Source organism: Aureimonas sp. OT7 (assembly GCF_014844055.1).
Taxonomy (GTDB): domain Bacteria; phylum Pseudomonadota; class Alphaproteobacteria; order Rhizobiales; family Rhizobiaceae; genus Aureimonas; species Aureimonas altamirensis_A.
In genome coordinates, this window is record NZ_CP062167.1 from 2,517,501 (window position 1) to 2,573,508 (window position 56,008).

57 protein-coding genes and 1 tRNA gene (2 of these 58 only partly in view) are annotated in these 56,008 nt (G+C 65.3%); 26 read left to right on the forward strand and 32 right to left on the reverse strand.

The features are described 5' to 3' along the window. Positions 1-278, forward strand: partial view of an aminoglycoside 6-adenylyltransferase gene (locus tag IGS74_RS12030; protein ID WP_206688154.1) — the end only. Its footprint begins 466 nt before the window's first position; only the last 278 of its 744 coding nucleotides appear in the window; its start codon lies beyond the left edge, outside the window; it ends in the stop codon at positions 276-278. Positions 279-417: 139 nt separating this feature from the next. Here the strand turns inward: IGS74_RS12030 and IGS74_RS20060 are convergent, their stop codons facing one another. Continuing rightward, entirely contained in the window at positions 418-807 is a 390-nt protein-coding gene (locus IGS74_RS20060; protein WP_206688155.1) for a hypothetical protein, read from the reverse strand. A gap of 214 nt (positions 808-1,021) precedes the next feature. Here IGS74_RS20060 and IGS74_RS12035 point away from each other — a divergent pair. After that, a tRNA-Ser gene (locus IGS74_RS12035) sits at positions 1,022-1,111 on the forward strand. Positions 1,112-1,226: 115 nt separating this feature from the next. On the opposite strand, the gene IGS74_RS12040 is transcribed toward IGS74_RS12035, so the two are convergent. Then, positions 1,227-1,763, reverse strand: a complete 537-nt coding sequence (locus IGS74_RS12040) for a hypothetical protein (protein WP_246722539.1) — start codon at positions 1,761-1,763, stop codon at positions 1,227-1,229. Positions 1,764-1,785: 22 nt separating this feature from the next. Continuing rightward, the gene (locus IGS74_RS12045; RefSeq protein ID WP_192386377.1) at positions 1,786-2,412 is read right to left on the reverse strand and encodes a trimeric intracellular cation channel family protein; all 627 of its coding nucleotides are present in this window, start codon (positions 2,410-2,412) and stop codon (positions 1,786-1,788) included. A gap of 518 nt (positions 2,413-2,930) precedes the next feature. On the opposite strand from IGS74_RS12045, the gene IGS74_RS12050 reads away from it, so the two are divergent. Both IGS74_RS12050 and IGS74_RS12055 read left to right on the forward strand, forming a co-directional pair. After that, positions 2,931-6,734, forward strand: a complete 3,804-nt coding sequence (locus IGS74_RS12050) for a vitamin B12-dependent ribonucleotide reductase (RefSeq protein WP_192391774.1) — start codon at positions 2,931-2,933, stop codon at positions 6,732-6,734. A 175-nt stretch (positions 6,735-6,909) separates the two neighbouring features. Continuing rightward, on the forward strand, positions 6,910-7,215 hold the full coding sequence (locus IGS74_RS12055; protein WP_192386379.1) for a DUF982 domain-containing protein: 306 nt from the start codon (positions 6,910-6,912) through the stop codon (positions 7,213-7,215). An 86-nt stretch (positions 7,216-7,301) separates the two neighbouring features. On the opposite strand, the gene IGS74_RS12060 is transcribed toward IGS74_RS12055, so the two are convergent. The 8 genes from IGS74_RS12060 to IGS74_RS12095 all read right to left on the reverse strand — a co-directional run bounded on the left by IGS74_RS12060 (position 7,302) and on the right by IGS74_RS12095 (position 14,180). Next, complete coding sequence (locus tag IGS74_RS12060) at positions 7,302-7,646, reverse strand: LysR family transcriptional regulator (protein WP_192386381.1); 345 nt, start codon at positions 7,644-7,646, stop codon at positions 7,302-7,304. Positions 7,647-7,716: 70 nt separating this feature from the next. Beyond that, a complete protein-coding gene (gene modC / locus IGS74_RS12065; RefSeq protein ID WP_192386383.1) occupies positions 7,717-8,796 on the reverse strand; it encodes a molybdenum ABC transporter ATP-binding protein in 1,080 nt (359 codons plus the stop codon). Beyond that, positions 8,796-9,461 (reverse strand): molybdate ABC transporter permease subunit, encoded by a 666-nt coding sequence (gene modB, locus IGS74_RS12070; protein WP_245283047.1) that lies wholly within the window; start codon positions 9,459-9,461, stop codon positions 8,796-8,798. The genes modC and modB overlap by 1 nt, the downstream gene beginning before the upstream one ends. 39 nt (positions 9,462-9,500) lie before the next feature. After that, positions 9,501-10,229: a molybdate ABC transporter substrate-binding protein gene (gene modA, locus IGS74_RS12075; RefSeq protein WP_246723146.1), complete on the reverse strand. Its 729-nt coding sequence runs from the start codon at positions 10,227-10,229 to the stop codon at positions 9,501-9,503. A 119-nt stretch (positions 10,230-10,348) separates the two neighbouring features. Further along, the gene (nagA, locus tag IGS74_RS12080) at positions 10,349-11,515 is read right to left on the reverse strand and encodes an N-acetylglucosamine-6-phosphate deacetylase (protein ID WP_192386387.1); all 1,167 of its coding nucleotides are present in this window, start codon (positions 11,513-11,515) and stop codon (positions 10,349-10,351) included. Further along, positions 11,515-12,540 (reverse strand): SIS domain-containing protein, encoded by a 1,026-nt coding sequence (locus tag IGS74_RS12085; protein ID WP_192386389.1) that lies wholly within the window; start codon positions 12,538-12,540, stop codon positions 11,515-11,517. The genes nagA and IGS74_RS12085 overlap by 1 nt, the downstream gene beginning before the upstream one ends. A gap of 3 nt (positions 12,541-12,543) precedes the next feature. Continuing rightward, positions 12,544-13,299: a GntR family transcriptional regulator gene (locus tag IGS74_RS12090; RefSeq protein WP_192386391.1), complete on the reverse strand. Its 756-nt coding sequence runs from the start codon at positions 13,297-13,299 to the stop codon at positions 12,544-12,546. Next, positions 13,296-14,180 carry a BadF/BadG/BcrA/BcrD ATPase family protein gene (locus IGS74_RS12095; protein WP_192386393.1) on the reverse strand — a complete coding sequence of 295 codons (885 nt, stop codon included), beginning with the start codon at positions 14,178-14,180 and terminating at the stop codon, positions 13,296-13,298. Before IGS74_RS12095 ends, IGS74_RS12090 begins: the two co-directional genes overlap by 4 nt. Positions 14,181-14,407: 227 nt before the next feature. Between IGS74_RS12095 and IGS74_RS12100 the strand changes: the two genes are divergently transcribed. The 6 genes from IGS74_RS12100 to ugpC are packed head-to-tail and all read left to right on the forward strand — an operon-like array spanning position 14,408 to position 20,571. Next, entirely contained in the window at positions 14,408-15,310 is a 903-nt protein-coding gene (locus IGS74_RS12100; protein ID WP_192386395.1) for an N-acetylmuramic acid 6-phosphate etherase, read from the forward strand. Positions 15,311-15,363: 53 nt separating this feature from the next. Continuing rightward, positions 15,364-16,641 carry an ABC transporter substrate-binding protein gene (locus IGS74_RS12105; protein ID WP_192386397.1) on the forward strand — a complete coding sequence of 426 codons (1,278 nt, stop codon included), beginning with the start codon at positions 15,364-15,366 and terminating at the stop codon, positions 16,639-16,641. A gap of 27 nt (positions 16,642-16,668) precedes the next feature. Next, positions 16,669-17,592 (forward strand): sugar ABC transporter permease, encoded by a 924-nt coding sequence (locus tag IGS74_RS12110; RefSeq protein ID WP_039194105.1) that lies wholly within the window; start codon positions 16,669-16,671, stop codon positions 17,590-17,592. A 9-nt stretch (positions 17,593-17,601) separates the two neighbouring features. Next, entirely contained in the window at positions 17,602-18,438 is an 837-nt protein-coding gene (locus IGS74_RS12115; protein ID WP_192386399.1) for a carbohydrate ABC transporter permease, read from the forward strand. Between the two features lie 20 nt (positions 18,439-18,458). Further along, entirely contained in the window at positions 18,459-19,511 is a 1,053-nt protein-coding gene (locus IGS74_RS12120) for a Gfo/Idh/MocA family oxidoreductase (RefSeq protein ID WP_192386401.1), read from the forward strand. A gap of 31 nt (positions 19,512-19,542) precedes the next feature. Then, a complete protein-coding gene (gene ugpC, locus IGS74_RS12125) occupies positions 19,543-20,571 on the forward strand; it encodes a sn-glycerol-3-phosphate ABC transporter ATP-binding protein UgpC (protein ID WP_192386403.1) in 1,029 nt (342 codons plus the stop codon). Here the strand turns inward: ugpC and IGS74_RS12130 are convergent. Next, positions 20,550-20,915, reverse strand: coding sequence for a helix-turn-helix domain-containing protein (locus tag IGS74_RS12130; RefSeq protein WP_192386405.1), 366 nt, complete (start codon positions 20,913-20,915; stop codon positions 20,550-20,552). The two genes, ugpC and IGS74_RS12130, sit on opposite strands and share 22 nt — an antisense overlap. Positions 20,916-21,038: 123 nt before the next feature. Here IGS74_RS12130 and IGS74_RS12135 point away from each other — a divergent pair, with 123 nt between their 5' ends. Continuing rightward, positions 21,039-21,650, forward strand: a complete 612-nt coding sequence (locus IGS74_RS12135; RefSeq protein WP_192386407.1) for an NAD(P)-dependent oxidoreductase — start codon at positions 21,039-21,041, stop codon at positions 21,648-21,650. On the opposite strand, the gene IGS74_RS12140 is transcribed toward IGS74_RS12135, so the two are convergent. From IGS74_RS12140 to IGS74_RS12175, 8 genes are all read right to left on the reverse strand, one after another. Further along, positions 21,634-22,761 carry an MFS transporter gene (locus IGS74_RS12140; protein WP_192386409.1) on the reverse strand — a complete coding sequence of 376 codons (1,128 nt, stop codon included), beginning with the start codon at positions 22,759-22,761 and terminating at the stop codon, positions 21,634-21,636. The genes IGS74_RS12135 and IGS74_RS12140 overlap by 17 nt on opposite strands. Then, entirely contained in the window at positions 22,754-23,305 is a 552-nt protein-coding gene (locus tag IGS74_RS12145) for a TetR/AcrR family transcriptional regulator (protein ID WP_192386411.1), read from the reverse strand. Before IGS74_RS12145 ends, IGS74_RS12140 begins: the two co-directional genes overlap by 8 nt. Positions 23,306-23,369: 64 nt before the next feature. After that, complete coding sequence (locus IGS74_RS12150; RefSeq protein WP_192386413.1) at positions 23,370-24,179, reverse strand: LssY C-terminal domain-containing protein; 810 nt, start codon at positions 24,177-24,179, stop codon at positions 23,370-23,372. A 70-nt stretch (positions 24,180-24,249) separates the two neighbouring features. Continuing rightward, positions 24,250-24,957, reverse strand: coding sequence for a fumarylacetoacetate hydrolase family protein (locus IGS74_RS12155; RefSeq protein ID WP_039194093.1), 708 nt, complete (start codon positions 24,955-24,957; stop codon positions 24,250-24,252). After that, a complete protein-coding gene (locus tag IGS74_RS12160) occupies positions 24,954-25,709 on the reverse strand; it encodes an ABC transporter permease subunit (protein ID WP_192386415.1) in 756 nt (251 codons plus the stop codon). The genes IGS74_RS12155 and IGS74_RS12160 overlap by 4 nt, the downstream gene beginning before the upstream one ends. Before the next feature lie 5 nt (positions 25,710-25,714). Continuing rightward, on the reverse strand, positions 25,715-26,521 hold the full coding sequence (locus tag IGS74_RS12165) for an ABC transporter ATP-binding protein (RefSeq protein WP_039194495.1): 807 nt from the start codon (positions 26,519-26,521) through the stop codon (positions 25,715-25,717). Position 26,522: 1 nt separating this feature from the next. Beyond that, positions 26,523-27,287: an ABC transporter permease gene (locus tag IGS74_RS12170; RefSeq protein WP_246723147.1), complete on the reverse strand. Its 765-nt coding sequence runs from the start codon at positions 27,285-27,287 to the stop codon at positions 26,523-26,525. A gap of 79 nt (positions 27,288-27,366) precedes the next feature. After that, entirely contained in the window at positions 27,367-28,365 is a 999-nt protein-coding gene (locus IGS74_RS12175; RefSeq protein WP_192386419.1) for an ABC transporter substrate-binding protein, read from the reverse strand. A 158-nt stretch (positions 28,366-28,523) separates the two neighbouring features. Here IGS74_RS12175 and IGS74_RS12180 point away from each other — a divergent pair, with 158 nt between their 5' ends. Continuing rightward, positions 28,524-29,207 (forward strand): FadR/GntR family transcriptional regulator, encoded by a 684-nt coding sequence (locus tag IGS74_RS12180; RefSeq protein WP_192386421.1) that lies wholly within the window; start codon positions 28,524-28,526, stop codon positions 29,205-29,207. Next, on the forward strand, positions 29,204-30,151 hold the full coding sequence (locus tag IGS74_RS12185) for a hypothetical protein (protein ID WP_192386423.1): 948 nt from the start codon (positions 29,204-29,206) through the stop codon (positions 30,149-30,151). The genes IGS74_RS12180 and IGS74_RS12185 overlap by 4 nt, the downstream gene beginning before the upstream one ends. On the opposite strand, the gene IGS74_RS12190 is transcribed toward IGS74_RS12185, so the two are convergent. Continuing rightward, on the reverse strand, positions 30,139-31,314 hold the full coding sequence (locus IGS74_RS12190; protein WP_192386425.1) for a glycosyltransferase family 4 protein: 1,176 nt from the start codon (positions 31,312-31,314) through the stop codon (positions 30,139-30,141). The genes IGS74_RS12185 and IGS74_RS12190 overlap by 13 nt on opposite strands. Then, positions 31,314-32,390, reverse strand: a complete 1,077-nt coding sequence (locus IGS74_RS12195) for a glycosyltransferase family 4 protein (RefSeq protein ID WP_206688156.1) — start codon at positions 32,388-32,390, stop codon at positions 31,314-31,316. The genes IGS74_RS12190 and IGS74_RS12195 overlap by 1 nt, the downstream gene beginning before the upstream one ends. Before the next feature lie 30 nt (positions 32,391-32,420). On the opposite strand from IGS74_RS12195, the gene IGS74_RS12200 reads away from it, so the two are divergent. The 5 genes from IGS74_RS12200 to IGS74_RS12220 are packed head-to-tail and all read left to right on the forward strand — an operon-like array spanning position 32,421 to position 38,926. Further along, positions 32,421-34,487, forward strand: a complete 2,067-nt coding sequence (locus IGS74_RS12200) for an HAD-IIB family hydrolase (protein ID WP_192386429.1) — start codon at positions 32,421-32,423, stop codon at positions 34,485-34,487. Beyond that, positions 34,469-35,335, forward strand: coding sequence for a galactosyltransferase-related protein (locus tag IGS74_RS12205; protein ID WP_192386431.1), 867 nt, complete (start codon positions 34,469-34,471; stop codon positions 35,333-35,335). Before IGS74_RS12200 ends, IGS74_RS12205 begins: the two co-directional genes overlap by 19 nt. A 17-nt stretch (positions 35,336-35,352) precedes the next feature. Further along, positions 35,353-36,504, forward strand: a complete 1,152-nt coding sequence (locus IGS74_RS12210) for a glycosyltransferase (RefSeq protein ID WP_192386433.1) — start codon at positions 35,353-35,355, stop codon at positions 36,502-36,504. Continuing rightward, entirely contained in the window at positions 36,501-37,616 is a 1,116-nt protein-coding gene (locus tag IGS74_RS12215; RefSeq protein ID WP_192386435.1) for an acyl-CoA/acyl-ACP dehydrogenase, read from the forward strand. Before IGS74_RS12210 ends, IGS74_RS12215 begins: the two co-directional genes overlap by 4 nt. After that, the gene (locus IGS74_RS12220; RefSeq protein ID WP_192386437.1) at positions 37,613-38,926 is read left to right on the forward strand and encodes a PIG-L family deacetylase; all 1,314 of its coding nucleotides are present in this window, start codon (positions 37,613-37,615) and stop codon (positions 38,924-38,926) included. The genes IGS74_RS12215 and IGS74_RS12220 overlap by 4 nt, the downstream gene beginning before the upstream one ends. Here IGS74_RS12220 and IGS74_RS12225 read toward each other — a convergent pair. Continuing rightward, on the reverse strand, positions 38,838-40,025 hold the full coding sequence (locus IGS74_RS12225) for a glycosyltransferase family 2 protein (protein WP_192386439.1): 1,188 nt from the start codon (positions 40,023-40,025) through the stop codon (positions 38,838-38,840). The two genes, IGS74_RS12220 and IGS74_RS12225, sit on opposite strands and share 89 nt — an antisense overlap. A gap of 380 nt (positions 40,026-40,405) precedes the next feature. Here IGS74_RS12225 and zigA point away from each other — a divergent pair, with 380 nt between their 5' ends. From zigA to IGS74_RS12240, 3 genes are all read left to right on the forward strand, one after another. Next, the gene (zigA, locus tag IGS74_RS12230) at positions 40,406-41,605 is read left to right on the forward strand and encodes a zinc metallochaperone GTPase ZigA (protein WP_192386441.1); all 1,200 of its coding nucleotides are present in this window, start codon (positions 40,406-40,408) and stop codon (positions 41,603-41,605) included. Positions 41,606-41,687: 82 nt separating this feature from the next. Beyond that, positions 41,688-42,401, forward strand: coding sequence for a GntR family transcriptional regulator (locus IGS74_RS12235; RefSeq protein ID WP_206688157.1), 714 nt, complete (start codon positions 41,688-41,690; stop codon positions 42,399-42,401). 71 nt (positions 42,402-42,472) lie between these two features. Further along, positions 42,473-43,435, forward strand: coding sequence for a dihydrodipicolinate synthase family protein (locus IGS74_RS12240; RefSeq protein ID WP_192386443.1), 963 nt, complete (start codon positions 42,473-42,475; stop codon positions 43,433-43,435). Positions 43,436-43,480: 45 nt separating this feature from the next. Here the strand turns inward: IGS74_RS12240 and IGS74_RS12245 are convergent, their stop codons facing one another. From IGS74_RS12245 to IGS74_RS12285, 9 genes are all read right to left on the reverse strand, one after another. After that, positions 43,481-44,269, reverse strand: a complete 789-nt coding sequence (locus tag IGS74_RS12245) for an outer membrane beta-barrel protein (protein WP_039194061.1) — start codon at positions 44,267-44,269, stop codon at positions 43,481-43,483. Positions 44,270-44,457: 188 nt separating this feature from the next. Further along, a complete protein-coding gene (locus tag IGS74_RS12250; RefSeq protein ID WP_192386445.1) occupies positions 44,458-45,690 on the reverse strand; it encodes a hydantoinase/carbamoylase family amidase in 1,233 nt (410 codons plus the stop codon). After that, the gene (locus IGS74_RS12255; protein ID WP_039194053.1) at positions 45,690-46,529 is read right to left on the reverse strand and encodes a BtpA/SgcQ family protein; all 840 of its coding nucleotides are present in this window, start codon (positions 46,527-46,529) and stop codon (positions 45,690-45,692) included. Before IGS74_RS12255 ends, IGS74_RS12250 begins: the two co-directional genes overlap by 1 nt. Before the next feature lie 2 nt (positions 46,530-46,531). Then, on the reverse strand, positions 46,532-47,422 hold the full coding sequence (locus IGS74_RS12260; protein WP_192386447.1) for a PfkB family carbohydrate kinase: 891 nt from the start codon (positions 47,420-47,422) through the stop codon (positions 46,532-46,534). Continuing rightward, positions 47,419-48,519 (reverse strand): phosphotriesterase, encoded by a 1,101-nt coding sequence (locus tag IGS74_RS12265; RefSeq protein WP_192386449.1) that lies wholly within the window; start codon positions 48,517-48,519, stop codon positions 47,419-47,421. The genes IGS74_RS12260 and IGS74_RS12265 overlap by 4 nt, the downstream gene beginning before the upstream one ends. Before the next feature lie 4 nt (positions 48,520-48,523). Beyond that, positions 48,524-49,534: an ABC transporter permease gene (locus tag IGS74_RS12270; protein ID WP_192386451.1), complete on the reverse strand. Its 1,011-nt coding sequence runs from the start codon at positions 49,532-49,534 to the stop codon at positions 48,524-48,526. After that, entirely contained in the window at positions 49,531-50,328 is a 798-nt protein-coding gene (locus IGS74_RS12275; RefSeq protein ID WP_192386453.1) for an ATP-binding cassette domain-containing protein, read from the reverse strand. The genes IGS74_RS12270 and IGS74_RS12275 overlap by 4 nt, the downstream gene beginning before the upstream one ends. Positions 50,329-50,411: 83 nt before the next feature. Next, positions 50,412-51,344, reverse strand: a complete 933-nt coding sequence (locus IGS74_RS12280; protein ID WP_039194044.1) for a substrate-binding domain-containing protein — start codon at positions 51,342-51,344, stop codon at positions 50,412-50,414. A gap of 136 nt (positions 51,345-51,480) precedes the next feature. After that, positions 51,481-52,077, reverse strand: a complete 597-nt coding sequence (locus tag IGS74_RS12285; RefSeq protein ID WP_192386455.1) for a cupin domain-containing protein — start codon at positions 52,075-52,077, stop codon at positions 51,481-51,483. A gap of 173 nt (positions 52,078-52,250) precedes the next feature. Between IGS74_RS12285 and IGS74_RS12290 the strand changes: the two genes are divergently transcribed. The 5 genes in view from IGS74_RS12290 to IGS74_RS12310 are tightly spaced (at most 31 nt apart) and all read left to right on the forward strand, a layout consistent with a single transcriptional unit that may run on beyond the window. Then, positions 52,251-53,249, forward strand: a complete 999-nt coding sequence (locus IGS74_RS12290) for a LacI family DNA-binding transcriptional regulator (protein WP_246722540.1) — start codon at positions 52,251-52,253, stop codon at positions 53,247-53,249. A gap of 27 nt (positions 53,250-53,276) precedes the next feature. After that, positions 53,277-54,047, forward strand: a complete 771-nt coding sequence (locus IGS74_RS12295) for a glutamine amidotransferase (protein ID WP_192386459.1) — start codon at positions 53,277-53,279, stop codon at positions 54,045-54,047. 13 nt (positions 54,048-54,060) lie between these two features. Further along, complete coding sequence (locus IGS74_RS12300; RefSeq protein WP_192386461.1) at positions 54,061-54,834, forward strand: ATP-binding cassette domain-containing protein; 774 nt, start codon at positions 54,061-54,063, stop codon at positions 54,832-54,834. Positions 54,835-54,865: 31 nt separating this feature from the next. Continuing rightward, a complete protein-coding gene (locus IGS74_RS12305) occupies positions 54,866-55,852 on the forward strand; it encodes an autoinducer 2 ABC transporter substrate-binding protein (protein ID WP_246722541.1) in 987 nt (328 codons plus the stop codon). Then, positions 55,836-56,008: the beginning of an ABC transporter permease gene (locus IGS74_RS12310; RefSeq protein ID WP_206688159.1), read on the forward strand. The gene runs 814 nt beyond the window's last position; 173 of the gene's 987 nt are visible here — the first part of the coding sequence; its start codon is at positions 55,836-55,838; its stop codon lies off the right edge, out of view. Before IGS74_RS12305 ends, IGS74_RS12310 begins: the two co-directional genes overlap by 17 nt.

Sequence of the window (56,008 nt, forward strand, 5' to 3'; positions counted from 1 at the left end):
AATTCCGGGAACGTGTCGAGGAATTCTGGTTCGAGGCGTTTCACGTTCCCCGCTATCTGGCCCGGGGCGAACTCTATCTGGCGAAGCAGCGCGACTGGACCATGAAGGAGCTGCTTCTGGAAATGATGGAATGGCATGCGCTGGCCCGAAGCGACGGTGCAGTCGATGTCTGGCATATCGGCAAGGGGATCCGCTTCTTGGACGGACAGCGCGACATGGATCGAGCTTCAGGACACGTTCGGCCGTTTCGATGCCGAGGACGCGCGCCGGGCGCATGACGCAACGGCGCGGCTCTACAGCCGTCTCGCCCGAGAGGTGGCGGGCATGAGAGGGTGGGACTACCCCGACCGGTTGAACGCCTTATTTTCGCGCTCGACCCAGGCGCACGCGGCGGCGGGTACTAGCGTTTACGAGCCGTCAGTCCTGGCCGCCAACCGTCACCGGCCCCATCCAATCAACGACAGTTCCTGCAACCGTGTAGGCAAGCAGGACCAGCATGGCGGCCACGACCGCGTAGCCGAAATAGGATGCCGGGCCATCAAGGTATTCGGGTTCTCGAATCGGCATTCGGTCACGAAGCAGTGGAAGAAGACAATCGCCTGAGCCGGGCTGACGCCATTGACCAGGCATGAGGCTGGACGGCACGGTTTTGGAACGGAAATGATCGTTCGAAATGGGGTGGATATTCCAACTGCAGCCAAGCTGGGAAACTGGAAATCGCACCGGCTGCTGTCGGAAACATACGCTCATCCTGAGAACGAGCGGAACACCCTCGACCGCGTATTCGGGCGGCACAAGAAATGACAAGAGCCTCCTTCAAGGCGTTCGGACAAGGGACCAGGCGTCGACTGATTATGGATACAAACCGAGAACCGGACTGTGCCAAAAATCATCCACAAAATGACACAGGTTCTTGCTCCGTTCGGCCTTTGTACTGCAAGAGACTGCACGAATTTGCAGGGTACTATTTCGCCCCTAGACCCTTGCTAAATGCCGATTCCTCGGCTACTGCCAGCCTCGTGGAGAGGTGGCCGAGTGGTCGAAGGCGCTCCCCTGCTAAGGGAGTATACCGGAGACGGTATCGTGGGTTCGAATCCCATCCTCTCCGCCACTTCGGTATAAACCCGGACGCTGAATTCCCGCATCGACCGGTGATGAGTTCGGACAGGGCGGATTCGGCCAAAATGGACGGACCCGCCTCGATCGCATCGCAGACGATACTGACCCTAGTCGTTGATCGCCGTGATCTTGACGGTGTTTCCGTCGCCCACGCCGGAGAACCACACCTCTCCGTCTCCGATCATCACGCCCCGCCAGTTGGCGAACAGCGTTTCATAGGTTTGTCCGGCCACCGCATTCTTGACCTTGGAAGTGACGATCTTGTCGTAATCGGCAATGAAATGCGCCGCATCGCGCAGCTTGACCGCCTTGCCGTTGATACGCGCCTGGAACGGGTAGTCGACCATGGCGGCGACCGCCGCCTTGTCGCCCGCTGCCACGGCCTTCTTCAAGGAATCGAAGAAATCGTGGTAGGGCTGGTGGTTTCCGAAAAGCGTATCCAGTGAAGCGTCGACCTCGGCTTTGGTCTGCGCGCCAACCGTCATGGGCGCAGCCAACGCTGCTGCAAGGACGAAAAAACGCAAATGCCTGAGCATGAGATTTCCCCCGATTGCCGAAAGTATCGGTCGCCCCGCCGTCGATAGTGCAGTTGCCTTGAAAGTCCGCGACGACTCTCCGTGATCGATGCAGACCGACAGGGCCATGCTCGACCAAGGAGGCATGATGTCAATGCCAATCCTTCGAATAGACGAATTTCGGCATGTTCCAGTCGAAACGCAGCGCAAGCAATCTCAATGCCAGGCCGAGAACAAGGGCTACGAACGTGACGAGTTCATGCGGCAGAGCAAGGTGCAGACCGGCAAGGTACAGAATACCCGTCGCCACCGAGACGCTGGCATAGAGTTCCCTGTGCAGCAGGAGCGGAATTTCTCCGCACAGAATGTCCCGCAGGACGCCGCCGGCACAGCCGGTGATCATCCCCGCCACGATCACGACGACGGCCGGCAGTTCGAGTTCAAGCGCAACATTGCAGCCCAGGACGGTAAAAACCACGAGCCCTATCGCGTCGAGAAACAGAAACAGCCGCTTCAACCTGTCCATGAACCGGGCAAAGGCGATCGTCGCCAGCGCGGCCGCTGCCGTCAGCAGCAGATAGAGGGGATGCTCGACCCAGACGAGGGGATGATGGCCCAAAAGCACATCGCGAACCGACCCTCCGCCCAGCGCAGTGACCGCGGCCAAAAGGCAGACGCCCACCCAATCCATGCTGCGGCGTCCTGCGGCGATGGCAGCCGTCATGGCTTCGACCGTAACCGCCACGATGTAGAGGAAATGCAATACGACGATGCTCATGAGTGACTGTGCTCTTGTCGATACAGGCGTCGCCGGGTGCGCTCAACCCGGCGATCGCCGGGCAAAATATCACATGAACATTGCAATCCGGATGCGCGTACCGAAGCCGCGGAACGGATCTGGCATACGGTTTCTCCGGGTCGGAACTAATTGCGATGGCTGGATGCAAGCACCTGCCCTCTCCGCCCCCGTTATCCACAGCCTCCCTGCGGAAAAACCCCTGCATTACCCGCCCATCCGAAATTTGCGCCGTCAAGCGGATTGATGGTGCGCGCCAGCGGCGTTAGCGTCGGTTGGAACGCCGCCGAATCCAGGCAGAAATGCCCTGCGGCTACCTTGTGGAAATCGTCTCCGACGGGTCCTCATAGCGCTCGCGAGACACTATATATGGCGTCGGCCCATTCGGTTGGGCACAAGGTTTAGTTAATCAAAGCGGTGCAACATGATCGCGGCATATGCGCGGCGAACTTGCCGTGCCAGCGTTTTCACCGTTTCTGGAAAGGGTCGAAGTCATGGGCATGAAGGTTGAGCGCCGCTATACGAAAGCGGGCGAAAGCCCCTACGCTTCCGTTGAATTCCGCAAGGCGACGAGCGAGATTCGCAACCCCGACGGATCGATCGTGTTCCGCCTCGAGGGAATCGACGTCCCGGCCCAGTTCAGCCAGGTCGCGAGCGACATCCTTGCGCAGAAGTATTTTCGCAAGGCCGGTGTTCCGAAGCAGTTGAAGAAGGTCGAAGAGAACGACGTTCCGTCCTGGCTGTGGCGCCATACGGCCGACGAGACGGCGCTGGCCGCCCTGCCCGAATCGGAGCGGACCGGTTCTGAACTGGATGCCCGCCAGGTCTTCGACCGCCTTGCCGGCACCTGGACCTACTGGGGCTGGAAGGGTGGCTATTTCGCTTCCGAGGACGACGCGCTCGCCTTCCGGGACGAGCTTGCCTACATGCTGGCGACCCAGAAGGTGGCGCCAAACTCCCCGCAATGGTTCAACACCGGGCTTCACTGGGCCTATGGCATCGATGGACCGGGACAGGGCCATTTCTATGTCGACTATCGCACGGGTGAGTTGACCCGTTCCGCCTCGTCCTACGAGCATCCGCAGCCGCATGCCTGCTTCATCCAGTCCGTCGGCGACGACCTCGTCAATGAAGGCGGCATCATGGATCTGTGGGTGCGCGAGGCGCGCCTGTTCAAATACGGCTCCGGCACCGGCTCCAACTTCTCGGCGCTGCGCGGCGAAGGCGAGAAGCTGTCCGGCGGCGGCAAATCGTCCGGCCTGATGAGCTTCCTGAAGATCGGCGATCGCGCCGCCGGCGCCATCAAGTCGGGCGGCACCACGCGCCGGGCCGCGAAGATGGTCGTCGTCGATATCGACCATCCCGATATCGAGGCTTACATTCAGTGGAAGGTCCGCGAGGAAGAGAAGGTCGCCGCGCTGGTAACCGGATCGCGGATCGTGTCGCGCCATCTCAAGGCGATCCTATCGGCCTGCGTGAACTGCGAAGGCCCGGAAGGCGATTGCTTCGAGCCGATGAAGAACCCGGCGCTCAAGCGCGCCGTGCGCGACGCCAAGAAGGCCCAGGTGCCTGAAAACTACGTCAAGCGCGTCATCCAGTTTGCCCGCCAGGGCTATACCGACATCGAATTTCCCGTCTACGACACCGACTGGGATTCCGAAGCTTATCTGACGGTCTCGGGGCAGAACTCCAACAATTCGGTGCGCGTCACCGACGCCTTCCTGGAGGCCGTCGAGACGGACGGCACATGGGATCTGCGCGGCCGCACGTCCGGCAAGGTGACCAAAAGCCTCAAGGCCCGCGAATTGTGGGACCAGATCGGCTATGCCGCCTGGGCTTCGGCCGATCCGGGCATCCAGTACCATACGACGATCAACGACTGGCATACCTGCGCCGCAGCCGGTGAGATCCGCGCATCCAACCCCTGCTCGGAATACATGTTCCTCGACGATACGGCCTGCAACCTGGCGTCGTTGAACCTGATCCAGTTCCGCAAGCCGAACGGCGACTTCGATATCGTCAATTTCGAGCATGCGACGCGCCTGTGGACCATCGTCCTCGAAATCTCGGTGCTGATGGCGCAGTTCCCCTCGCGTGAGATCGCGCAACGCAGCTACGACTATCGTACGCTGGGCCTGGGTTTCGCCAATATCGGCGGCCTCCTGATGACGGCCGGCATTCCCTATTCGTCGGCCGAAGGCCGCGCGATCTGCGCCGCCATCACCGCGATCATGACCGGCCAGTCCTACAAGACCTCGGCCGAGATGGCGGGGGTGCTCGGTGCCTTCCCGGATTACGAGCGCAACGCCGAGGGCATGCTGCGCGTGATTCGCAACCACGCCCGGGCCGCTCAAGGCATTGCCAACGGCTATGAAGGCCTGTCGACCGACCCGGTGCCGCTGGACCATGCGTCGCTGAAGGACCGCAAGCTTTCGTCGCGCGCCAAGGCCGTGTGGAACGAGGCGTTGGAGCTTGGCCAGAAGAATGGCTTCCGCAACGCGCAGGTATCGGTGATCGCCCCCACGGGCACGATCGGCCTCGTCATGGATTGCGACACCACCGGTATCGAGCCGGATTTTGCCCTCGTGAAGTTCAAGAAACTGGCCGGCGGCGGCTATTTCAAGATCATCAATCGCGCGGTGCCCGACGCACTGCGGACGCTTGGCTACAAGGAAAGCGAGATCGCCGAGATCGAGGCCTATGCCGTCGGCCACGGCAATCTGGACCAGGCGCCGGCCATCAACCCCGGCTCGCTCCGCGCCAAGGGATTTGGCGACGCGCAGATCGAGGCATTGAACAACGGCCTCAAGAGCGCCTTCGACATCAAGTTCGCCTTCAATAAATGGACGCTGGGCGAGGATTTCTGCCGGGACACGCTCGGAATCAGCGACGAGCAGCTCAACGATTTCAGCTTCGAGCTGCTGCCGTTCCTCGGCTACTCCCGGAAGGATATCGAGGCGGCGAACATTCACGTCTGTGGGGCGATGACGCTGGAGGGCGCTCCCTTCCTGAAGGAAGAGCACCTGCCCGTCTTCGACTGCGCCAACCCCTGCGGCCGCATCGGCAAGCGCGCCTTGTCGGTGGAAAGCCATATCCGCATGATGGCGGCGGCACAGCCCTTCATCTCGGGTGCCATCTCCAAGACGATCAACATGCCGAACGACGCCACGGTGGAAGATTGCTCGGCGGCCTACATGCTGTCGTGGAAGCTGGCTCTCAAGGCCAACGCGCTCTACCGCGACGGCTCCAAGCTGTCGCAGCCGCTGAATGCGTCGCTGATCGCCGACGAGGACGAAGAGGAAGACGTGATCGCCGAGGCGACGGAGGCCCTGTTGGCCGCACCTGCCCCGGCGCGGGCGGCGGAAGTGGCGGAGCGGATCGTCGAGCGGATCGTGGAGCGCGTCGTGCGCGAGCGCGAGAAGCTGCCGAACCGGCGCAAGGGCTATACCCAGAAGGCCATCGTCGGCGGACACAAGGTCTATCTACGGACCGGCGAGTTCGACGATGGCCGGATCGGCGAGATCTTCATCGACATGCACAAGGAGGGCGCTGCCTTCCGTGCAATGATGAACAACTTCGCCATCGCCATCTCCCTTGGCCTGCAGTTCGGCGTGCCGCTGGAAGAGTATGTCGACGCCTTCACCTTCACGCGCTTCGAACCGGCGGGCATGGTGCAGGGCAATGAGCTGATCAAGAACGCGACGTCCATCCTGGACTACGTGTTCCGAGAACTGGCCGTTTCCTATCTCGGGCGCCACGACCTTGCGCATGTCCAACCGGACGACGCGACGTCCTCCACGGTCGGCCGCGGTGTCGAGGGGGATCGCCCGGCGAACCTGCCGGTGTCGCACGGCATGGTGCGCGGCAATACGGGCAAGTTCCGTGTCGTCTCGTCCGGCGAGCCGGCTGGCTCGGCGGCAACCTCGCCACGGCCTGCGACCATCCAGCCTACGGCAGCCCGAAGCGTGCAGCCGACGGCAGGCACGCGGCCTGTCGTGGTGGGTGGCGGTTCGGCGGCGGCAACCGCATTCAAGCGCGATTTTGAAACCGCGCCTCTGGACCTGCCCGCTCCCGTTGCCGATACGTCGCCGGCACAAGGCCTGTTCGACCAGCCGGTCGAAGGGCGCGCCACGGCGCGCGAGGTAGCCAACGTGACCGGCAGCAAGATGGCCGAGCGCCGGGCGGAGGCCCTGATGAAGGGCTATACCGGCGAAAGCTGCTCCGAGTGCAACAACTTCACCATGGTTCGCAACGGAACCTGCCTGAAGTGCGACACCTGCGGCTCGACGAGCGGCTGCTCCTGATACCGGCCTGCTCCACGACTTAAGCGGCGATCCGTTGCGTCTTGAGCATCGGTTCCAAACATCCTGCGCGCCACGTGGCGCGCAGGAAATGGCAGGGCAGTGCAAAGGCGCCGGAACAATTTGTGTGCTGCAGCGTAACCCCCACGTAAGAGTTCACGTGACGAGGTTTGCTATCATGAAAATCGGCGAATTCCGCGAGCCGGTGACAGTTCTGGTCGGTATCGGTGTACCGGTAGAGGTCTCCGATGTGCGGCACGCCCTGGAATTGATGATCGACTGGCCGCATCGAACCCGCCGGACCGGCCATTTTGCCTGCATAGATACTTGCCGTCAGGCCCTCAACGGCCGCTGCGACACCGAGACGGCCCGGGAAGCCTTCATGTCCTTTGCCGAAAGCGCGGGCATTTTCATGCCGCCGCTGAACAATGCGATCCTCGCGGCGCAGTCCGCGCCTGTGGCCGGCAACGCTGCTCAAGCCTGATACTCCATCCGTCCTGCGAAGATTCGAGGCCCGGCCGCTTCCTGGCGGGCGGGCCTCGTGATGCGGCCCAGGTGCTGCTGTGGCCGTCAGCTTTTGTCGGCATTCACCTCATCGACGATGTTGCGCATCGGTTGCGCGATCGCCTGTTCCGTCAATGCCTGCGCAATCCGATACTCCCGCACAATGGCCTCTCCGAGCTTCGACAGGCGCGCTCCACCACCCTGGTGACCGCCATGCTGCTTCTCGACGGTCGGCCTGCCGAACAGCTCGTCCGCCTCGGCCACCAGCATCCAGGCTCGCTTGTAGGACATCCCCATGGAGCGCCCTGCGGCCGCGATCGATCCGTATTCGGCGATCCGCTCCAGCAGCTCGACTTTGCCGGGGCCGAGCGACCTGCCGTTGAAATAGATGCGGAGACTGAACCTCTCCATGCGACTGCTCCACGATCGTCGGTTCCGGCTGCAAAGGGCTGCGCCGGGCGTTCCAGTGCTTAGCACAGGGTCAGCGCGAAGCGACGATCGACACGCTTTTTACCTGGGCGAATACGGCATCGCCGACAGAGAGGTTCAACGCGTTGACGGAGCGGGTACTGACGCGCGACCGGATAGAGGCGCCGCCGGGCCGCAGTTGCAGCCTTATGCTTCGCTCGAACTCGTTAAGGGGGTCGATTCCGGTTATCGTGGCTGGCAGCGCATTCAGGATGCTCGTCTCTTCAGCCGGCCTCCGGACGATGGACACGTCGCCGGCGCCGATGCGGACGCGCACCGCCATGCCCACTGCGACCGCCTTGCCGATCGTCCGGACCCTGGCACCGCCGACATCGACGACCGCGATACCATCGGCTTCGAGAGCGTGCACCTGTCCGACGAGTACCGAGGCGAAATCCGCTCTGGCCGCGAGCGGCGATGCCGGGTCGGACAAGGCAGCCTCCAGCGGCCCGGTCGAGACGACCCGGCCACCCCGCAGCAGCACCAGATGGTCCGCGAGGCGCTCCACCTCGGAGATATCGTGCGTGACCAGGATAATCGGAATGCGGAGGTTGGCGTGCAGTGCCTCGAAGTACGGAAGGATTTCCTCCCGGGCCATCCTGTCCAACGCCGACAGGGGCTCATCCATCAGAAGCAGCCGGGGCTGGCGCAGCAAGGCGCGTCCAAGCGCCACGCGCTGCCTTTCACCGCCCGACAGATGCGTCGGCGCACGGTCCATCAGCGTCGGCAGGCCAAGAAGTTCGATCACCTCGTCAAACGCGATGGACGGCGAATTGCCTTGCGAGCGCCGGGCACCATAGGCGAGGTTCTTCCGCACGCTGAGATGGGAAAACAGGCTGGCCTCCTGGAAGACGTAGCCGATCGGCCGCTTGTGCGCTGGAACGAAGCGTTGCGCGTCCTGCCAGATGTCGGGTCCGATGCGGACCGTGCCCGACAGGCGGCTCAACCCCGCGATACATCGCAGGATTGTCGTCTTGCCGCAGCCGGAAGGTCCGAAAAGCGCGGATATCCCATGCATGGGCACGGCAAAATCTGCATCCAGCGCGAATTGTCCGAGGCGCCCGGCCAGCCGTACGGAGATCCTGTCCTCCATCAATAGGCCCTCCGCCCGGCGCGTCGGGCGATGAGGGATACCGACAGGATTACCAGGAAGGAGAAAAGGAGCATTCCTGCGGACAGAATGTGGGCTTCGCGCCAGCGCAACGTTTCGACGAAGTCGTAGATCGCGACCGAAAGAACCTTCGTCTCGCCCGGAATGTTGCCGCCGATCATCAGGATGACGCCGAACTCCCCGACCGTGTGGGCAAAGCCGAGCACCGCCGCCGTCAAAAAACCCGGGATCGACAGCGGCACCGCGACGGTGAAGAACCTGTCCCACGGCGAGGCCCCCAGGGTTGCCGCCACCTCCAGCGGTCGCGGCCCGATCGCCTCGAACGAGTTGCGTATCGGCTGGACCACGAAGGGCATGGAATAGATGACCGAGCCAAATACCAGGCCTTCGAAGGTGAAGGCGAACGTGCGCAGGCCGACGAGCCCGCCGAACCAACCGCCCAGCCCGGCCGGCCCCAGGGCGACCAGCAGGTAGAAACCGAGCACGGTCGGCGGCAGAACGAGCGGCAGGGCGACGATCGTGGCGACAACCTCCCGCCACCGCGAGCCAGACCATGCGAGCCACCATGCAATCGGCGTTCCGACGATCAACAGGATGATCGTCGAGACGGCGGCAAGTTCGAGGGTGAGCCTGATCGGCGACCACAATTCGCTGGACAGGGCTTTCCCCTTTCATCTGACATCGACTCACCGGGCGATGGCGTAGCCGTATTTCTGGATGATCGCACCGGCTTCCTGCCCTTTCAGGAAGTCGAGGAAGGCGAGCGCGGCGGGATTGTCCTCACCCGTCTTCAGAAGAACGGCGTCCTGCCGGATCGGTTGGTAGAGGTCCTGCGGGACCACCCAGCGGGAGCCGGCATCCGTCTGCGATACCTGGCCGAGCGCCACGAAGCCGACTTCCGCGTTGCCGGTTTCCACGAACTGATAGGTCTGAGCGATGTTCTGGCCCTGCACGATCTTCGACGTCAGGCTGTCGTAGACGTTCAGCGCTTTCATCGTCTCGACCGCGGCGGCTCCATAGGGTGCCGTCTCCGGATTGGCGATCGCGATCTGCTGGAAATCCCCCTCTTCCAGCGTTTCTGGCCCGGTAACCGTCCCGGCCTCGGCGGCATAGAGCACGAGCTGGCCGATGGCATAGGTGAAGACCGTACCATCCACGCCATAGCCTTCCTGCACCGCCAGCGCCGGGCGCTCGTCATCTGCCGCAAGAAACACCTGGAACGGAGCCCCTTGCGTGATCTGCGCATAGAACTGGCCGGTCGCGCCGAAGGACAGCACCGCATCGTGCTCTGTCGCATCGGCAAAGGCGGCGGCGATTTCATTTGCCGCATCGGTGAAGTTTGCCGCAACCGCGACATTCACCGTTTCGGCCTGTGCCGTAACCGTCAACGCCGCCACGACATGAACTGCGATCAACACGCGATGCATCGGCACCCCCGATATAGCCAAACGGAAATATTGCTTATTGCTATCGAGGGTGCGGGCCGAGTGCAAGCGGCGATGATGCAGGAAAATTCATGCCGAGGCCTGGCTGGTCAGGCGTCCTCTTGCCCATCGCTGGGCAGTTTCCGCCCGCCGATCCAGACGCCGCGAAGGTTCAACGCGTCGTCCATCCACACCATGTCGGCGCGCAGACCCTCGGTCAGCGCGCCCCGCTCGCCCTGCAGGCCAAGGAAGCTCGCCGGGTAAAGAGAGGCCATGCGCAGCGCCTCTTCCAGCGGCACGCCGATCGTTCCGACAAAGTATTGCACCGCGCCGATCATCGTCAGGTCGGACCCGGCCAACGTTCCATCGTCCAGCGTCAGGCGTCCATCGCTGCGCCTGACCGTACGCCCGTTCAACTCGAAAACACCGGCCTCCACCCCGACGGTCGGCATCGCATCGGTAATCGCCATCATCGTGCCCTGGCCCCGCTTGGCGCGCAGCGCCGTGCCGATGGCGGCCGGGTGCACATGATAGCCATCCGCGATGATGCCGCACCAGACGCCGGCCGTCTCGAGGGCAGCGCCGACCAGCCCGGGGCTGCGATGGCCAAGCTGGCTCATGGCGTTGAAGAGATGGGTGACGCCCCGCGCGCCGGATTCGAAAGCCCGCTTCGCATCCTCGAAGGTGGCATCCGAATGGCCGATCGAAACGATGATCCCGTTGGCGGCCAGAACGCCGATCTGATGCGGCGTCACGCTTTCGGTGGCGACCGTCAGGATCATCGGCCGGACCGTCGTTGCCGCGAACCGCGCCAGATCGTCATCCGACATGGTCCGGATGAGCGCCGGGTCGTGCGCGCCCTTGCGCGCCGTCGACAGGAACGGCCCCTCCACATGAATGCCGATGCAACCGGGTACGCCCTCGGTCTTCGCAACGTCGACGGCCTCGATGGCCGCAAAGGTAATCTCCGGCCGGTCGGTGATGACGGTGGGCATCAACGCGGTTGAGCCAAAACGCGCATGCGCCTCGCAGATGGCGCGTATACCGGCCACGGTCGGCTGATCGTTCAAGAGCACGCCGCCGCCGCCATTTACCTGCACGTCGATGAAGCCGGGAGCGATGAGGCCACCCGGCAGATCCACCATGTCCACGCCCAGCGGCATGTCCGTCTGCCGCACGATGCCGGACACCCGCCCCTCGTCGACCAGAAGCGCGTGGCCGGAGCGTCGAACCTGCCCATCGAAGATGTCTGCCCCCCGGTAAGCGGTCATCGCCATCAGATCGTCTCCGTAACCTTCTTGAGGCCGCGCGGCACATCGGGGTCGAAGCCCCGCGCGCGGGACAGCGCCTCGGCAAAGCCGTAGAACGACAGCAGCATCACCAGCGGCTCCAGCAACGGGTGCCCGGCCGGCGCGGTGGGCAGGCGTCGCCCCGGCGCGCCCTCGCCCGCCACGAACAGCATCGCACCCTTCTGGTGCAGCCGGTTCGCCGTATCCAAAAGGCTGGTATGCGCCGCGTCCTGCGGAACATAGGCGAATACGGGAAAGCCGCCGTCCACCAGCGAGACGGGACCGTGCAGCAACTCGGCGCCTGAATAGGCTTCTGCATGCACGATGCACGTCTCCTTGAACTTGAGTGCGGTTTCCGCCGCCACCGCGAATCCCGGACCGCGCCCCAGCGTATACAGCGAGCCCGCATCCCGGACTGCGTCCACCGCCTCGTCCCACCGGCATCCCAGCGCGGCGTCGAGATCGTCCGGTAGGCGCTGGAGGCCCTGCAGGAGCGCCTCGTCGCCCCGCCATTCCGCCAGTATGTAAAGCGCCGCAGCCACGGAGGCGATGAAGCTCTTGGTGGCGGCAACGCTTCTTTCCGGGCCGGCCCGCAGCGCCACGGTGGCAGACGCCGTCTCGGCCAGCGGCGACCCCTCGGCGTTGACGAGAGCTATCGTTTCGCCGCCGCCGTCACGGGCCGCCTTGGCCAATGCGACGATATCCGGGCTGCGCCCCGACTGCGAGACCGCGATTGCCGCGCACCCGTGCAGCTTCAGCGCCGCCCCGTACACGGAAACCACGGATGGCCCCAGCGAGGCCACCGGAATGCCGGCCACGATCTCGGTGGCATATTTGAAGTAGGTGGCGGCGTGGTCGGACGATCCGCGCGCGATCGTGGCGACGACGGGCGGGCTCAAGCGTCGAAGGCGGTCACCGGCGGCGCGCATTGCCTCGCCCGAAAGGTCCAGCAGGCGGCGCACCGCCTCTGGCGCCTCGTCGATTTCCCGCCGCATCAGGGACGGTTCGCTCATCGCTCAGCCTTTTCCGGATAGCGCCATCTCGGCGACGAAGTCATAGGCATCTCCCCTGTAGTGCGAGCGGGTCAGTTCCACCGGCTGGCCCGCCGCGTCGAAGGACACCCGCAGAATGGACAGGGCGGCGGCGCCTTCGGGAACGCCCAGCAAACGCGCATCTTCGGCCCCGAGATTCTCGGCGCCCAACCGTTGCAGCGCCCGGACGGGCCGATGCCCGGCAACCGCCATCGCATCGTAGAGGGAGGCGGCGACGAGGTCCGGATCCGGCAGGATTGCCGCCGGGACGCAGGCGCGCTCCACCGCAATCGGCTGCCCGTCGGCACGCCGAAGCCTGTGGAACCGGCTGACGGGCTCCCCGGGCGACAGCGCCAGTTGCAGCGCTTCTTCCGGCGTCACCCGGCCGATCGCGCGCGTCAGCCAGTCGGACGTCGCCAAGCGTCCCCGTGTGCGCATGTCTTCGGTGAAGGATGTCAGATGCGACAGGCCCTGTTGCAGCTTGCGGCGCGCAGGATCGGCGATGAATGTGCCGGAGCCGTGCCTCTGCTCCACCACGCCTTCCGAAACCAGCCCCTCCAGAGCCTTGCGCACGGTAACGCGCGACACGCCGGCCTTCTGGGCCAGCTCCCGCTCCGACGGAAGCGCCTGGCCGACGCGCAAGGCCCCCTGCTCCACCGCCTCGCGGATGGCCGTGCCGAGCCGCAGATACAAGGGGCCGCCGCCCGCGGCCAACTGCCCGATGCGGAACGGCGCACTCATGCGCTGGCTCCCGCCGGGAGCAGCGTTTCCGCCAGATCGAGGGCACCGTCCATGGCATCGCCCACCGGCGAAACGACGTGCCCCTGGATATCGGCTGGGAACAATGGCCGATAGCGGGCCGCAAGCCCGCCCAATAGCGCGATTGCCGGCGCACCGAGTTGCATCAGCCGCCGCAACATGGGTTCGACGGACGCCACGCCCTGGCCCACGATCCTCAGGGCGATGGCGTCGCCGGCGTCGAACCGCTCCCATACGAGTGGCGCGAAGCGGCCGAAGTCGCGCGGCAAGGCGTCCCTTGCAAACTCGGCAAGCGCGCCTGGGTCCCGGTCGAACTGGCTGAGGATGTCATGGCACAGCGCGGTTTCCTCGACGACGCCATCGAGCGCCAGAAGCGCGAAGGACAGGGCTGAACGGCCGAGGTCGGCACCGCTGCCCTGGTCTGAAACGGCGATCCCCCAACCGCCCAGCAGCGTGAACGCCGATCCGCGCCGCAGCACATAAGCGGATCCGGTTCCCAGGATGGCGATGGCGCCGTCATGGCCGCCATGGGCACCCCGGCACGCAACGACGGCATCGGTTTCCAGCGCATAGGACGCGAACGGCATGGGCCGCGCGGCAAGGTCCGCCGCGAAGGACGATACGTTGGCTCCGGCAAGTCCGAGGCCTGCGTGGCTCAGCGCCAGATCACTGGCGGAAAGGCCGCCACCCTCGAGCGCCGCGGTTGAAACGGCAATGATGTTGGCAAGGGCCGCGTCGACACCGGCAAATATGTTGGCCGTACCGCCGGACGCCTCGCCGATGGGAGTGCCGTCGGCGTACCGGGCGCGAACGCGGCACCGAGTGCCTCCGCCGTCTACGCCGAGAAGGATTGCGCCTCGCACCGATGACATCTCCTGATACCCTATCCGACAATACCAAAATAAGCCGGATCGGCAAGGAGAACCCGAGATTCACTATTTAACACACAGATTTCTCTTTCTAAACTTGTACTTATGTCAATCTTACCAAGCGGCGTGTGACAGAATCTTAACGAGCCATCTGGACGAATGGCATCAAGTTGGTAACACTACCGGTTGTGGCAATGCACTCCAGCGGCAAGGAGGCGGGCATGACGGACGAGTTGCGGGCAACCGAAGCGCTGCACCCCGCATCGCGCGGGCTAGACACACGTCCAGGCGCCGAAATTCTCGGCCGTCTGCTCGATGGCCAAAGGCAGGCGCTGGCCGCCGTGGAAAGCGCTATCCCGGCACTGGCGGCCGCGGCCGAACTGGCGCTGGAGCGGCTGTCGCGTGGCGGGCGGCTTGTCTATCTGGCGGCCGGAAGCCCCGCCCTGATCGCCCTTGGCGATGCGCTCGAAATTCCTCAGACCTATGGCGAGCCGGCGTCTTCCTTCATGACCATACTGGCCGGCGGCGACGATATCGTCACGAAGTTCGGCGGCGGCGCCGAGGATGACCGCGCGCAGGCCGAACAGGACGTTCTCTCCGCGTCCATCGGCCCGGCCGACTGCGTCGTTGCAATCTCGGCCAGCGGCTCCACGCCCTATGTCCAACAGGGGCTGGACGCCTGCATAGGGCGCGGCGCGGCAACCATCGCCATCGCCAACAATCGCGATGCTCCAATCCTGCAAAGGGCCGAGGTGGCCGTGCTTCTGGATACGGGGCCCGAGCTTGTGGCCGGGTCCACGCGCATGGGCGCCGGTACCGCCCAGAAAGCGGCGCTGAACATGCTGTCCACCCTTATCGCGATCCGGCGCGGCCATGTGCACGACGGCCATATGGTTGGGTTGCGGGCCGACAACGACAAGCTGCGCGCACGCGCCATCCGCATGGTCTGCGACATCACCGGCGCATCGCCGCAAAAGGCGGCGGATGCGCTGCGGCAGACCGATGACGACGTCAAGCCCGCCGCATTGCTGGCCGCCGGCGCACAGGACATCGCGTCCGCCCGGCAGCGGCTCGTCGCAGCCGACGGAAGCCTGCGGCGCGCGCTGGCGGGCCTGCGAGATTGACGCATGAACGACACTGAACCGGCACCGACGCCGCCTGGGAAGGGAACATGGAAATGAGCAGACCTGTCCTGAAAGCCTCCATCAGCCTTGTCGCCCTTGGCCTTGCCGGCCCTGCCTGGGCGCAGACGACGCTGACCATCGAGAGCTGGCGCAACGACGACCTGCCCGTCTGGCAGGAGAAGATCATCCCCGCCTTCGAGGCGAAGCACCCCGACATCAAGCTGGTGTTCTCTCCGTCCGCCCCGACCGAGTACAATTCGGCGCTGGCCGCCAAGCTGGACGCGGGCTCTGCCGGCGACATCGTCGCCTGCCGGCCTTTCGACGGCTCGCTCCAGCTGTTCCAGAACGGCAAGCTGGGCGACCTGACGGACCTTCCCGGCATGGAGAATTTCAGTGCCATCGCAAAGACGGCATGGTCGACGGATGACGGGTCTAAGACCTTCTGCGTGCCGATGGCTTCGGTGTTGCACGGCTTCATGTACAACATGGACGCATTCGAGCAGCTCGGGCTGGAGGTGCCCACTACCGAGGCCGAATTCTTCGCCGTCCTCGACAAGATCAAGGAAGACGGCACCTATGTGCCCCTTGCCATCGGCACCAAGGACCAGTGGGAAGCGGCCACGATGGGCTACCAGAACATCGGGCCGACCTACTGGAAGGGCGAGGAAGGCCGCAAGAAGCTCATCGGCGGAGAAGAGAAGCTGACCGACGAGCCATGGGTCAAACCCTTCGAAGTGCTGGCCCGCTGGGCCGACTATATGGGCGACGGCTACCAGGCGCAGACCTATCCGGACAGCCAGAACCTGTTCACGCTCGGCCGCGCCGCCATCTACCCCACCGGCTCCTGGGAAATTTCCGTCTTCGCGCCGCAGGTCGATTTCAAGATGGGCGCCTTCAAGCCGCCCGTCGTCAATGCCGGCGACACCTGCTACGTCTCCGATCACCCGGACATCGGCATGGGCGTCAACGCTGCCAGCCCGAACCAGGAAGCAGCGAAAACCTTCCTGGAGTGGGTGGCGACGCCCGAATTCGCGGAGATCTATGCCAACGCCGCTCCGGGCTTCTTCCCGCTCATCGACGCGGATGTGGCCATAGAAGACCCGCTGGCGCAAAGCTTCGTCGCATGGCGCGGAGAATGCCAGCCGACGATCCGCTCCACCTATCAGATCCTGTCGCGCGGCACGCCGAACCTCGAGAACGAAACATGGGCGCAATCGGCCAATGTCATGAACCTGACAGAGACGCCGGCCGACGCGGCGACCAAGCTCCAGGCGGGGCTGGATAGCTGGTACAAGCCGGGCGCCGCGCCGGCCGCGCCGTCCGGACAGTAACGCGCACCCGAAGCGGATCGGCTGGACATGACCGACACGATCAGGCCGAGACGGCGCTGGCATATCGCCGTCTTCCTCGCACCGGCCCTGCTGGTCTATACGGCCATCATGATCGTTCCGCTGATCCAGACGCTTTGGCTGGCGCTGGAGCGGACGACGCCCGACGGAACCGGCTTTGTCGGGCTCGCGAACTTTCAGGTCCTGTTCGGCGATCCGCGCTGGTCGGCGAGCTTCTGGAATGCGCTCGGCAACAATGTCTATTTCTTCCTGATGCACATGCTGATCCAGAATCCGGTGGGCATCGCGCTGGCCGCCCTGATGTCGGTGCCGCGCCTGCGCGGTGTTGCCCTCTACCGGACAGCCATCTTCCTGCCGACGATCCTGTCCTTCGTGATCGTCGGGTTCATCTGGAAGCTGATCCTGTCGCCGCTGTGGGGCATCGCGCCCGACCTGTTGAGCGCGGTCGGGCTGCGGTTCCTGTTCGCCCCCTATCTCGGCCAGGAAGCCTATGCGCTGACGGCTGTCTCGCTGGTGTCCGTCTGGCAGAATATCGGCATCCCGATGATGCTGATCTATGCAGCGCTGCTCACCATCCCCAACGAGATCATCGAAGCCGCCGAATGCGACGGGGTAACCGGCCTGTCGCAATTCTTCAGGATCAAGCTGCCGCTGATCCTGCCGGCGATCGGCCTTGTCTCGATCCTCACTTTCGTCGGCAATTTCAACGCCTTCGACCTGATCTACTCCATGCAGGGTGCGCTGGGCGGTCCGGATGGGTCCACCGACATTCTCGGCACCCTTCTGTACCGCACATTCTTCGGCTTCCAGCTCCAGCAGGGGGATCGCAACATGGGCGCGGCCATCGCCACCGCCATGTTCCTCATCATCCTTGCCGGTGTCTCGCTGTACCTGTTCGTCATCCAGCGGCGGATGCGCCGCTACCAGCTCTAGGAGGCGTCGATGCCACAGTCTCCCAGGGCCTTGCGCATGGGCTTCGTGCACCTGGCCCTGATGCTCTACACGCTCATTGCCGTTGCCCCCGTGGCAATCGTCGTGATGAACTCGTTCAAGACCCGGCGGGGCATTTTCAACGAGCCGCTGATGCCGCCCTCGCTGGAGACAGCCAGCCTGGCCGGCTACCGCATGGTCGCCTCGCAGGGTAATTTCCTTTTGTATTTCCAGAACAGCATGATTGTGACGGTGACGTCGCTTTTCCTGGTGCTGCTGTTCGGCGCCATGGCCGCCTTTGCGCTGTCGGAATATCGCTTCCGCTTCAACGGCCTTCTCGGCCTGTTCCTGGCGCTCGGCATCATGATCCCGATCCGCCTCGGCACGGTCGCGATCCTGCAGATGATGGTTGCGACGGGTCTGATCAACACGCTGGCGGCACTGATCCTCGTCTACACCGCGCAAGGGCTTCCGCTTGCCATCTTCATTCTGTCCGAGTTCATGCGCACGGTATCCGACGACCTCAAGAACGCCGGTCGTGTGGATGGACTTTCGGAGTATCGCATCTTCTTCACGCTTGTCCTGCCGCTCGTGCGCCCGGCCATGGCGACGGTTGCGGTCTTCACCATGATTCCGATCTGGAACGACCTGTGGTTTCCGCTGATCCTGGCGCCGGGCGAAGCCACCAAGACGGTCACGCTGGGGGCGCAGCTCTTTCTCGGGCAGTACGTCACCAACTGGGAGGCGGTGCTGGCGGCGCTTTCGCTGGCCATCCTGCCGGTGCTCGTCCTGTACCTTGTCTTCTCGCGCCAGTTGATCCGGGGCATCACCGCCGGCGCGGTGAAATGATGGAAGGGAACAAAGGTGCAATGAGCCGACCGCTTCGTGTCTTCGTCGCCGGCCTCGGCCAGATGGGCCGCTCGCATGCGCTGGCCTACCATCGCAATCCAGGTTTCGAGATCGTCGGCCTGTACAACCGGTCCGACATCGCGCTGCCGCAGGAGTTGGTTGCCTATCCCCGGCTGGCGGATTTCGAAGCCGGCTTGGCGACGGCTCCCGATGTCGTCTCCATCAACACCTATACCGACAGCCACGCCGACTTCGCCATCGCGGCGATGGAGCGCGGCGCGCATGTCTTCGTGGAAAAGCCGCTGGCCGCCACCGTGGACGATGCACGGCGCGTGGTGGAGGTGGCGCGCCGGACGGGCCGCAAGCTCGTCATCGGCTATATCCTGCGGCACCATCCATCGTGGCAGCTTTTCATCGAGAAGGCGCGAGAACTGGGGCCGCCCTATGTGTTCCGTCTCAACCTGAACCAGCAATCCTGCGGCGCGGCATGGGACATCCACAAGCGGCTGATGCAGACGACCTCGCCATTGGTCGATTGCGGCGTGCATTATGTGGATGTGATGTGCCAGATCACCGATGCGCCCCCGGTCGAGGTACGGGGCATGGGAGTGCGCCTTTCCAACGAGATCGCCGGCGACCAGGTCAATTACGGGCATCTTCAGGTTCTGTTCGCCGACGGCTCGGTCGGCTGGTACGAGGCCGGCTGGGGCCCGATGATGTCGGAGACGGCGTTTTTCGTGAAAGACGTGATGAGCCCCGGCGGCTCGGCGTCGATCGTGCTGGGCGAAGGCGCATCCTCGTCCGATATCGATACCCATACCAGGACGGCGAAGATCCGCGTGCACCGCGCCGCCCTTGGTGCGGATGGCGGCTTTGCCGGCCCCGACGAATGGCATTCCACGGCGGACGAGCCCGACCACCAGGCGCTGTGCGAGCGCGAGCAGGCATTCCTGTTGCAGGCCATACGGAACGATACCGACCTCTCCCGCCACAATGAAGACGCGGTCCGCTCGCTGGAGATCGTCCTGGGAGCGGACATGAGCATGCGGGAAGGCCGCATCGTAAAGCTATGACCCGCCCCGGCACGCGCACGGAGACCGCCTCGTGACGACATCGCTCGAGTTGAAAGCCATCGCCAAATCCTTCGGAGCGACGGATGTGCTGAAGGGCATAGACCTGAAGGTCGAGGAAGGTGAGTTCGTGGTCTTCGTCGGTCCTTCCGGATGCGGCAAATCCACGCTCCTGCGCATCATCGCCGGCCTGGAAACGCAAACCAGCGGTCATGTGGAGATCGCCGGCCGCGTGATGGATGGAGTCGAGCCGGCCAAACGCGGCATCGCCATGGTGTTCCAGTCCTATGCGCTGTATCCGCATCTGACGGTGTCCGGCAACATGGACCTCGCCCTCAAGCAGGAGGGGGTGGACAAGGCCGAGCGGACGCGGCGCGTGGCGGAGGCCGCGGCGATGCTGGAGCTGACACCCCTCCTTGCGCGTCGTCCCGCCGAATTGTCGGGCGGACAGCGGCAACGCGTTGCCATCGGCCGCGCGATCGTGCGGGATCCGACCCTGTTCCTCTTCGACGAGCCCTTGTCCAACCTGGACGCCGCCCTGCGCGTCAACACGCGCCTGGAGATCGCACGGCTCCACAGGGCTCTCGGCGCCACGATGGTCTATGTGACGCATGACCAGGTGGAAGCGATGACACTTGCCGACAAGATTGTCGTTCTCAACGCCGGCCGGGTCGAACAGATCGGCCGGCCGATAGACCTTTACAACCGTCCGGACACACTGTTCGTCGCCGGGTTCATCGGCTCACCGCGCATGAATTTCCTGGGGGGACCGCATGCCGAAGCCCTCGGCGCAACGCGGATCGGCGTGCGGCCCGAGCATCTCGAGGTCGTCGCCGAGGGCGGCCAATGGCGTGGCACGATCCGCCACGCCGAGCATCTGGGCTCCGACACCTACCTTTACGTCGCCATATCCGACACGGAGGAACTGACGGTGCGGCTGCCGGAGGAAAGTCCGCTGGAGGCGGGACAATCCATCGGCCTGCAGCCAAGGCCCGGCCGTGTCCACCGCTTCGACGCGGACGGAAAAACCCTGAGGGGCGATCAGTCCGCGCCGCCCTTGTAGCCCGCCCGAGCCGCCACGATCGCCCCATGGTTGTTGTCCGCCCAGGCCACCAGCGATCGCATCGGCACAAGAAAGGACCTGCCCAGCGGGGTCAGGTCGTAATCCACGCGCGGCGGGATTTCCGCATACACGGTCCGCTTGACCAGCCCGTCCTGCTCCAGCCGCTTCAACGTCTTCGACAGCATCTGTCGCGAAATGTCGTCGACACTGCGGGTCAGCTCGCCGAACCGGCGCGTGCCGCCAGCGAGGGCGTCGATGACGAGCAGGCTCCATTGGTCTCCGATCCGGTCCAGCACGTCGCGGATCGGACAGGGTTGGTCGAACTTCGTTTCGCTTAACAGCATGAATAGCTCCGGTTGTCAGGGCCGGTCAGCGCGGCGTGACTACTTGCGGGCATGGGCACGGCGTCCTACCCTTTGGTCTGCAATAAAGACCAAGTCCTGAAATCATACCAAGGAGATAACCAGATGGCAAAAGTGGCGCTTATCGGTGCATCCGGAAATGCCGGCTCACGGATCTTGAAAGAGCTGTCGGATCGTGGCCACCGGGTTACGGCCATCGCCCGCAACCCGGACAAGATCGCCGACCTGCCGAACGTCACCGCCGTCAAGGGCGATGTCTTCGACAAGGACGGGCTTGCGGCGCTGCTTGCCGGCCATGACGCAGTCATCAGCTCCGTGCACTTTACCGCCAGCGACGCGCAAACGCTGATCGAGGCCGTGCGTCAGTCTGGCGTGCGCCGCTATCTGATCGTCGGTGGCGCCGGGAGCCTGGACGTGGCGCCCGGCCAGCGCCTCATCGACCTGCCGGACTTCCCGGAAGCGTACAAGGCAGAGGCCGGCAAGGGCGCCGAGTTCCTCGATCTCATCCGCAAGGCGGACGACCTCGAATGGACCTTCATCTCGCCATCGGCAGAGTTCGTGCCCGGCGAAAGAACGGGCACGTTCCGCCTCGGCAAGGATACGCTGTTGTCGAATGAAGCGGGATCACGCATCTCGTTCGAGGATTTCGCCATTGCGCTGGTGGACGAGCTGGAAAGGCCGCAGCACATCCGCGCCCGCTTCACCGTCGGCTACTGATCGGAATGGCGGAGGCGGCCATCGCAAGGGCCGCCCCGCCGAGGGCCGGACCGCTTCCCGCCTGGTCGTAGACCATGCCGAACAGCGGCGCGCCCGCCGTCTGGCCAAGCGCCACCACCAGGAACGGATAGCCGAGCCCAAGTGCCGGCTGGTCCTTGAGGATCGCAATGCCCCATAAGAGCAGAGCACCGGTAGACACGATATAGGCAAGACCGAACAGCGCCATCGCAGCGAAGGCGAAAGCCGGTTGCTCGCCGGCAAAGGCAATCAGGCCGATTGCCAGCGCCAGCGCACCGACGCTGATGCGGTGGACGGGGCCGATGCCGAAGCGATCCGTCAGCATGCCCGTCGCCACCCCGCCGGTCCCGGCCACGCCCAACACGATCCAGGCAAGCGCGATGCCCCTGTCGTCGAACGCATACTCGTCCCGCAGGATTGTTGCCCCGAACGTCCAGACGGCGGTCGAGCCTGCACCCATCAGGAAAGCGGCGATGGTCAGCGCGGCAATTCCATGTCGCTTCAGAAGCGCCAGAGGCGCTTGCCTTGCGGCTTCAAGGCCCCTGCCCGCCGGAATGGCGAACCATAGCCATGCAGTGATCGCCAACCCCGTGAAGGCGAAGGCGGCGTAAAGCTGGCGCCAGCCGAAGGCGAGCGACAGAACGGCGATGCCGGAAAGGACGATCCCTGCCGCCGTACCGGAATTGATCGCACCGTTGGCCCTGGCCTGCATGTGCCGGGCGAAGGCGCGTGCCACGGCGGCGGCCAGCGGCGGCGATGTCAGCCCCGTGCTCAATCCGGCCAGCGCCATTGCGAGGCCCATCGTCATGGCTGACGGAGCGAGGGCGGCGAGAGCCAGACCGCATGTCGCCACACCGCCGGCCAGCATCGCGTTGGTCCGCTCCGCATTGCGTGCGCCCCAGATGGCCGTGAAGACGATGCCGACGCAGTAGGCGGCAAAGGAACCGCCGCCGATCCAGCCGGCGGCGGTTGCGCTGAGGTTCAGCTCCGCGCCAATACCGGGCAGAAGCAGGCCGAAGGCAAAGCGCGCAAGCCCGTAGGTCAGCGCGGTCAGGCAGAATCCGGCAGCGACGATGTTGAGGTTGCTAGACAATTCCGCGTTCCCGCGCGTGCTGCAGCAAGACGTCAGCAGCCTGCTTTGCCTCCTTTATGCAACCGGCGCCAACGACGGCGGCGGTGGCGGTTGCACCCTCGAAGAGCATCCATATCTGGCGCGACAGGCCGGCATCCGGCCGACCGAGCGTGCTGGCAACACGCTGTGCCACCTCGGCTTCGAACTCCGCCTTCTGCCTTGCCACGACCCGGGCGATATCGGCGTTGGCCTGCGCGTATTCGGCGCGGGCGCGCAGCAGCATGCAGCCCCGGGCACCATGCTCGTCGATCCACTTTTCAAGCGTATCGAACAGGGCCGCCACGGGGTTGGGCGCGGCACGCCCGCCGGCCAGCCGCGCCATGAAGGCATTGTGCCGATGGTCGAGAACGGCGAGCACAAGCCCATCGCGCGAGCCGAAATGCTTGTAGAGCGTGCGCGTGGATGCTCCGGACGGCGCAAGCACCGCATCGACGCCGGGCGCCCGGAAGCCGTTATTGTCGAAGACGGCCTCCGCGCCGCGAACAATTTCTTCATCCTTGCTCATCGACGGGCATGTAAAGCGATCGTTTTACAGGTCAAGCCGACGCGGCGGGGCGTGGGGCTTTGGATCAGACTTGGGACAGGGTGGCCTGCACGATGCCGCCATCGGACTTGAACCGCGAGCCGACGGGCTGCCCGGCCTCGATGAAGCGGACGTCCCGGATCGCGCCCGCCGACCGCAGGGCAGCGACGATATGGTCTCGCTCCGGATCGGAATGGCGGTCCACCCGGTGCGAGATCTGGAACGTCATGGATTGCAGGCCGAAGCCGAGATCCTGCGTGCCAGCTCCCACCCACACTTGCGCCCGATCGGCGGAAACCGTGGTCCGGCGGCTCCAGAAGGCAGCGGCCACGGCATCGAACGCCGGCTCCGCCTCCGCCGCCCAGAACCGGACATGATGGCGCTTGCGGGGGCTGTCGCCGACATCTTCCTGAAAGCCGATATCCTGCCGCCGCCCGAACAGGAACAGCGGACTGAAGGGTGCGCCGGGATAGGGCCGGTTGGTGACGAAGCACACGATCATCCGCCAGCTCGTACGCAGCGTCAGCGGATCGGCCTGCGCCCAGCCGGCTTTTTCGAAACCCGATTTCAGGTCCGCAAGCGATCCGGCCAGCACGATGTTGACAGGGTCCGCAGGGATGCCGTCCCCGGCGCGCGTCACGCGCGGTATCCGGTTGCCGCGGGTCAGGGTGACGGTGATCCGCAACACCAGCGGCAGGATCACATAGGCGGCGACGAAATAGGTGCAGAGAAGCGCGACGAACCAGGGAAGCCGCCGGTCCACCCGGTCGAAGATCTGCACCACGACGAGCCAGATGGTCAGTGCCGCGATGACGGCCAGGACAAGTCGCTGCAGCCAGCGGACGAAAAGGCTCATGGTATGGCGGCATCCGGCGGTGGGCGGCCCCGCCCGCCAGGCGGCGGACGGGGCCATGGCCGACGATGCGTCAGGCGACGCGCGTGCGCAACTCCCCGATGCCGTCGACATGGCCCAGCATCTCGTCGCCGCGCTCGACGGCGCCGACCCCGGCCGGCGTTCCGGCGAAGATCAGGTCGCCGGGCTGCAACTCGAACAGGCCGGACAGATAGGAGATCATTTCCGGCACCTTCCAGATCATCTGGTTCAGGTCTCCGCTCTGGCGGGTCTCGCCATTGACCTTGAGCCAGATCGCACCCGAGGTGATATCGCCCGCGTCAGCGGCGGGCACCAGCGGTGTGCAGGGCGCGGATGCCTCGAACGCCTTGCCCGTTTCCCAGGGGCGGCCCATCTTCTTGGCCTCGCCCTGCAGGTCGCGGCGGGTCATGTCGAGGCCGACGGCATAGCCGAAGACATGCGACATGGCGGCGTCGAGCGGGATGTCCTTGCCGCCCTTATGCAGGGCCACGACGAGCTCGATCTCGTGGTGCACGTCCTTGGTGGACGAAGGATACGGAAAATCCTGCCCCGACAGAACCAGCGTATCGGGGTTCTTCTGGAAGAAGAAGGGCGGCTCCCGGTTCGGGTCGTGTCCCATTTCGATCGCATGGTCGGCGAAGTTGCGGCCCACGCAGTAGATGCGATGCACCGGGAACAGCTTGTCCGTGCCGGCCACCGGAAGCGTCGGTATGGGAAGAGGCGTGAAGACGTAGGAATCGGAAGCGGTATGCACGTTCATGATCTTGCTCCAGCGTAGTACTCGATCCTGGACTCGAAATGTTCGACGAATGCCGACAGCAGCATGGCGGCGGCAAACAGAATGATGGTCAGTGCCCAGAAACTGGCCATCTCGAAATTGCGGGAGAAGCTTTCGAACAATTCACCGTAGCCGATAATGGAAACGAGAATCTGTCCGATGACCACCCCTTTGACCCCACGAATGAGACCAATTCTTATACCGGCCAGGATTTCCGGCAGGGCCGACAGAAGCACGATCTTTCGGAACAATGTCCACGGACCGGCTCCGTAGCTGCGCCCCATCTCGAACAGCGAGCGGGGAACCTGCATGACCCCGGCGCGGGCATCCAGCACGATGATCCACACCGCGAACAGGAAGACGGTGACGATGACCGTGGTTTCCCCGAGGCCGAACAGGATCATCAGCACCGGGACCAGCGCCGACAGCGGCGCCGAGACGAACATGTTGACCCACAGGGCCATCAACTTGTCGACCGACTTGAACAGGCCCATCAGGATACCGAGCGGCACGCCGACGCCGATGGCGAACGCCATGCCGATCAGGAAGCTGCGCACGGTGATGATGGAGGCGTTCTGCCAGGACTGGCTCTGTACCAGCCGGATGCCGGCCTCGATGATGTCGCTCATGGGCGGGATGAGGAAGATGAGGTCCATGCGGCCGACGACCTCCCAAAGGAGAGCCCAGACGATCAGGGACGCCATCATCGGGATACGGATTCCGAAAAGCGTCATGGCCCCTACTCCGCGTAATGCCGAAGGCCGTGCCAGATCTCTTCCACCGTATCGAGATAGCCGGGGTCGCGGCGGATCTCGTCGGGGGTGGTGGACCTGTCGATCTTCGGGTCGATGATACGCGAGATGCGGCCGGGACGCGGCGACAGAAGCACGATCCGGTCCGAGACGTAGACCGCTTCCTCGATGGAGTGCGTCACGAACAGGAAGGTCTTGTTTTCCAAGGCCACCAGCCGCAACAGGTCTTCCTGGAACTTGCGGCGGTTCTGCTCGTCCACCGCCGAGAAGGGCTCGTCCAGCAGCAGCACGTCGGCGTTGACGGCGAAGGCGCGGGCGATGCCGACGCGCTGCTTCATGCCGCCCGACAGCTCATGCGGATATTTCTCCTCGAACCCGCTCAGCCCCACCTCGTCGATGTAGCGCTGCGCCACGCGGCGACGCTCGGCCTGGCCGACGCCCCGCAATTCCAGCCCGAAGGCGACGTTGCGCATGACCGTGGCCCAGGGCATCAATGCGAAGTCCTGGAATACGAAAGCGCGTTCCGGCCCTGGCCCCGTTACCACGCGTCCGTTGACGCGCACCTGCCCTGCCGTCGCCGGCACCAGCCCGGCGATGATCTTCAACAGGGTCGTCTTGCCGCATCCGGACGGGCCGAGGAGCGTCGTCAGCTTGCCCCGTTCGAACCCCAGGTCGACATTGCGCAGCGCCTCGACATCGCCATAGGTCTTGCAGATCCCGGAAACCTCGACGACCGTGTCGCCGCCGGCTTCATCGAAGGCATGGGCGCTTTCCGCCCGCACTGTGTTTGACATCTCAGGCACTCCGTCTTTCCGGCCGCAGGTAGCGCGTCTCGATGCGCTGCAGGGCGACGAGGGTAAGCATCGACAGGACGATGATGGAGGCGACGGCGGCATACATATGCGCGTAATCCGCCACCGAGCGATGATAGGTGATGAGGTCGCCTATCCCCGTGGGCGTAATCAGAAGCTCTGCCAGCATGACGCCGATGTAGCCTGCGGCGACGCCCAGACGAAGCCCGGCGAAGATGACGGGCGATGCGTCGGGGATGATGATCTTGAACACGCGCTGCATGCGCGTGCCCTGGAAGGAGCGGCACATGGCCACCAGCGAAGGATTGACGTGGCGCACCGCCTTGTAGGAGTTGAGCGCGATGACCGGCAGCGCCAGCATGATGACGGCCAATGTCTTGGCCGTCAGGCCGATGCCGTAGACGAAGGTGACGAGCGGCACCAGCGCCGCCATGGGCGCTGCCTGCAACACGATGAACACCGGTGCGAAGAACCATTCCGCCTTGGGTGACAGGCCCATCAGGACGCCCAGTCCGACACCCAGCGTTGCCGAGATCGCCACGCCGAGCACAAGGGGCTGCAGCGTGATGAAGAAAGCGTAGCCGAGGCTGCCGTCGAACAGCATCTGCAGGAATGCGGCCAACGTGTCGGTGAAGGTCGGAAACGCGAAGCTGATCGGGACGAGGCCGGCGATCTGCCACGCGATGCACAGAACTGCAAGAGAGGCCACCGACCACAGCGCAGGCACCCGGTCGAAGACCCGGGCCATCCCGCGTATCGTGTCGTCGACAGCGCGGTGCACGCCACCGGCTTCACCCGTCTTGGTATAGGAGGTCATGGCATCACCCTCAAGACGAGCCAAGCTTGGCGAGGGCGGCGTTGAGCGCATCGAGGTCCCAGAAATCCTCGACCTTAAGCTCGGACGGCTCGCCCGTGAGCGCGCCCGAAACGGTATAGAACTCGAAGTCGCCGCGTGCCGCGGCCTCGCCGCCACCGTTGACCGGCAATCCCGCTTCCGCCGCCCCGGTGAAATAGGGCTCGATTTCGGCGACGGTTTCGGCGCTCGCATCGGGCAGCAGGTTGTACTTCTCCCGCAACTCCACCATGACGGCGGGGTTTTCGGCCACTTCGCGCCAGGTGGTCAGGATCGCCTCCACCAGCTTGGCGACGTCCTCTTCGTTCTCGCGCAGGTAGTCCGTGTTGGCGAACAGCGCCTCGTCCGTGGCCGGAGCCGTGTCGAGCGGCAGGAAGATGAAGCGATCCGGCGCCTCGCGCTCGAGAATGCGGCGGCCGGATGCATCGACGATGGTTGCCTTGACGTTGCCCTGCAGCAGCGCGCCGGTCCGCACTTCGGCGCCTGGGATATAGGAGATGCGGGAATAGCTGATGCCGTTCTGCTGGGCCGCCAGTTGCATCAGCGCTTCCGTGCCCGACCCGCGCGAGTGGACGGCCACTTCCTGCCCGTCGAGATCCTTCCACTCCTTGTAGGTGTTCCCATCCACGACCGGGTACATCTGCAGGGTCGAAAGCTGCATGAAGATGCGGATGGGCGCGCGCACTTTCTGGATGAGCGCATAGGGTCCGCCGACACCGATATCGGCTTGTCCGCTGACCACCGCCTGGGCGGCGATATCCTCGGACTTCAGGTAGGTGACGTCGATCTCGACCCCCGCCTCGCGCGCCCGCTCGATGGCGGCCATCAGGTGCAAGGTTTCCACCGTTGCGATATCGCCGAACGCGATACGCATGGGGTCGGCCAGCGCGGGCGCCGTGACGACGCTTGCGGATGCGAGAAGTGTCGCGGCCAGAGCGAACCTCCTGAGGGCTCGCAGCTTCATTCCTGACATGATTTCCTCCCTGGACATTCGATGCGCTCTTACCGGCGCATTCGTGAACCAATGATTGTATTGTTACGGCTTTGGTTAAGCGCGTGTCAACTCAAAAGCCGTTGACGGCGCAATTCCGGTGTCGTAGACATTGAACCAATATTGAATTGGTTCAAGACATGTACGCTTCACTCGACCCATCGGCAGACCACGCCGCCCTTGCCCGCATGCGGGAATACCTGCTGCACGCCGAGCTCGAAGACGGCGGTCGCCTGCCTCCGGAGCGGGATCTTGCATTGTCGCTCGGCCTGTCCCGCGGCGCGCTGCGCAAGGCGTTGGCGGACCTTGAGGCCGAGGGCGTGTTGTGGCGGCATGTCGGCAAGGGCACGTTCACCGGGGCGCGGCCCATCGACGGCGCGGCGGATGTCGCCGCCATGGCCAGCCGCACGAACCCTATCGAGATCATGGGGGCGCGCCTGTCCATCGAGCCGGAGATCGCACGCGTGGCGGCGTTGAACGCCACGCCGGCGTCGCTGGCGCGCATGCGCCAATGCACCGAACGCATGCTGGCGGCGCCGGACTGGCGGCAATATGAAAGCTGGGACAACCAGTTTCACCGGACCGTCGCCGAGGCGACCCAGAATACGCTTCTGGTCGGGCTTCTGGATACGCTGAATGCCGTGCGACGCCAGGTGAACTGGGGTCGGTTGCGGGCCAACCCGAAGAGGCCACCCGGCAACCACCACAGTTTTGCCGAACACGAGGCCATCATGGCGGCCATCCAGGACCGGGATACGCAAGGTGCGTCAAACGCCATGCGCGTGCATCTGCAGAGCGTCGAACGCAACCTGAAAAACGCGTGACGCGCTGCCCCGTCTGCGACGCCCGCGCCATTGCGCCGACGCGGCGTCATCTTCTGGACCCGTCGGCAGGCCTGCGGCGATTTCCGCTAGCATGCCTGTCCTGCGGCCTCTTGCTGCATCGGCGCAGCACCGCGCGGCTTCGCAACGCCCTCTCAGTCGCCCTCGACGGCCCGGTTTTTGTACCGCCGGCGGAGCTGGGGCTCGATATCTACACGCTGCGCATAGCGGCAACGCGGTTTGCGGCGCTGGCCCTGCCCTGCGGCCACCGCCAGTACCGCGCCTTGTCTGCGCCCCATTCGCCCCTCCAGGCGCGGGCGCGCCTGGTGACGCTGAAAACCGCTCCGCGTCTTCCCGTAGCGCTGGGCATCATGTGCCGGGCCGACAGACTGGATGCCTGCGTGGACCAGGCGCGGCGCCATCTCGAATGGGCGTCCGAGGCCATCGTCCTGTGCGACGGGGCCGTGCGCCGCGACTTGCGTGAAGGCCGTCTGCGGATCGCCTTCCGCCCGATGGAGGGCGATTTCGCGGGCCAGCGCAATGCCCTTCAAGGTCTTGGCGGCAGCCCATGGATGCTGCAACTGGACGATGACGAGACCTTGTCGCCGGAAGCGGCGTCGGCGCTGCCCGCTCTGGCCCACGCCGCCGAGGCGGCAGGCGTCGTATCCATAGGGCTCGCCCGCCGCAACAGGGTAGACGGCGTCCTGTCCGACCTGTTCCCCGATACGCAGTACCGCCTGAACCGGCGGGACGTGCGCTATCGTGGACAAGTCCACGAGCGCCCCGACCGGCCCTGGCAACGCAGCACGATCGCACTTCATGGCGCCATCGAGCATGTGCTGGACAGGGAACGCGTCGTGCGCCGCTCGCAGATCTACGAGGGGCTGTCCCCCGGACACGGCCGCCTGACGGAAACGCGCGAGCTTCTGACGCCCTATCGCCCCTGATGGCGTGCGATGGCCGCGCGGTAGAGATCGAGCGTCTGTCGCGCCAGCGACTGCCTGGTAAACCGTCCCGCCGCCTTCAAGGCTCGTTCCCGGTGGTGCAGGCGCAAATCGGCCGAGGCGATCAGCGGGCGCAGGGCTTCGGTGATGGCGTCCGCCGATGTGTTCTCCGCCAGGACCCCGCCATCGGCCACGAAATCGCGCGCGCTGGAATCCGTCGCGCTGGCCAGGAGGACCCGTCCGAAGGCCAACGCCTCCTGATAGACGAGGCCGAAGCTTTCATAGCGCGAGGGCGCAGCAACGATGTGCGCGTCCGTATATTCGCGCATCAGGCGCTCCTGAGGCTGGCGCCCGAGAGCATCTATCCGGGCTCGGGCAGCGGGTGAAAGTCCGCCCGGCAGGTCGGCATCGGATACGCCAAGAAGTCGCAGCGAAAACTGCGGGCCGGAACCGGTTTCCGCCTCTTCGGCCAGCCGCTCCACCGCGGCCAGCAATTCTGCAAAGCCTTTCCGCTCTTCCGCCCGGCCGACGAACAGGATTCGCGCCGGGCCGGCGGCATCGAACGGCGCGTCCGCCGCCACGGCCAGAAACTCCGGCGGGAGGGAAAGGCCGATCACCGCATGCGGAACGCCGCTCCCGATGCCGTAATGGCTTTCCATGCCGCGCGCATGCTCGGCCGAGTTGGAGATAAGCCCAATGGACCGTGCGATCTGTCGACGCTCCAGCCGGTCTGCCGCCATGGCGTCGAGCTTCTCGCGCACGCCCTGCGCCGCGGTTCGGGAATATGCGGCCGGCGTCGACATGCGCGTAACCAGCGGTGCGTCCCCGGGGCGGCCAAGCAGGGCTGCCGGTGCATACCAGTTCGTCGCCTCCACGATATCGAATGGCCGTTCGCGGTGCAGCGCCGCGACCGTGCGCCGAAACCCGACAGGCGCCGCAAGGTGGCCGATACCGCCCCACCGCCGCAGCCGCGCCAGCGAAGACCCCTTATCTATGGCGGCGCCGACCAGCCGCACCCCGTGCTCCTGCTGACTGCCGCGTCGATCCAGCGTCACGACGGTCATATCGCAGCCGGAGGCTGCAAGGCTTTCGGCGATTTCCCGTGCGGCAGTTGAAAGGCCGCTCGGCGACGGCGGATAATCCCAGGCCAGAAGGCAACACCGCATCAGCCCGCCCTTCCGGCCAGGAGCGAGCGGTAGAGCGCGATATAGTCGGCGGCCATGCGCTCGGAGGTGAAACGCGCCTCGAAGCGCTGCCGTACGACGCCCCGGTCCAGATCACCCAGGCGCCTTATGGCCGAGACAGCCTCGGCTTCGTCCTCCACGATGAAGCCGGAGGCGCCGTCTTCCACGATCTCGGATACGGAACCCTTGTTCCATGCAATGACCGGCGTGCCGCAGGCCATGCTTTCGATCATCACCAGGCCGAAGGGCTCCGGCCAGTCGACGGGAAACAAGAGCGCGCCGGCATCCTGCAGAAGCTGCTGCTTGCCTGCATCGTCCAGGGGGCCCTCGTACACCGCGTCGGGCCCCAGCAAAGGCGCGACCTCCCTCTCGAAATACAGCGGGTTGCCGACATCCACCGTACCGGCCAGCTTGATCTTCCAGCCTGCGGCGCGTGCCGCGCGGATGGCAGTGTCCGGACGCTTCTGATCCGTCATCCGACCGATGAAGGCAAGGTAGCCGCCCTTTCCCGGCCCTGCGGCATACCGGTCCCGGGCAATTCCGTGATGGACCACGCGGGTCCGGTTTGCCGGAGGCAGCATGGCGTTCTGCGCGGCGGAGATGGCCGCGACGGGAAGGTCGGGAAAGGATGCGAAGAACAGTTCGCGGTCGAGCTCGTCCACACGCCAATGGATTGTCGTTACCGAATGTCGGCGCCGGTCGCCTAATAGTGCCGCATGGAAAAATTCGCCGTGGCAGTGGATAATATCAAAATTATCCACTGCCAGCCTTAGTTCTTCCATCCGAACTGCTTCCAGGACCGCCGGGATCGACGGCGGAACGGAACCATATTTCTTTTCCAGGCTAAGCAAACTCGGCAGGCGACCGACCTGCGGCACCGATGCCGCACTATCCGAAGGCGCAAACAGCGTTACTTCAACCCCAGCTTGTTTGAGAGAAACGCAAAGGTCACCGATCATGCGTTCCGTTCCGCCATGGTCGCGGGGTGGGACCGGAAAGATTCCGGGGGCGACCTGGGCAACACGAAGCGGCGATGAGGTATTGTGCGTGCTGGCCATGCGCAGTCCTTGCTTGCCGAGGGAGCGGGTATGTTCATCTTGCACGTCGCACTTCAAGGGTGCCTCAAAGGACATGGGGTCGAATACGGGCTGACGGCGGATACCGGTGGCCATATCCGCTACCTCCTCGAACTGGTCGAGGCGTCGACGCAGCGCGATCCCGGCCACCGGCACGTCATCGCGACGCGCAGGTTTTCCGGAATCGGACCGGAATACGAGATCGCCGACGAGGTGTGCCGGCCCGGCGTTCGTATCCTGCGTCTGCCGACGCTCAGTCCCGGTTATGTCTCCAAGGAGGATATGCACAGAGAGGTCGAAAGCTTCGCCGACGGCCTCGTCGCCTGGATCGAGGCCAATGGCCGGCCCGACATCATCCATGCGCACTACGCCGATGCCGGGCGGGCGGCTTCCATCGTCCGCAAACGGCTGGGCATTCCATTCGTCTTCACCGCCCACTCGCTCGGCCGGGTCAAGCAGGCCGCCTTCGAAGCCATCGACGGTGGGCTGCCCGGCATGGCCGAGCGGATCGAGGCAGAGGAGACCGCCTTGTCCGATGCCTCCCTCATGATCGCCTCCTCGCGCGACGAGGCCGAGGTGCAATATGCCATGTACCGCGGCTACGAGCCCGGACGTATCCGCATCCTGCCGCCGGGCAGCGACCTTGCCGCATTCCGCGATGCGGTGCCGACACCCGGCGTCGAGGCGGAGATGGCGCGCTTTCTGACCGATCCGTCGAAGCCCTGCCTGCTCGCCATCGCCCGCCCGGTCCGGCGCAAGAACCTGACGACGCTTGTCGAGGCTTTCGGGCGCAACGCCGAACTGCGCGCCCGGGCAAACCTCGTCATCGTAGCGGGCACACGTACCGATCTTGCGCATTGCGACGCCGAGACATCGGGTGTCCTGGCGGAAATCCTGCATCTGGTGGACACCTACGATCTCTATGGACAGGCCGCCTATCCCAAGCATCACGCCCCGCAGGACATTCCGTCCTATTATGCCTATGCCGCCAGCCAGCGCGGCATCTTCGTGAACCCGGCGCTGAACGAGCCGTTCGGCCTGACCTTGCTGGAGGCTTCCGCCGCCGGGCTGCCCATCATAGCGACGGACAGCGGCGGCCCGAACGACATCGTGGAGACCTGCGGCAATGGCATTCTGGTCGATCCGCGCGATGCCGACGGGATCGCGCGCGCCGCGTTGGCGATGCTGTCGGACGATGCCCGCTGGCACCGCTACGCTCGAAGCGGGGCGTCGGCAGCCGACGCGTACGACTGGAAAAGCCATGTCTCGCGATATGACGGCCTTCTCCGGTCCATCCTCCATCCGGCCGGGCCGCACCCGCGCCCGACGAGCCTTCTGGTGTCCGACATCGACAACACGCTGGTCGGCTGCGGCGATGGCCTGCGGGCGTTCCGGGACTGGCAGTGCCGGCAGCCGGGCCTGGCCTTCGGCGTGGCCACCGGCCGCTCCTTCCATAGCGCCATGGCGATCATCGAGCAGGAGAACGCCCCCCGCCCGCAGGTGATGATCACCTCCGTCGGCTCCGAAATCTATCACCTGGCCTCCGACGGGGTCAGCTACATGGCAGACACCGTATGGCGGCGAAAGGTCCGGCGCGGCTGGCGTCGCGAGGCCACCATCCGCGCCATCGAGGGTATCGAAGGACTGACCCCGCAGGCGCCGCTGGAGCAACGTCCGTTCAAATTGTCCTATTTCTCGGACGGACGGACGGATACGGCGGCCACGGTGCGGCGCCGGCTCGAGGCGGCCGGCATCGCCGCCTCCGTCGTCCACAGCCATGGACGCTATCTCGACGTCCTGCCGCACGGCGTCTCGAAGGGTTCGGCGGTGGAGTTCGTCCGGACCAGCTACAGGCTGCCGGTCAACTCGGTCTATGTCGCGGGCGACAGCGGCAACGACGTCGACATGCTGGGCATCATGCCGCAGTCGATCATCGTCGCCAATTACTCCGACAACCTGCCCGGCCTGCCGGCCCTGGCCCATGCCTACGTAGCGCAGGGCACGCATGCGCGCGGCATCATCGAGGGCGTTGCGCATTTCCGATCCAATGGGGGAGTTGGATGGAAGCCAGCATCCTGACACTCGTCCGTGGCCGGCATACCAGCCTTGCCAACCTGATGGCGGGCATCGCCGCGCAGAGCGTGCATCCGAAGGAAGTCGTCATCGCCTACATGCAGCCGGAGCCCTTCGCCGATCTGCCCGACCCGGGTTGTCCGGTGCAGACCCTGTTCATACCGGGCGAGCCGATGCCGCTGGCGCTGGCCCGCAATGCGGCAGCCTCCGCCGCGCGCAGCGAGTTGCTGGTTTTCCTGGATGTGGATTGCATCGCCTCTCCCAGGCTCGTCGCTTCTTACCTGGCTGCCGCCGAACGGGACGCGGAGGGCGTCTTCCTGGGCGAGGTCCTGTATCTGCCGCAGGGTGCCGTGGACGGCGGCATCGATTACGCAAGGCTCGACCGCCTCGGCCGCCGGCATCCCGCCAAGCCCGCAATGCCGGACGAAGGCGTCCGGCGCGAGCCGGATCACGGCGAGCTATGGGGCCTGTCCTTCGCCATCAGGCGCATATGCTGGGACCGGATCGGTGGCATGGACGAACGCTTCGTCGGCTATGGCGGGGAGGAAACGGATTTTGCCCTGCGGCTTGCTGCCGCCGGCATACCGCTGTTCTGGACCGCGGATGCGCGAGCCTACCATCAGCATCACGCGGTCCATATCCCGCCGCTCCAGCAGTTCGACCACATCCTGCGCAATGCCGGGCTGTTCCACGCCCGGCATGGGCGTTGGTGCATGGATTACTGGCTCGGTCAGTTTCGCGACGCCGGCTTCATCGACTGGCGCCCGGACGAGGGCCTTATCGACATACGGCGTCGCCCCACCCCTTCGGAAATCGAGGCCGCGCGCCAGCCCGGCAGCGTCCTGTACTCTTGATCGTATCGGAGAGCGTCATGAAACGGCCCATAGCATTCTTCGTCCACCATCAGGGACGCGGCCACGCCAGCCGTACAATGGCGCTGGTAGAGCGGATGGCACGGGACCGTCCGGTGTCCGTCCTGACTGCCGGTCCGCACCTGTTCGATGGCTTTTCGCGCGATATCGAGATCGTCCCCCTGCCCGACATGATCGGCGCCACGGTGCCGACGCCGCGCCTTTTCGCCGAGCCGACGCCCAGCGTCATGCACTGCGTGCCCCTGGGCCTGTCGGAGATGCGGCGGACGATGCGCATCATCCTCGATCATCTCGACGCCCGCGAGGTGGGGCTGTTCGTCGTGGACGTCTCGGCTGAAATCGCGCTCCTCTCACGCATCGCAAGCGTCCCCTGCGTACAGATCCGCATGCATGGCAACCGCTCGGACGTTGCGCATACGGGATCGTACGAGGCCTCGGTCGGCATGCTCGCGCCCTTCGACGAGCGTCTGGAGCAGGCCGATTATCCGGCAGCCCTGCGGGCGCGCACCTGCTATACGGGCGGCCTGTGCACGACGCAGGCCGACATACCCCAGCGCAACGACGCCCGCAGGCGCCTGGGGCTGGACCCGGACCGCGAGATCATCCTGGCGCTGACCGGTGGGGGCGGCGCCGGAACGCCCTATGCCGCGCTGACGGTCGGCGCGCGCGCCGCACCGGATGCCCTCTGGATCGCAATCGGACCGACGCTGGAAGAAGGCCACGAGACAGACTTCGCCAACCTTCTCAAGCTGGGCTGGGTGGACAACGTGCCGGATTATCTGGCAGCCGCCGACATCGTCATCGCTTCGGCCGGAGACAACACGATCCACGAAGTGGCCCGCGCCTCGGGCAAGCTGATCGTCATGCCGGAATGGCGCTACTTCTCGGAGCAGCACCGCAAGGCCGACGCGCTCGTCGCCATCGGGGCGGCGGTCAGCGCGCCGCAATGGCCCGGGGATTTTCCAGCCTGGCAGGACCTTCTGGACGCGGCACGCCGCCTGGATGGGGCTGTCCTCGCCTCGCTCCACGACCCCGATGCCGCGGCGCGCGGCGCGCGCTGGCTGGAATCGCTGACGGACTCCCTCTGGGACGCTGCACCCCAACAGGTGCCGGCTGCCGTGCCGACGCGCTTGCCGGTTCGCGCCGCATGACGCCGGGATCAGCCAGGAAAAGAGCGGCGTCGACCACGCTCGCGGACACCGCGCAGGCCTTATCCGAGCAGCTTGCGGCCGATCCCGGCGCCACTGCCCGGAGCCTCGTCGACACACTGGCCAGCCACGGGCTTCTGGCAGCCGGGATCGTGCCGACCGGCTCCGGCGAAGGCGGCTTTGCCTTCCATATGCCCTGGCAGGGGCTTGCGGATACTCTGGAGTCCATCGGCGCCGTCGATCTTAGCCTTGCCCGCCTGCTGGAAGGCCATGTCAACGTCCTGCAACTCGTGCATCTCTACGGCTCCGCCGCGCAGCAGGAACGGGTGGCCGACCTTGCGCTGTCCGGCGCGCTGCTGGGCATCTGGGGTGCCGACGACACCCCGCCGGTGACGCTGGTCTGCGAGGGCGCCGTCTGGCGGATGAGCGGCGCCAAGCGCTATGCGTCCGGGGTCGGCGTCGTGCATACCGCGCTCATCCCGGTGTTCACGGGCCCGGCGCCCCTTCTGCCCCTTGTCGAGGTGCGCGACGCCGCCCGGATGGACCTGTCCGGCTGGAACCACGGGGGCATGGCGCGGTCGTTGTCCGGCCGATATTCCTTCGAGGGTACACATCTGTCTGGTGCCGAACTCGTCGGCAATCCGGGCGATTACCGGCGCGAGCCCCATTTTGTAGGCGGCATCTGGCGTTGCACGGCGGCCCAGCTGGGCGCCGTCAGGGCCATCGTCGCGATCATGCGCCACACGCTTGAAGAGCGCGGGCACGATGCCCACCCGCTTCAGAAGCAGCGGCTTGGACGAGCGGCCATGCAGGCGCGCACCGCGCGCCTTTGGGTGCATGACGCGGCCGCGCGGGTGGATGCCGCCGCATCGTCGCGGGATGCCGATGCAATCCGGGAGGCGACGGCCCTCGCCGCCTATGCGCGGCTGGTCACGGAAGAGGCCGCGCTGGCCGTCATCGAGCTGGCCCAGAGGGCGATCGGCCTGTCGGGCTTTCATCAGGCACATCCGTTGTCCTTGCGTGCAGCCGACCTTGCCGTCTACCTGCGGCAGGCCAACCCCGACGCCATCCTTCTGGAACATGCGGTCACCGTCAGCGAAAGCCTTGGCGCGTGAGCGCGTCATACGGCGCATGGACGGACCGGGTCGAGACGGCGCCGGTGGCGGATGTCGGTGTGCTTGCGGGCGATGGCGCGCTGATGGTGATCGCCCCCCATCCGGACGACGAGACCATTGCCTGCTCGGCCCTTCTGCTGGATGCCGCACGGCGAAAACGGCCGGTCGTCATCGTCGCGGTGACGGATGGCGAAGGTTCCCATCGGAAGTCGGCGGCGGTGCCGCCCCGCAGGCTGGCGCAAATCCGCGTGGGCGAGCAGCTCGCCGCCGTGGAGGCACTCGGCTGCGGGCATGCGGAGTGGTTGCGCCTCGGCCTGCCCGATGGCGCCAGCCGCTGGGACGCCGGGCGCCTCGCCGCCGTCGATCCCCTCGTCGAAAAATGCCGGCAACGTGGCGTCACCGCGATTGCGGCGCCGCATCCGGACGATCCGCACCCCGACCATCATGCCGCGGCGGAACTTGCGCTGGACCTGCAGGCCCGGTTGCCGCAGTTGCGTATTCTCTTCTACGAGGTCTGGACCTGCCGCCTGGATCGCAAGGCTCCGTTTCGCCAGGACGACCTCACACCCTTCCGCGTAGCGACCGACCGCGAAGCGAAGCGGCGGGCCCTTGCCTTTCACGCCAGCCAGCTGGGGCAGGTCGTTCCAGATGACCCAACGGGCTTCACCCTGCCGGACTGGTTCGTCACGCTTCACGACAGCGCGTTTGAACGCCTGTCATGGCTGCATATGCCGGGCGAGGCACCCGGCCCCGCGCATTTCGACGCCATCTACAGCGCAAGTCCCGATCCGTGGGAGGTTCGCACCTCACCCTATGAGCGCGGCAAGCGGGACGCCGCGCGCGCCCTTTTGGGCGACGCGCGTTTCGACCATGCGCTGGAGGCCGGTTGCGGCGAGGGCTGCCTTGCCGGCGACCTACTGGCGAACGGACAGGCCAGGCGCGCGACAGGCATCGACCAGGCAGCGGACATCATCCAGCGCGCGCGGAACGCGGCTCCGCAGGGACTTCGCCTCGTGCAGGGGCGTCTGCCCGACGATCTGCCGGAGGGGCCCTACGATCTCGTGATCTTCTCGGAACTTCTCTATTATCTTCCGGAAAAGGAGCTGGAGCGGCTGGCCGGCCTGACGCGCAGGCAGATGGTGCCGGGGGCGGCGATGCTGATCGTATCCTATCTGGGCGATACCGAAACGCCGCTCGATGCCCGCGCCGGGGCGGATTTTTTCACGGCGCTGTTCGGTCCGGAGCTCCAACCCGTTGCGCGCCGGAGCGCAGAGAGGTTTCGGATCGATCTCCTGCGATGGCGTCCCTGATTTTCAAAAGGTCCGGCAGGTGACGGGCCAGATCGGAAAGCCGAAGAGCGCGCCGCGCCAGTATGGGGCTCATTTCCTCGGCCATGTGAAAGGCGTGCCGGTCACCCTTCTCTGCCAGTTCGTCGAGCCCTATGGGCTGGACGCCGATGTCGGCCAGCACCGAGCGGCGTGCCGCAGCGTCCTCAGCAGCCAGGAAATCGCGGAGAGCGCACATGCGCCGGACAAGCGTTTCCGGCGCTTCCAGCAATTCGTCTACGATCGGGTCCGCTTCGGTCCGGTTGCGCTGCAATTCGTCGGCAAGGCCGCCACGCGCACGGCCATCGAGCCGGGGTGATGTCGCGACGCGCGCCGTATCCACGTAGAGAACGCGCAGTCCGAGGCCCAAAACCCTGCGCCGCAGGGCACGATCCTCGCCGGACGGCGGTGTGGGCAATCCGCCGACCGCGCGATAAGCCTTACCGGTAATGGCGAAATTGGCCCCGCCGATATTGCCATGGTGCGGCCAGGAATTGTCGCGGTCGGGAAACAGCATTTCCGCGATTTCCCGCGAGACGGCCCTGTACTCCCGCAGCAGATACTCGCCGGCAGGGTCGGCCTGCGGCAGCAGCGCAGCCTCCTCGGCTATGAAGTCTATGGCACCGCAGACGAGGTCGCCGCCACGAGCAAACGCCGCCCTGTGGGCGCTTGCCAGCCCCTTGGCGGCAAGGGTGTCGCCGTCCGTGGACAGAAGCAGGGCATGGGGGCTCAACGCGTTTGCGACATCCATCGCCAGGCGGCGCGCAAGCGGGGCGCTTCCCTGCCCCGGATGCCACACGCATTGAAGCAGCACCCACGGGCGGGTCCAGCCTTGCATGGCATCCTGCGCCACGCGCGCCGTCCCATCCCGGCATCCATTGGCCACGATGACGACGCCGTCGCCATCGTCCAGTGCCTCATCCAGCGCTACAAGGCTACGGCCGATCAGGCGCTCCTCGTTGCAGGCCGGCACGCAGGCGTACAAACCCGCCTGCTCCGCACAGGCCCCGTCGACAGCGATTTCGCCCCCGATCGGGAAAGTCCCCGCCACCGTTTCGATGATTTCACGCGTAGGCCTGTCCATAAGGCTTCAATCCATCGGACGGCGGCGCGTTCCGCGCGGGACACGGCCCGAGAGGAAATTACCGAAACGGTATTCAGGCAGGCATCATCACCGTCAGCGCCACTGCAAGAAACGACAGGCAGCCCGCCGTCAGCGTCGTCACGTAAAGCACAAGCTTCTTCTGGCTCATATCCATATCGGTCAAACCCTTCGGCAGGTTTCCATGGCGATCCGCGGCGCCCGCCGCCGCGCCGCACCGCCCATATAGGCGCCGGCTGCGGGGCTCTTGGATTGGACATTATGTCCAACCCCCGGTGAGCCCAACCTCATTGGGCTTGCGTATGTAACTTTATAACATTACGAAGATTGATATCACGTCATTCCATGCTGAGGGACCGTCCATGCAACGCCTACCTGTCTCCGTCCTTTCGGGCTTTCTGGGAGCCGGCAAGACCACGCTTCTCAACCACGTTCTTGCCAATCGTGACGGTATGCGGGTTGCCGTCATCGTCAACGACATGAGCGAGGTGAACATCGACGCCAGTCTCGTACGCGATGGCGGGGCCAACCTGTCGCGGACCGACGAGAAGCTCGTCGAGATGACCAATGGCTGCATCTGCTGCACGCTGCGCGACGACCTGCTGGCCGAGGTGCGGGACCTCGCCCGGCAGGGGCGGTTCGACTATCTTCTGATCGAGTCCACCGGCATCGCCGAGCCCCTGCCCGTCGCGGCCACGTTCGAGTTTCGGGACGAGGCCGGAGACAGCCTGTCCGACGTCGCGCGGCTGGATACGATGGTAACGGTGGTGGACGCGGCCAACCTTCTGGCCGATTACGCCTCCGCCGATTTCATCCGCGAGCGCGGCGAATCCCTCGGGGAGGACGACGAGCGGCGCCTTGTGGATCTGCTGGTCGAGCAGATCGAGTTCGCGGACGTCCTCGTGCTGAACAAGGTGTCGATGGCCAGCGCGGAGCAACTCGATGCCGCGCGCAAGATCATCCGCGCCCTGAATGTCGACGCGCAGATCGTCGAGGCCGATTTCGGCAGGGTCGACCCGAAGGCCATCCTGGGCACCGGCCTCTTCGACTTCGAGAAGGCGCATGAGCATCCCTTGTGGTTCCGCGAACTGAACGGCTTTGGCGACCATGTGCCCGAGACCGAGGAATACGGCATCCGGTCTTTCGTCTATCGTGCCCGCCGCCCCTTCGAGCCGGCGCGCTTCCAGGCCTTCGTCGACAGGCCATGGCCGGGTGTCGTGCGGGCGAAGGGCTTTTTCTGGCTGGCGACGCGCCCGGACTTCGTCGGAGAGATCAGCCAGGCCGGCGGTCTCGTGCGTACGGGCAAGCGCGGTTTGTGGTGGGCGGCGGTACCGAAGCGGAACTGGCCGCAGCACCCCGAATGGAAGGCGATGATGGGCGGCCTTATCGACCCCGAATGGGGCGACCGCCGGCAGGAAATCGTCTTCATCGGCACCGACCCGATGAGCGAGGCGGCCATCCGGCGCGAGCTGGATGCCTGCCTTGTGGCCGGCGACAGCTTCTCGCCGGAGAGCTGGAGCCGGTTGCCCGATCCGCTTCCAGCCTGGCCACGCGCAGCCTGACGGGATGACGATGCGGCGCGCATAGCCTGGCGCGGCGGAATATGGTCAACCTGCCAGGTGAACTGGCAGGAAGGGACTGGCCATGGCCGACAGCGCAGGCATGCAGGATACGCCGACACACAAGCGGGGAGCCGGGGTGGGCTTCGTCTACGAAACGTTGCGCAACGAGATCGTGGAACTGAAGCTCAAGCCCGGCAGCGCCATGGACGAAGTGCAGCTTTCCGCACGCTTCGCCATGTCACGCACGCCTATCCGCGAGGCCATGGTGCGCCTGCTCAGCGAGGGCCTGCTGGTCGCCCTGCCGAACCGAGCCACCATCGTCGCGCAGATCGACTTCCTCAACCTGCCGCATTTCTTCGATGCGCTGACCCTGATGTATCGCGTGACCACGCGTCTGGCCGCGGCCAACCACGGCGCGGACGCCATGAAGGCCATCGAGGCACGTCAGGCCGATTTCGTCGCGGCGGTCGCGCGGCGCGACGCTTTGGCGATGATCGCCACCAACCGCGATTTTCACCTGGAGATCGCGCGGGCCGGCGGCAACGTCTATTACACGGACATGTTCACGCGCCTTCTCGATGAAGGCCGCCGTATCCTGCGGCTGTACTACTCCAGCTTCAACGACATGCTTCCGCGCCCCTACGTGGACGAACATGAGGCACTCATCGCCGCGATAAGCCAGCGCGCGGTGGATGAGGCGGACATGCTTGCCGCCGCACATGCACGGCAGATCATCGGCCATATCCAGACGGCTGTCAGCGCCGATGCGAGGGTCAACGCGGAAATCACCCTGTAGTCGATTCTTTCTTGTCGACAAAGAAAATACAACGCCTATTATGGCGTTTGATCTAGCCGTTGGAGAGCGCTGTGGACAATTCCGTTTTCAAAGGTTGCATGCCGGCCCTGATGACGCCCTGCAAGGCCGACAGGACACCGGATTTCGACGCACTCGTGCGCAAGGGCGGGGAGTTGGTGTCAAAGGGCATGTCGTCGGTCGTCTATTGCGGCTCGATGGGCGATTGGCCACTGTTGACCGACGCGCAGCGCATGGAAGGCGTCGAGCGCCTGGCCGATGCAGGCATTTCGGTGGTTGCCGGAACGGGAGCGGTCAACACGGCGATTGCGGCGGCGCATGCCGCACATGCCCAGAAGGCCGGCGCCAAAGGGTTGATGGTCATCCCGCGCGTGCTGTCGCGCGGGCCCTCGCCTGCGGCGCAGAAGGCGCATTTCAAGGCGATCCTGTCGGCCGCCCCGGACCTGCCGGCCGTGATCTACAACAGCCCCTATTACGGCTTCGCCACGAAGGCGGACCTGTTCTTCGCCTTGCGCGCGGAGCATCCCAACCTTGTCGGCTTCAAGGAGTTCGGCGGGACGGACTCCCTCACCTACGCCGCCGAGCACATCACCAGCCAGGACGATGCCGTGACGCTGATGGTGGGCGTCGATACCGCCGTCTGCCATGGTTTCATCAATTGCGGGGCGAAGGGCGCGGTCACCGGGATCGGCAATGTGCTTCCGGCGGAAGTGCTTCATTTGTGCGGATTGTCGGCCGCAGCCGCCAAGGGCGACCCGGAGGCCCGTCGCCGCGCGCTGGAGCTGGAAAGCGCGCTGCATGTCCTGTCGACCTTCGATGAAGGGCCGGACCTGGTCCTGTTCTACAAATATCTGATGGTTCTGACCGGCAACCCGGAATATGAGCTGCACTTCAACGAGAGCGACAGCCTGTCGGCAAGCCAGCGCGGCTATGCAAAGGCGCAGCTAAAAATGTTCCAGACCTGGTACTCCGTCTGGAACGGCAATCTCGGCACCGAGTATCGCCACGCTGCATGATGTGGAAAGGCATGCGGGCCGCCCGATGGGCGGCCCGCATTTTTATTAGTTGAAGCGGTACGAAAGCTTCGCCGTGATCGTGTGGAAGTCGAAATCGTCCGAACCGGTGAAGTCGGTGAACCCACCCACGCCGCCACCGAACGGGCCGGCTACGAAGCGCGTGAAGGAATCGTCATCGCCGAGGTTGGTGTAGAGATATTCGACACCGATCGAGATGTTGTCGGCAACCAGGAAGTCCAAGCCGCCGCCGACGGTGTAGCCCCAGCGATCATTGCTGTCGGAGAAAGCCGCTGCCGTGGCGAAGGGCGCTGAATCGGCAGAGAACCTGTAGCTGACGTCACCATAAGCGACACCGCCCGTGGCATAGGCCAGGGTGGTCGGCGTCACGAGATAACCGGCGCGCAGGCGGCCCGTGGCGAAATAGTCGAGATCACGCTCGGCGGTGTAAAACGCCGGAGTGCTCGAAAAAGCGCTCTGGCGCTGGCCGAGGTCCGAAGCGTTGATGTCCAGCACGGCACCGACGACCCAGTTGTCGATCTGGTAGTCGTAGCCGATGTGACCGCCGCCGACGAAGCCGGATTCGAAACTGGACTCGTAGTTGCTGCCGAAGGCGCTACCCGGGAACGCGCCGGGGAAGCTGGGCACGATGCTGAAATTGTCGGGGTTCGACGGGTTGAAGCCGCCGCCCGCCTGGACGCCCAGGTAGAAGCCGGTCCACGACGGAACGGCAAGTGCGACGACCGGGGTCACCATCGGCTCTTCATAGATGACATCCGCGGCCGAGGCCGGAATTGCCGTACCGGCCAGAAGGCCGAGGACCAGAAACTTCTTCATACATCCCTCCGTGGGTGAATCGAACGCAAATCACGCGCTGATCGTGATTGCGAAATTTTCGTGACACGCTTCAAACGAAAAATACTTCGATATCGACAATCGCCGATCAACAATTCTTGTTGAGCAAATTGTCGCACCGCGGTTGTCAATGGCAACACATGCGCCCGCGAGAGAGAATGACGTAAGGTTTACTTAAGCCACAGAATACAGGTCGCCAGCAAGACCTCTGCCGCACGGACGATATCGCCGGGCTCGACATGCTCCGCTTCATTGTGGCTGACGCCGTCACGGCACGGGCTGAACAGCATCGTGGACGGTGCGACGCCGGCGACGAACGTGGCATCGTGAAACGCCCCCGACAGGATACGCCGGTACGACGCGCCGGCCTGGCGGGCCCCCTCCTCGACCAGTTCGACCATGCCCTCGGGAAAAGCCACCGGCACCATCTCCATCAACGGTTCCACCGCGACCGTGCATCCGTGGCCGCGCGCCGCCTCCGCCAGTACCGTGCGCAACCTGCCCTCGTGCCCGGCCAGGCCGCGCAAGGTCGGGTGGCGCAGGTCGACGGAAAAGCGCACCTCTGCCGGCACGGCGTTGATCGACCCCGGCGAAGCCGCGATGCGACCGACGGTCAACCGGACGTCTTCATCGCCTGGCATGATCGTGGCGAAAAGCACGGCGAGCGCGGCGGAGGCCGCCGCCATCGGATCGCGTCGGAAGGCCAGCGGGGTGGTGCCGGCATGCGCCGCCGCACCCCGGAAGGTGACGTCGTACCAGCGCGTGCCCTGGATGCCGGTGACGGCTCCGATGGCGATCCCCTCGCGCTCCAGCACCGGGCCCTGCTCTATATGCAGTTCCAGATAGGCGGCGATCGGATGGCCGGGTTGCTCCACGGATACGCCGGGCAACGCGGCCAGCGTGTCGCGCAGCGCCGCATCGAGCGTCATGCCGGCGGCGTCCCTTGCCTGCAGCCATTCGGGCCGCAGGCCACCCTCCACGAATGCACGCGAGCCGAGCGCACCCGGCTGAAAGCGGCTCCCCTCCTCGTTCGTCCAGGACACGAGTTCCACCGGACGGGGCGTCGAAACGCCGGCATCGGCCAGCGCCTCCAGCACCTCCAGTGCCGCCAGCACGCCGAGCGCCCCATCGAAGCGGCCGCCGGTCGGCTGGCTGTCGAGGTGGCTTCCGATCAGCAGTGGCGGCAGATCGGCATCGGCACCGGCGCGCCGTGCGAAGAGGTTGCACGCCGTGTCCTGGCGCAGGGCGAAGCCGCGCGCGGCGGCAAGCTCGGCCAGCAGGGCGCGGGCCTGCCTGTCCTCGGGCGAGAGCGCCTGTCTGTTGACGCCGCCCTTGGGCGTCGAGCCGATGGCGGCGAATGCGTCCAGGCGCGCCAGAAGGCGCGCGGCATCGATTTTCGGCATCACCGGACGGATGCCGAAAAGGCACGGACGCGCTCGGCGTCCACGGCATTCCACCACACGCCGTCATGCTTGAGCGAGCTTGCGACGATGACCCCGTCGCAGACGGCCAGAATGTCGTTGACGTTGTCCCTGGTCACGCCGCTGCCGACCAGTGTCGGCAGCCCTCCCGCCTCGCGGATCATCCCGATATAGGCAGGGTCGGCCGCGTGGCCCGTCCGCTGGCCGGTGGCGATGACCACATCGGCATCGAAGAAGACGAGGTCGCGCACCAGCTCCTCGACCGGCCGGTCGGCAACGATGGCATGGGCGCCATGCTTGACATGCGCATCGGCGAAGATGCTGACGCCATGGGCGCGCAACTGAGCGCGATACCGCATGGCGCGGGCGGCTTCGCCCTCCATGAAACCTTCGTTCGCCACATAGGCGTTGGCCCATTGGTTGACCCGGACGAAGGAGGCCTGCGACGCGGTGGCGATGGCCAGCGCCGGGATGGCGGCATTGGCCAGGACATTGATGCCCATGGGGCGCTGGAGTTCGCGCCGGATCCTGTCCGACACCACCGCCATCACGGCGCTTGTCTCGGGCCCGATATCGTCCGGCTTGGCAAAGGGCACGTCGCCATGGTTTTCCACGATGACGCCGTGGCAGCCATTGTCCAGATAGGCGCGGGCGTCGGCCAGCCCACGCTCGTAGAGGGCCTCCACGCCACTGCCGTCGTAACGTGGGCTACCCGGAATGGGCATCAGGTGGACGACCCCGATCAAGGGTTTGTCGACGCCGAAGATGCGGCGCAGCGTCGTCGTGTCGCCGCGTCCGACGGGAGAGCCGTTGGATGCCATGTCTAGTCCTTCCGCAGCATGATCGCCTGTATTTCGTCCCGGGTGGGACAGGAATCGAAAGTGCCGGGCCGCGTCACCGCCAGCGCGGCGGCACCGGCCGCCACGCCGACCGCCTCCGGCAGCGGCGCCCCTGCATGCCACAGGGCCACGACGACGCCGCAGAAGACGTCTCCGGCCCCGCTCGTGTCCACGGCCTTAACCTGAATCGCCTCGCGCCGGAACCGCTTGCCGCCGCAAAGCCCGACGGCGCCCTCGGCCCCAAGCGTTACGACGACATCCCGCGCACCCCTCGCATGCAGCGTATCGATGGCGGCTTCGATATCGCTGTTTCCCGACAGGCTTTGCGCTTCGCCCCGATTGACCACCAGAAGGTCGCAGCTCGGAAACGCAGAAGAGTCCAGCGGGCTCGCGTTGACGGCCAGCCGGATGCCGGCCTTGCGTGCCGAAGCGGCCAGCGCCTCGGTGGCCGCCTTCGTCAGGTTTCCCTGTAGCAGCATGGCGTCGCCCGGCCTCAGGGCCCTTGCCACCGCGCCGGCGGTTTCATCGCCGATGGCGCGGGCGCAATCGACGCAGCTCGCGACGATGTTTTCCGCCGAGGCGGCCACCAGCACGACCGACATGTCGGTCGCGGTGTCCATCCTTGCAATATCGGCGACGGGCAGGCCGGCGGTCGTTGCACGGTCGATGAGCCGGCTTCCTTCCGCGTCCTGCCCGACGGCGCTGAAGAACCGGACGTTTGCGCCGGCGCGGGTGGCGGCCAATGCCTGGTTTGCCCCCTTGCCGCCCGGCCCGCGCAGGCATTCCACGGCATTCACCGTTTCGCCCGGCCCGGGCAACGCGGGGACGCGCATCGCGAAATCCACGCAGATATTGCCGATGACGTGCAGCGTCATGTGCGATCCGAGAAAACCGCGCGCGGATTGCCCACGAGCATCCGGTCGATCGCGGCCTCCTCCATGCCCAGGCGGCGCAGGCGCGGCACGAAGTTGCGCAGCACATGCCCATAGCCGAAGCCGCCGTAGCGCGTGAGCATCATCTTCAGGAAGACGTCCTGCGACAGGAGGATCCGGTCCGCGAAGCCGCGATCCACCAGGGCCGCGATGGCGCGGGCGTTTTCCTCGTCGCTGGGGGATTGGGCATCCTGGTCGGCATAATAATAGTCCATGCCGATCATGTCGTATTCCAGAAACGCGCCGCGCCGGGCCAGGCTTTCCTGGTAGGCGGGGTCGGAATGGCTGGGGTTCATATGGCACAGGACCGTATGGTCGAGGTCCGCCCCTTCCGCTTCCACCACGTCCAGAACGCGATGCGCCAGCCGCTCCCATCCCGGCAGATGGATGGACAGCGGCACGCCGGTCCGGGCCGAGGCGCGCGCCGAGCCACGCAGCGATTTCAGCTCCGCGGGCGTGAAGTCCTTCGAGACGCCCACTTCGCCGATGATGCCGGCCATGATGTCCGGCTTCCGGGCCGCACCGCCGACGTCGGCGACGATGAAATCGGCCACCGCATCCACATCCATGCCGGCCAGCCAGTCCGGATGGGTATGCTCCAGATAGAAACCGGTGCCCATCACGATCTTCAGCCCGCTCATCCGGGCGATGCGGGCCAGCTTGGCGGGATCGCGGCCGATGCCGAAATTGGTGCACTCGACGACCGTGTGCCCGCCCAGCGCCCGGAAGCGGTCGAGCTCGGCAAGCGCGAGGTCAGAATCCAGCAACGATACATTGTCGAGGTTCGCATAAGGGTTCATCCGCAACTCGCCGATGATGTCCATGCGTACCGGGCCTTGCGAAACCTCTTCATTGTCCGGGCCGCAGGGGCAGCGCCAGGTGGCGCTGCCGTCCAGCACGATATGCTCGTGCATCAGCGTCACGCCCATCTCGTCCACCGGCACGGGCCCGGTCACCGTCATGACGTGTCCGGAGCATACGCCGACCCCGATCGATGCGCCCGTCGAATGTGCGCCAGGGGACTGGAAATCGAGAGCCATGGCCTCAGCGCCTCCGGGCCGTGCCCCGGAAGAGGCGGAAGTTGAGCCATATCGCGATCAGGATGATGCAACCGGTGATGATCGGCGTCAGGAAGGGCGACATGTGCGACAGGATCAGGCCGTTGGCGATGACGGCGACTGTCAGCGCGCCGAGCAGCGTGCCGGTCATGGAGCCCCGCCCGCCGAAAAGGCTGGTGCCGCCGAGCACCACGGCGGCGATAACCTCCAGCTCGAAGCCCTGCCCGGCGTTGGACGAGCCGGAGCCGAGGCGCCCGGCCAGCACGATGCCGGCAAGGGCAGCCGCGGCGGACGACAGCATATAGACGCCAAGTACGATCCGGCGGGTATCGACGCCGGCACGGCGCACCGCCTCGGCATTGGCGCCGATGCCGGTGACATAACGGCCGAACCGCGTGGAGTTGAACACGACGAAGGCCGCGACGAGAACGGCGAGTGCGATCCAGGCGGGTATGGGCACGCCCGCCAGCCAGCCGCGCCCAAGCACCACGAAGGGACTGTCCGGCGCGATCGGGATCGAATAGCCGCCGGTTATCAGCAACGCCACGCCCCGGATCACCGAAAGGCCGGCCAAGGTGACGATGAAGGCGGGTATGCCCTCATAGGCGATGAAGAACCCTTGCACGGCCCCGATCAGACAGCCGAGCGCCAGCATGGCCACGATGACGGCGGGCCACGGTACGCCCATCTGCAGCAGCGCGGCCGACAGGGCGGAAACGAGCGCCAGCACGGAACCGACCGACAGGTCGATACCGCCGGTGGTGATGACGAAGGTCATGCTTGCCGCGACGATCAGAAGCGGCGCCGACTGGCGGATGACGTTGAGAAGGTTGGGCGTCGACAGGAAGGCGTTTGTGGACAGCGCAAACAAGAGGCAGACCGCGATGAAGAAGACCGCGATGGACGCGACCCCGCCATTGGCGAGGAAGCGGTCGGCAAGCGTTTCCTTGCGGAACCGTCCGGAGGCGGCACCATGGGGCTGATGGACCTCGCTCATGGCCGGGGCTCCTCGATGTGGCGGCGTGCCGACCGCGCATCGAACTTGCGTCCGACGATCAGGTTGACCACCTCTTCGACATTGGTGTCCTGAACCTGCCTTTCGGCGATAGCCCGCCCCTCGTACATCACCTGGATCCGGTCGCAGACCAGGAACAGGTCCTGCAGACGATGGGTGATCAGGATCACGCTGACGCCGCGCGCCGAAACGGTGCGGATCAGCTCCAGCACGGCCTCCACCTCGGCGACGGCCAGCGCGGCGGTCGGCTCGTCCATGATGAGCACCTTGGGGTCGAAGGACGCCGCCCTTCCGATGGCGATGGACTGGCGCTGGCCGCCCGACAGATTCTCGACCTTCAGGCGGGTGTCGGCGATGACGATGCCGAGCCGGTCCAGCATGGCTCGCGCCTCGTCATGCATGCGCGTCTTGTCCAGGAACGGCAGTCCGGCCACGCTGCGGCGCGGCTCCCGCCCCAGGAAGATATTGCCGGCAACGTCGACCGTGTCGCACAGGGACAGGTCCTGATAGACCATCTCGACATGCGCAGCGCGTGCGTCGGCTGGCGAGGCGAAGCTGACCACCTGCCCGTCGATCTCTATCGTGCCGCTATCCGGCACGACGGCCCCGGACAATACCTTGGACAAGGTAGACTTGCCGGCGCCATTGTCGCCGACGAGGCCCAGGACCTCGCCCGGCGCAAGGCGCAACGAAACGTTTTCGAGCGTCTGGATGGGGCCATAGCGCTTGCTGATGCCGCGCATATGGACCCGGTCTCCCGCAGGGGCGGTTGGCATGGGCAATTCCCGTTCCGGGGCCCGGCCATCGACGGCCAGGCGGACAAGAAGAGCCGGGCGCCACGGCGCCCGGCCGGGTTCGATCACTGGAACATCGAGCGGAACTGGTCGACATTCTCCTTGGTGACGATGGTCACCGGCACGTTGATGATCGGCTCCACCGTGCCGCCGCCCTTCAACGTCACGAGCGCTTCCACGGCGGCCTTTCCTTCGCCGGCCGGATCCTGCTGGACGACGGCCGTGACCCAGCCCTCGTCGATGCCCTTGACCGCCTGTGCGGTCAGGTCCCAGCCGAACACCTTGACGTCCGATTGGCGGCCCTGGCTTTCCACCGCGGATACGGCGCCGATCAGCGCCGGCTCCCCGGTGGCGTAGATGGCCGTCATGGTGGGGTTGGCCGTCAACAGGTTCTCGGCGGCGCCCAGCGCCACATCCTGCACGTTCTGCCCATCCACCGTCTCGGTGAAGGTAATCGCATCTCCCGATGCCGCGACCGCCTCCTTGAAGCCGTCGAGGCGCTGGTTCTGGATAAACGAGTTCAGTGCGCCGACGACGCCGACCGTCGCCTTTCCGCCCATGTCGGACTTGACGTAATCGGCGAAGAACTTGCCGATATCGGCCCCGGCGGCGGCATTGTCGACGCCGACGAAGGAGACATTGTCGCCGTCCGGAATCTGGGCGTCGATGGCGATGACCGGAATGCCCGCCTCCTTGGCCTCGGTGATGGCGGGCTTGACGCCATTGACGTCGATGGCGACCAGGATGATGCCGTCCACCTTCTGCGTGATGTAATTCTCGATGGCGGTATTCTGTGCCGCCGGCACGTTGTTGGCGTCGAAGATCACCAGCTCCACGCCGGCCGCCGCCGCGGCTTCCTTGGCCCCGTCATTGATCTGGTTGAAGAAGAGAGCCTGCTGGTTGATCGTCACGAGGGCATAGGTGTCCGCATGGGCGGCGGCCGCGGTCAGCACCGACAGGGCAGCCACGGTCTGTGAAAGTCTACGGATCAGGCGCATGTCTGAAGTCTCCTTTGAGCGTTCGCGGCCGGCTGTCCGGCGTCGGAGCTCCGAGAGAGTTCAAGAGACTTGAATTTCTGTCAAGGGATTTGCACGCACTGCGTGCATGTTTCGATCTTGCACCGCAAATGGGCACTCAGAAGGTTGGTGGCGTATTCACCCAGAAGATGGCGGCCGGCTCGGCGCCCAGATTGCGGTAGTGGTGCGGGCGCTCGGACTGGAAGGCGAAGCTGTCGCCAGGGGCCAGCCGAAATGCCAGGTCATCCACCATCAGTTCCACCTCGCCGGTGATGACGTAGCCGACTTCCTCGCCCGAATGGCTGATCGGCCCGGCACTTTCGCCGAAGGGAGCAAGATGATGGATATTGCACTGCAACAGATGCCCGGGCGCATAGGGGATGATCCGCTCCAGCGCTATCCCGCGCCCCTGTCGCAGCGGGTCCAGCGCGATCAGCGGCCGCGCTCCGGCGCGGTAGACGATCCCCTCCTCTCCGTCGGCTTCCTCGAACATCCGGCCGATATTGGTGCCGAGCACCTCGACCAGGCGATGCAGCATCGGCAGCGATGGAGAAGCCTTGCCGTTCTCGACCTTGGATAGCAGGCTTTCCGAGCACTGCGCCGCCGCCGCCACGGCCTTCAGCGTCATGCCGCGCATCTGCCGCGTGTGGCGCAGACGCGTGCCCAGGCGCCCCGCCGCCCCCTCGCCCTTCAGGTCGATCGAACTGCGCCCCATGCGGAAATCTCCCAAGCTGTCGTCCTCGCAGAATGCCGGTAACTTGAACATCATTCAAGTAACTGGAACTTCGTTGCGCAGAATTGCGGCAGTGCGTCACAATTAACCGCTTTACTAAAGCGATTTACAAACTCAACCTTACGTTCATGAACGAGGTCGGACGAAGGAAACGGGTGACGTTGGGTGAGGTGGCGAAGGCCGCCGGGCTGTCGCCTGCTGCCGTGTCGCGATACTTGTCCGGGCAATTGACGCTGCCCGAAACTACAAGCCGGCGCATCCAGAAGGCCATCAGGGAGCTGGGTTACCGCCCCAACCATCATGCGCGCAGCCTAAGCCTCGGACGTTCCGATGCGATCGGGCTGGTGGTGCCGGATATCAACAATCCGTTCTTCTCCAATCTGGCGGCGGCGGTGGAGCGCGCGGCGCAGGCCCGCGGCATGCTGATGATGCTGTGCGCCACCTCCAACAGCCTGGAGCGCGAACTGGAGTATCTTCACCTTCTGGGGGCCGGCGTGGTCGATGCGCTGGTGTTCGCCACCAACCACGGGGACCCGGACGGAAGGCTGGCCGGCGTGCTCAACGGCGATCCGCGCGTCGTGTTGCTGGACGAGGACGTGCCGGGCACCGATCTCTTCAAGGTCTTCTCGGACAACCGGCAGGGCGGCCTTCTGGCCGGGCTTCACCTGATCGAGCACGGCCATCGCCGCATCGCCTATATCGGCGGCCCCTGCGACTTGATGAGCGCACGCGAACGCGCCGAGGGCCTTCACGACGCCGTGCGCGAGGCAGGGGGCGACGCCGCCATCGTTTCGGAATTGTTCGGCAGCTACACCATCGCCCATGGCGAAGCGGCCATGGAAGAGATCCTGGATACCATGCCGGGCGTCACCGCCGTCTTCAGCGCCAGCGACGAAATCCTGATCGGGATGCTTCACGTCCTGCGTCGCCGCGACATGGTCGTCGGGCGCGACATCTCCATCGTCACCTTCGACGATGCCGGGCAGCTGGAAATTTTGGCCGTTCCGGTATCGGCCATTCGCCAACCCTTGCAGGCCATGGGCGAACGCGCCCTCGACATGGCCATCGACTCCCTTGCCGGAACGCGCGGCCCCACCGTGGCGCGGCTGCCGGTCGAACTCATCCGTCGCCACTCCGTGGCGCACCTCGCCTGACTTAAGAGAGAAAGAGAAGGAAATACGATGTCCGCCAAGAAGAAGGTATTGCTGGTCGGCGAAAGCTGGGTCAGCTCGGCCACCCACTACAAGGGCTTCGACCAGTTCGGCTCCGTCACCTTTCATCTCGGCGCCGAGCCGCTGGTGAAGGCGCTGAAGGACAGCCCCTTCGAGCTGACCTACATGCCGGCGCACGAGGCGGTCGAGGCATTCCCCTTCGAGCGTTCCGGGCTGGATGCCTACGACGCCATCATCCTGTCTGATATCGGCGCCAATTCCCTGCTGCTGCCCCCGGCCGTCTGGCTGCAAAGCAAGACGGTGCCGAACAGGCTGAAGCTCCTGCGCGAGTGGACGGCGGATGGCGGCGGCCTGTTCATGATCGGCGGATATTTCTCGTTCCAGGGCATCGACGGCAAGGCCCGCTGGCGGCGGACGCCGGTGGAGGAAGCCCTTCCGGTCACCTGCCTTCCCTATGACGACCGGGTCGAGATTCCGGAAGGGACCGCGCCCGTCTTCGTCGCCGACCACCCCGCGCTGGCCGGCCTGCCGAAGGATGGCTGGCCGCTGCTGCTGGGCGTCAACGAGGTGGAAGTGAAGCCGGGCGCGGACCTTCTGCTGCGTCTGCCCGACGACCAGGGCGGCCACCCGCTGCTGGTGACGGGCACCTACCAGCAGGGCCGCACCGCCGCCTGGACGTCCGACATCGGCCCGCACTGGCTGTCGCCGGCTTTCTGCGAATGGGATGGCTATGGCCGGTTGTGGAGCAACATCCTGTCCTGGTTGACCGAAACGCGCTGATCGGGAGGCGACGATGACCGACATCCCGCTCATCGAGGCGAAAGCCATCTCCAAGCGTTTCGGCGCGCTCGCGGCGCTGACCGACGTGGACCTAGCCATCCGCAGCGGCGAGGTGCTGGCGCTTCTGGGCGACAACGGCGCCGGCAAATCCACCTTCATCAAGGTCCTGTCCGGCGCGCACCCGCAAAGCGACGGCGAACTCCTGATGGATGGCAAGCCTGTGTCGCTGTCCTCGCCGCAGGATGCGGCGGACCTCGGCATCGCCACCATCTTCCAGGAACTGGCGCTGTCGGAAAACCTGTCCATTGCCGAGAACGTCTTCCTGGGGCGGGAACTGACCCACCGCTTTCTCGGCGTGCCGCTGTTGCGGCGCGCCGCCATGAAGCGCCGCGTCAAGGAGCTGCTGGAAGAGCTGGACGCCCACATTTCGGACCCGGAGGCACCGGTGGGTGCATTGTCCGGCGGCCAGCGGCAGGCGGTCGCCATCTGCCGGGCGCTGAACCTCAATGCCCGGCTGGTCATCATGGACGAGCCGACGGCCGCCCTCGCCGTGGCCGAAACGCGCAAGGTGCTGCAATTGACGCGGCGGCTTGCCGACAGCGGCCGCGCCGTCGTGCTGATTAGTCACAATATGCATGACGTTTTCGAGGTCGCGGACCGGATCGTGGTTTTCCGACGCGGCCGCAAGATCACCGAGAAACGCAAGTCCGACACCAATCCAGAGGAGATCGTCTCCTTCATCACGGGCGCGCATCCCGACGTGCGCGCGCTCGAGATGCGGCACTAGAAACCTGCACGTCCGACGAAAGGCCAATCGCATGATCCAGAGATCGCATTTCGCCCTGGCCCTCGCGGCCCTCATGTCATCCGCCGTCACCATCGCGGCTGCGCAGGAGAAGCCCAAGGTGGCTTTCGTACCGCAGATCGTCGGTATTCCCTATTTCGACGCCATGCAGGAAGGCGGCAACAAGGCCGCCGAAGCGCTGGGTGTCGACTTCATTTACCAGGGTCCGGTCGACACCAACCCGGTGGACCAGCTCCAGATCGTCCAGAACCTCATCAACCAGGGCGTCGGGGCCATCTCTGTCAGCGTGCTGGACGCCTCCAGCCTGACGCCCGTGGTGGAAGCCGCCAAGGCCAAGGATATCAAGCTCTTCACCGCCGACAGCGACGCGCCGCAATCCGGCCGTGCGCTGTATGTGGCACAGGCGACCGACCAGGGCCTCGGCTACGCCATCATCGACCAGATGGTCGAGAGGGCCGGCGAAGACGCCAGGATCGCCATCGTTTCCGGCGAGGCGACCGCATCCAACCTCAATGCCTGGATCGGCTTCATGCAGGAGCGGGTGAAGGAGAAGTACCCGAACGTAACGCTGATGGAGCCGCAATATGCCGGCGGCAGCGCCGAGCGTGCAGCCCAGATCGCCACCGACCTGATGACCGCCAACCCGGACCTGAAGGGTATCATCGGCGTCGCATCCACGACCTGCCCCGGCGTGGCGCAGGCCATCGAAACGGCGGGACGGTCGGAAGACGTCGTCGGCACCGGCTATTGCAGCCCCAATACGGCACGCAACTACCTGAAGAGCGGCGCGCTCGACTACACCGTGCTGTGGGACCCGGCCGAACTCGGCTATCTGACGGTCTGGGCAGGCAAGCAGTTGATCGACGGGACGGAGATCCCGGCCACCGTGACGCCCGAGGGCATGAGCCACGCCGTTACCTACGATGCCGCCACCGGCATATTGCTGCTCGGTGACCCGGCGATCTTTACCGCCGATAACGTCGATGACTTCAACTTCTGATATGGGGCGACTGTTCGGCACCCGCGAAGCGATCCTGGGGGCGGCCATCCTGGCCGCCTGCCTGCTGTTCGCCTTCCTGTCGCCCACCTTCGCCACCCCGGCCAACATCGCCACGATCCTGCGCAACTCGACCGAACTGTTCCTCGTCGGGCTCGG

Coding starts and splice junctions, on each gene's coding strand:
- IGS74_RS12195 (WP_206688156.1), bottom strand. CDS start 32,390: ATGGCCAGCACGCACAATACCTCATCGCCGCTTCGTGTTGCCCAGGTC.
- IGS74_RS12235 (WP_206688157.1), top strand. CDS start 41,688: ATGGCCGACAGCGCAGGCATGCAGGATACGCCGACACACAAGCGGGGA.
- IGS74_RS12180 (WP_192386421.1), top strand. CDS start 28,524: ATGTACGCTTCACTCGACCCATCGGCAGACCACGCCGCCCTTGCCCGC.
- IGS74_RS12265 (WP_192386449.1), bottom strand. CDS start 48,519: ATGGCTCTCGATTTCCAGTCCCCTGGCGCACATTCGACGGGCGCATCG.
- IGS74_RS12215 (WP_192386435.1), top strand. CDS start 36,501: ATGACGCCGGGATCAGCCAGGAAAAGAGCGGCGTCGACCACGCTCGCG.
- IGS74_RS12270 (WP_192386451.1), bottom strand. CDS start 49,534: ATGAGCGAGGTCCATCAGCCCCATGGTGCCGCCTCCGGACGGTTCCGC.
- nagA (WP_192386387.1), bottom strand. CDS start 11,515: ATGGCGATGACCGCTTACCGGGGGGCAGACATCTTCGATGGGCAGGTT.
- IGS74_RS12275 (WP_192386453.1), bottom strand. CDS start 50,328: ATGCCAACCGCCCCTGCGGGAGACCGGGTCCATATGCGCGGCATCAGC.
- IGS74_RS12165 (WP_039194495.1), bottom strand. CDS start 26,521: ATGTCAAACACAGTGCGGGCGGAAAGCGCCCATGCCTTCGATGAAGCC.
- IGS74_RS12295 (WP_192386459.1), top strand. CDS start 53,277: ATGTCCGCCAAGAAGAAGGTATTGCTGGTCGGCGAAAGCTGGGTCAGC.
- IGS74_RS12155 (WP_039194093.1), bottom strand. CDS start 24,957: ATGAACGTGCATACCGCTTCCGATTCCTACGTCTTCACGCCTCTTCCC.
- IGS74_RS12085 (WP_192386389.1), bottom strand. CDS start 12,540: ATGAGCGAACCGTCCCTGATGCGGCGGGAAATCGACGAGGCGCCAGAG.
- IGS74_RS12205 (WP_192386431.1), top strand. CDS start 34,469: ATGGAAGCCAGCATCCTGACACTCGTCCGTGGCCGGCATACCAGCCTT.
- IGS74_RS12285 (WP_192386455.1), bottom strand. CDS start 52,077: ATGGGGCGCAGTTCGATCGACCTGAAGGGCGAGGGGGCGGCGGGGCGC.
- modC (WP_192386383.1), bottom strand. CDS start 8,796: ATGGAGGACAGGATCTCCGTACGGCTGGCCGGGCGCCTCGGACAATTC.
- IGS74_RS12225 (WP_192386439.1), bottom strand. CDS start 40,025: ATGGACAGGCCTACGCGTGAAATCATCGAAACGGTGGCGGGGACTTTC.
- IGS74_RS12245 (WP_039194061.1), bottom strand. CDS start 44,269: ATGAAGAAGTTTCTGGTCCTCGGCCTTCTGGCCGGTACGGCAATTCCG.
- IGS74_RS12190 (WP_192386425.1), bottom strand. CDS start 31,314: ATGCGGTGTTGCCTTCTGGCCTGGGATTATCCGCCGTCGCCGAGCGGC.
- IGS74_RS12120 (WP_192386401.1), top strand. CDS start 18,459: ATGAGCCGACCGCTTCGTGTCTTCGTCGCCGGCCTCGGCCAGATGGGC.
- IGS74_RS12250 (WP_192386445.1), bottom strand. CDS start 45,690: ATGCCGAAAATCGATGCCGCGCGCCTTCTGGCGCGCCTGGACGCATTC.
- IGS74_RS12160 (WP_192386415.1), bottom strand. CDS start 25,709: ATGACGCTTTTCGGAATCCGTATCCCGATGATGGCGTCCCTGATCGTC.
- IGS74_RS12135 (WP_192386407.1), top strand. CDS start 21,039: ATGGCAAAAGTGGCGCTTATCGGTGCATCCGGAAATGCCGGCTCACGG.
- IGS74_RS12130 (WP_192386405.1), bottom strand. CDS start 20,915: ATGCTGTTAAGCGAAACGAAGTTCGACCAACCCTGTCCGATCCGCGAC.
- IGS74_RS12040 (WP_246722539.1), bottom strand. CDS start 1,763: ATGGCCCTGTCGGTCTGCATCGATCACGGAGAGTCGTCGCGGACTTTC.
- IGS74_RS12175 (WP_192386419.1), bottom strand. CDS start 28,365: ATGTCAGGAATGAAGCTGCGAGCCCTCAGGAGGTTCGCTCTGGCCGCG.
- IGS74_RS12280 (WP_039194044.1), bottom strand. CDS start 51,344: ATGCGCCTGATCCGTAGACTTTCACAGACCGTGGCTGCCCTGTCGGTG.
- IGS74_RS12200 (WP_192386429.1), top strand. CDS start 32,421: ATGTTCATCTTGCACGTCGCACTTCAAGGGTGCCTCAAAGGACATGGG.
- IGS74_RS12210 (WP_192386433.1), top strand. CDS start 35,353: ATGAAACGGCCCATAGCATTCTTCGTCCACCATCAGGGACGCGGCCAC.
- IGS74_RS12100 (WP_192386395.1), top strand. CDS start 14,408: ATGACGGACGAGTTGCGGGCAACCGAAGCGCTGCACCCCGCATCGCGC.
- IGS74_RS12045 (WP_192386377.1), bottom strand. CDS start 2,412: ATGAGCATCGTCGTATTGCATTTCCTCTACATCGTGGCGGTTACGGTC.
- IGS74_RS12150 (WP_192386413.1), bottom strand. CDS start 24,179: ATGAGCCTTTTCGTCCGCTGGCTGCAGCGACTTGTCCTGGCCGTCATC.
- zigA (WP_192386441.1), top strand. CDS start 40,406: ATGCAACGCCTACCTGTCTCCGTCCTTTCGGGCTTTCTGGGAGCCGGC.
- IGS74_RS12145 (WP_192386411.1), bottom strand. CDS start 23,305: ATGAGCAAGGATGAAGAAATTGTTCGCGGCGCGGAGGCCGTCTTCGAC.
- IGS74_RS12105 (WP_192386397.1), top strand. CDS start 15,364: ATGAGCAGACCTGTCCTGAAAGCCTCCATCAGCCTTGTCGCCCTTGGC.
- IGS74_RS12050 (WP_192391774.1), top strand. CDS start 2,931: ATGAAGGTTGAGCGCCGCTATACGAAAGCGGGCGAAAGCCCCTACGCT.
- IGS74_RS12300 (WP_192386461.1), top strand. CDS start 54,061: ATGACCGACATCCCGCTCATCGAGGCGAAAGCCATCTCCAAGCGTTTC.
- IGS74_RS12170 (WP_246723147.1), bottom strand. CDS start 27,287: ATGGCCCGGGTCTTCGACCGGGTGCCTGCGCTGTGGTCGGTGGCCTCT.
- IGS74_RS12090 (WP_192386391.1), bottom strand. CDS start 13,299: ATGAGTGCGCCGTTCCGCATCGGGCAGTTGGCCGCGGGCGGCGGCCCC.
- IGS74_RS12260 (WP_192386447.1), bottom strand. CDS start 47,422: ATGACGCTGCACGTCATCGGCAATATCTGCGTGGATTTCGCGATGCGC.
- IGS74_RS12110 (WP_039194105.1), top strand. CDS start 16,669: ATGACCGACACGATCAGGCCGAGACGGCGCTGGCATATCGCCGTCTTC.
- IGS74_RS12055 (WP_192386379.1), top strand. CDS start 6,910: ATGAAAATCGGCGAATTCCGCGAGCCGGTGACAGTTCTGGTCGGTATC.
- IGS74_RS12060 (WP_192386381.1), bottom strand. CDS start 7,646: ATGGAGAGGTTCAGTCTCCGCATCTATTTCAACGGCAGGTCGCTCGGC.
- IGS74_RS12305 (WP_246722541.1), top strand. CDS start 54,866: ATGATCCAGAGATCGCATTTCGCCCTGGCCCTCGCGGCCCTCATGTCA.
- IGS74_RS12115 (WP_192386399.1), top strand. CDS start 17,602: ATGCCACAGTCTCCCAGGGCCTTGCGCATGGGCTTCGTGCACCTGGCC.
- IGS74_RS12255 (WP_039194053.1), bottom strand. CDS start 46,529: ATGGCATCCAACGGCTCTCCCGTCGGACGCGGCGACACGACGACGCTG.